The following is a 55,510-nucleotide window of genomic DNA, read 5'->3' as shown; positions in this document are numbered from 1 at the left end:
GAAATTCCCCCCTCTTTGACAGTAAAGATAAACCGCTTCCCATCATAGATATAGATAGCGGTCAGGAACCGCGTGTGCAGACTGGAATCGGAGAGCTGAACCGGGTATTGGGTGGCGGAATTGTTCCGGGTTCTCTCGTGTTGGTAGGCGGAGATCCGGGAATCGGAAAATCAACGCTGATGCTGCAAACCTCGCACGCTCTAACGCATTCGGGATTGCGTGTGTTATATGTTTCGGGTGAGGAATCGGTCAAACAGACCAAATTGCGGGCTGATCGTCTGGATGCACTCTCTCCTGAACTGTATGTGCTGTGTGAAACGAATATGGAACGTGTAGAGGAAGCGGTGGAGCAGATCCAGCCGCATTTTCTTGTCATCGACTCCATTCAGACAGTATATCTTCCAGAAGTCACCAGTGCACCCGGTAGCGTAGCACAGGTAAGGGAATGTACTTCCCGGTTTATGCGGATTGCCAAAGGCCGAGGCATTGCAACCGTGCTTGTGGGGCATGTTACGAAAGAAGGGGCTATCGCTGGTCCGCGTATGCTGGAACATATGGTGGACTGTGTTCTTTACTTTGAAGGTGAACGTCATCATACGTATAGACTGTTACGTGCGGTTAAAAATCGTTTCGGTTCAACGAATGAGATCGGTATTTTCGAAATGGGCGAGAATGGCTTGCGTGAAGTGGGCAATCCTTCCGAACTCTTTTTGTCGGAACGACCACTCGGTGTAGCAGGTTCTACGGTAGTTGCAAGTATGGAAGGTACAAGACCGATGCTGGTTGAGCTGCAGGCGCTCATCTCTGCGACACATTTCCCGTCTCCCCGCCGTATGGCAACAGGAATAGATCATCATAGGCTGAACCTGATTATTGCGGTGCTTGAGAAGCGGATGGGTATGTTTTTGCAAACGCAGGATGCGTACCTGAATGTGGCCGGGGGAGTACGGCTCGATGAACCGGCGGTGGATTTGGCGGTTGCCGTCAGCATTGCATCCAGTTTGAGGGATGTGCCGACCAAGCCAGATGATGTAATATTTGGCGAAATTGGTTTGACAGGTGAAGTTCGGGCCGTATCACGGGCTGAACAACGTGTGAAGGAAGCCGAGAAACTGGGCTTCAAACGAGTCATTTTACCGGAGAAAAGCTTAAAGGGCTGGAAACATCCTCGCGGGATACAACTGATCGGTGTGAATACCGTGGCAGATGCACTAGCGGTTGCTTTAGATTAGGGGGCATAACAAGATGAAAGATTCGAGCCAACTGGATAAAATGAATGAATTGTTGAGGCTGATCGCACCAGGTACACCTTTCCGCGAAGGTCTGGAGAACGTGCTGCGCGCCAAGACGGGGGCACTGCTTGTTGTAGGATACAGCCCTGAAGTAATGGAAGTGGTCGACGGGGGTTTCTCGATCAATTGCGATTTTTCCCCCAACTATCTCTATGAACTCGCCAAGATGGACGGTGCCATCATTCTTAGCGAGGATTTAAAGCGTATTCTGTATGCCAACACCCAGCTTATTCCGGATTCCTCCATCTCTTCCTCTGAGACAGGGATTCGTCACCGGACAGCAGAACGTGTAGCCAAGCAAACAGGCAAATTGGTCGTATCCATCTCGCAGCGCCGGAATATTATTACCTTATATCAGGGAACGCTTAGATATTCGCTCAAGGAAATTGGAGTTATTTTGACGAAGGCCAACCAGGCGATTCAAACGTTGGAGAAGTACAAAGCTGTACTCACCCAATCCCTTACGAATCTAAGTGCCTCGGAGTTCGAAGAACTTGTCACCATCCCTGAAGTGGTAAATGTCATTCAGCGTACGGAAATGGTGATGCGCATCAAAACGGAAATCAAGCGCTACATCCATGAACTTGGAAATGAAGGACGACTGATCTCCATGCAAATGGAGGAATTGGTTGGGACAACGGAAGAAGAAGCGTGGTTGCTGTACAAGGACTATGCACGAGACGATAGTGACGAGAAGATCCGCGAAATTATCGTGGGCCTCAAGCGCCTGTCGGATGATGAGTTGCTGGATGCACATCACATCGTCCGTCTGCTCGGCTATCCTTCATCGGCTGCTACATCGGAAGATTCGGTTGCACCACGCGGATATCGGGTATTGAATAAGATACCACGCCTTCCGAATGTCATTATTCATAACCTTGTTGACCAATTTGAACAATTGCCGCATGTGATTATGGCAACGATTGAAGAGCTGGATGAAGTCGACGGTATTGGTGAGGTACGCGCCCGGACCATTAAGGAAGGGCTGAAGCGTCTGCAGGAGCAAATGTTTATCGACAGACAAATGTAATCCAGAGCTATCAGTATAGGTTTGCCTATAACGGCCCTGAAGATGATGAGGTGAAACAACAATGTTAACCAGATTCATTCCGAACCTCTTTACCTTGGGTAATCTGTTTCTTGGAATGATGGCGATACTGCTTGCAATTGATGGGAATTACAGCCTGGCTGCAATTATGGTGATCGTGGCGATGCTGCTGGATGGGTTGGATGGCCGGGTAGCGCGTGCACTCAATGCCCAAAGTGAATTTGGCAAGGAGCTAGACTCCCTGTCTGACATGGTTTCGTTTGGTGCAGCCCCGGCACTCATTATGTTTATGGTTTCCTTCCAGGATGCATCACCGGTTCTCGCCTGGATCGCTACGGCAAGCTTCCCCATTTGTGGAGCCATTCGGCTTGCGCGCTTTAATGTAAGACCGGGAATTCCCGGATACTTTACCGGCCTGCCCATTCCGGCAGCTGGAGGTGTGCTTGCAACGCTGACGTTGTTTAACAAGGATGTTGGTCCCGTGAGCATGATGATAGCTACATTGTTATTATCCTATCTGATGGTCAGCTCGCTTAAATATCCGAATTTCAAAAAGGTCGGTTTGCCGCGAAAAGCGATCTGGATCGCCCCTTGGGTGGTTGTATTCGCTGTAGCGGTTGCCGTCATTTTTCCGGAACAGTTGTCGAAGCTGATCTTTATACCATTGGTGCTGTACGCTCTATATGGAATGAAGCATAATATGCGGACGGCAGCCTCCCGCAATCGGGCGAAGAAGCGCAAGGAAGAGAAGTCTTCTCGTCCTTCCGATCGGTAATGGTTTACTGATTGGCATACTGCCTTGGATGAATAAGAAAAAGCACGCATTCTCCTTCAGGAGCGTACGTGCTTTTTTTGTTGATTCGAATCTATACGGTACCTACTTTTGTACGGCAACTTCGCCAATCATTTACGACAAATTGAACATCCCTAACGTCGAACACTTCTGTGACTCGTGATTCACGACTTCTTCCATGTTGATATCCAGCAGATTGCAGAGAGCTGACATATAAAACAGGTTCCGCCCCAGTTCGGAGCTGATGACCTCTTTGCAATTCTCACACAATTCACCTTCCACATGCGTTTCCAGCAGGCCCTTGGTTTGAGCAATACCGCTCTCGGGGGCATATTTCTGCTTGGTGGCGTGCAGCTCAATGCAGCCGCATTCGGTAATGGCCTTGGACACGGCACGATTGACAGAAGCTCCGGCTTGTCCTGTTTTGGACAGTACATCAATCAGACTGCGATGACGCAGCAACAGCTCGGAAACCTGATCCTGAAAAGCCTGTAAACTTAGCGTACTCATTTTGCTACTCACCTCGGGATATGAATTGAATTCATTATATGCCAATAATTTACCTTCTTTCAACTGACGATTGCAAACATTTCCAAAAAGTTCTTGCAACCGGGATTAGCAATCCAACAATTGGATCATACTGGATATGAAGATGAAGGACAATTAAAGGAGGTGCAGGGACATATGTGGAAAAAAGGCATTTTAACTTTTACAGGATTGTGCGGTGCATGGTTTGGCTACACGGCATATCATCTGGCAGGAAAATCCGTCCCGTGGATGGCTGAATGGATTCAGTCAGCAGGGCTGCTGGGGGCAGGAGTAGCAACGGCACTGGGCGCTGTATTGTTTATGGCTGTGTGTAATATTGGTGGAACCTTGCTGGCAAGCAGGCTGCAAAATGGGATTGATGCTTTGGCTAAAGTACCGATGAACGAACTGGCTGCTGGTGCAGCAGGTACCGTTGCAGGGTTACTGGTAGCTTTGCTGCTCTATCCATGTCTGACTTGGCTGGGAACAGCAGGAGAGGTGCTTCAGGTGGCGCTGACGGCCGTTAGCGGATATACAGGGTACATGCTAGCCATGGCGAAGAAAGAGGACCTCGCTGCATTCTGGATGTCTGGGCGATGGGGTCACCCCGAGCTGGATGAAGACAGACGGATGGAAGAACACAAGATTTTGGATACCAGTGTCATTATTGATGGCCGTATTGCAGATATATGCAAGACCGGGTTTATCGAAGGTACAATCGTGATTCCGGAATTCGTCCTGGAAGAACTTCAGCATATTGCAGATTCCTCGGATCTGCTGAAGCGAAACAGAGGACGGCGTGGACTCGACATTTTGAATAAAATCCAAAAAGAACTCGACGTGAAGGTGCTCATTTACGAAGGGGATTTTGAAGAAATATCAGAAGTGGACAGCAAGCTGGTCAAACTCGCCAAAGTGCTTCAGGGCAAGGTGGTTACCAATGACTTTAACCTGAACAAGGTTTGTGAGCTCCAGGGTGTATCTGTACTGAACATCAACGATCTGGCGAATGCGGTGAAGCCAGTGGTGCTGCCTGGTGAAGAGATCATGGTGCAAATCATCAAGGATGGCAAGGAGCATGGCCAAGGTGTAGCTTATCTGGATGACGGTACAATGATTGTCGTGGAAGGCGGACGCGAGTATATCGGCATGATGATGGAAGTGCTGGTGACCAGTGTGCTGCAGACTTCCGCGGGACGAATGATTTTTGCCAAGCCGAAACTGTTGGAAAAAGCCCAATAAAGGGGTATGATGGGTAGTGTATCGTTCACCGATATTTATATCGCTTGAAGATATTCAGTATCGTAGAACGATAAACTGACAGACAAGGCAGGGATTACGGCATGGATAAAGGGTGGGGTGTCGTCATTGTGGCAGCAGGTCGGGGAACCCGAATGGGAACAACCGAGAGCAAGCAGTTTCTGCTGCTGCAGGACAAGCCCGTTTTCATACATACGCTTGAAGTGTTTGCCGCTCTGGACGAGATCAGCGAGATCGTGCTGGTAACCGGAGCCGCAGATGTTGAACGCTGCCTGGATTGGGTAAAAGAATACCGACTGGAGTCGCGTGTCCGTGTCATCCCCGGAGGGAAAGAGAGACAGCATTCTGTTCAAGAAGGCCTGAAGGCCTTACAGACGGATTGGGTTCTCGTTCACGACGGGGTACGTCCTTTTGTTGACCGTAATCAGATTACAGGTTGCATGGAGGCCGCGATGTCGGGGGGAGCCGCTGTACTTGCCGTTCCCGTTAAAGATACGATTAAACAAGTGAATGCGGAAGGAATCGTTACGGCGACGCCTGACCGCAGCAGTCTGTGGAGTATTCAAACCCCGCAGGCTTTTCGTCTTTCTTCACTGCTGCTTGCTTACGAGTCGGCCGCAAGGGACGGATTTCTCGGGACGGATGATGCCATGCTGGCTGAGCGCCAGGGGATGTCCGTCCAGGTTGTGGAAGGAAGTTATACCAACATCAAATTAACGACGCCGGAAGATTTGGAATATGCCGCGTTTTTGCTTGGGGGAGAGAAGAAGCGATGATACGTGTAGGACAGGGATTTGATGTACACCAATTGGTGGAGGGACGTCCGTGCATCATTGGCGGGGTAACGATTCCTTATGAAAAAGGACTGCTTGGTCACTCGGATGCAGATGTGCTGCTGCATGCCATCAGTGATGCCATTCTGGGTGCACTTGCACTTGGGGACATCGGCAAACACTTTCCGGACACCGATCCGGAGTTCAAGGACGCGGATAGCCTCAAACTGCTGGAGCATGTATGGCAGCTCGTGAAAGATCGCGGATATCGTTTGGGCAACATCGATTCCACCATTATTGCGCAGAAACCGAAAATGGCACCTTACATTCCACAGATGGCCGAGGTTATTGCCAAGGCACTGGAAGCGGATGTTGATCAGGTCAATGTCAAAGCAACGACTACGGAGCAGCTCGGATTCCCCGGACGGGGAGAGGGGATTGCGGCCCAATCGGTTGTTTGCCTTGTTCGTGTGTGATATTATCAACCAACTAGTATACGGAGGGGATATTTTATGAGCACAGAAGTTCGTGTGCGTTACGCGCCGAGTCCAACGGGACACCTGCATATCGGGAATGCCCGTACGGCGCTCTTTAACTACTTGTATGCCAAGCATAATAACGGGAAATTTATCATTCGTATTGAGGATACTGACGTAAAACGGAACATTGCGGGTGGCGAGGAAAGCCAGCTTAAATATTTGAAATGGCTCGGAATCGAGTGGGATGAGAGCATTGATGTAGGTGGGGAATACGGACCTTACCGTCAGACGGAACGTCTGGATATTTACCGCAAATACACCCAGGAGCTGCTGGACAAAGGTCTGGCTTACCGCTGCTTCTGCACGGAAGAAGAGCTGGAGCAAGAGCGCGAGGAGCAAACGGCACGTGGAGAAACGCCGCGTTATTCGGGCAAACACCGGGACCTGACGCCAGAGCAGATCAGTGCTTTTGAAGCAGAAGGCCGCGTGGCGAGCATTCGTTTCCGTGTACCGGAAGAGCGCACGTATACGTTCGATGACATGGTTAAAGGCACCATTTCATTTAACAGCAAGGAGTCCGGGGACTTCGTCATTGTGAAAAAAGACGGCATTCCCACATACAACTATGCCGTTGCAGTGGATGATCACCTGATGAAAATCTCCCACGTTCTTCGCGGGGAAGATCACATCTCCAACACGCCGCGTCAGCTGATGATCTATGAAGCGCTTGGCTGGGAGCCGCCGCAATTCGGTCATATGACCCTGATTGTGAATGAAAATCACAAGAAGCTGAGTAAACGGGATGAGTCCGTCATTCAGTTTATCGAACAATATGATCAGCTCGGCTACTTGCCAGAGGCGATGTTCAACTTCATTTCCCTGCTTGGCTGGTCGCCGGAAGGGGAAGAAGAGATCTTCTCGCAGGAACAGTTGATCTCTATCTTTGATACCAAACGTTTGTCCAAGAGCCCGGCTGTATTTGATACGCATAAGCTGGCGCACTTGAACAATCACTATATTAAACATGCAGACCCGGATCGTATTGCTGAAATGGCGATTCCGCATCTGCAAAAGGCAGGACGCATCGCAGCTGAGCTGTCACCTGAGCAGAAGGAATGGGCGTATACACTTGTTCATCTGTACCAGGAGCAAATGACTGCAGCCTCCGAAATCGTGGAACTGTCAGAAGTATTCTTCCGCTCCCATCTGGAGCTGGATGCAGAAGCGACTGCCGTGCTTGGGGAAGAGCAGGTGCCAACTGTTCTGAAGGCCTTTGCCGACAAAGTTCAGGCTAGTGAAGAGTTTACCCCTGGTAAAATGGCCGCATTGATCAAGGAAGTACAGAAGGAAACCGGATTTAAAGGCAAGCAGCTCTTTATGCCTATCCGTGTAGCACTGACTGGACAGACCCATGGACGTGACCTAAATCAGACGATTGTACTGCTCGGCCGGGATACGGTTATTGAGCGTCTGCATGCACAGGTAAAAGGCGCGTAATCCAGGGACGCTGTATATCCTGATACTGCCGCCGATGAGGGTCAGTATCGCTCGGGATGAAGTTATTGCAAGGTTGTTGTCAGTCCAGTACCTTTTCGCTATAATAGCAACACAAAGGTTAAATGACATGTTTCAGCATTCATCATAGAACAGCAAAGACCGGGAGGAGTAAACCGAACCGGACAGTTCCAGAGAGGATGGTCCCGCAGCGAAGAATGAATTTCTTTGGCTGCGGTGGCTGTGAGCCATCCACTGTCCATCGGTCGAAATGCGCCCGTGAGCTGCATAGCCGAATCCGGCCCCGCCTCTTGTACGTGTGGGAGAGGAAAACGTCAGGATAGGTTGTGACGGTTGGTTTCCGTTACCGAACCGCTTGAGGGTTCATTCTTATTTGTCGAAACAGGTGGCAGCCATACGCTGACTGTCTAATTCTGATACGTAAGTCTGGGCCGAGCAGAGTGGGACCGCGATTAACGCCTCTGCAGCATAATGCTGCAGGGGCGTTTTTTGTTTGGGGCGAGTCAGCAGTACACTACCAAGAGGGCTGCGCCGTCCGGTATGCCGGAGGACGAAGACCTGAACAAGAGGGGAACGAGCATGTTCAAGAAGATCAGATCAGATATCCAGGCGGTGTTTGAAAACGATCCGGCTGCCCGGGGATGGTTCGAGGTTGTATTTACCTATTCGGGGCTGCATGCAATATGGGCTCATCGGATCGCGCACTTTTTCTATAAACGCAAATGGTTCTCGGTTGCCCGGTTCATCTCGCAGTTCAGCCGTTTTATGACAGGAATCGAGATTCACCCTGGAGCGACCATCGGGAATCGGCTGTTTATTGACCACGGAATGGGTGTAGTTATTGGTGAAACCTGTGAGATTGGCGATGATGTTGTTATTTACCAGGGGGTTACACTTGGCGGAACAGGGAAAGAAAAAGGAAAGAGGCACCCGACGATTGGCAATAATGTGGTTATCTCATCGGGAGCCAAAGTGCTCGGTTCATTCAGCGTTGGTGATCAAAGTAACATTGGAGCTAACTCGGTCGTATTGAAAGAAGTACCATCCAACAGTACAGTTGTAGGCATACCGGGAAGAATCGTCAAGCAGGACGGACGGCGGGTGGATCGTCTGAATCAGCAGCTGCCCGATCCGGTCATTGACTCTCTGCGCAGTATGCAGCAAGAGATCGAACGGTTGCGTGAAGAAGTGCGTACACTACAGGATAGCCGTAAGAATGAGACTTCGCGTGATACAATAAATAAATAGGGAAGTATGAATGAAAGGAAAGTGACCATGACGCTTCAAATTTACAATACGATGAGTCGTACCAAAGAGAATTTCGTTCCCCAAGAACCGGGGAAGGTAAAAATGTATGTGTGCGGACCGACAGTGTATGATTACATTCATATCGGGAATGCACGTCCGGTTATTTTTTTCGACACCGTTCGCGGCTACTTGGAACAGACAGGACATGAAGTGAACTACGTTGTAAACTTCACGGATGTTGATGATAAATTGATTCGCAAAGCCGAACAGCTGGGTACTGACGTTCCTCATGTTGCCGAGAAGTTTATTGCTGCTTACTACGAGGATCTTGAGGGATTGGGGATTCCCAAAGCCAGCAGCAACCCGAGAGTTACGGAGAATATGCCGCTCATTATCGATTTTATCCGTGAGTTGGTTGAAAAGGACGTTGCCTACGAAAATGGTGGCGACGTATATTACCGAACAGGCAAATTCGAGGAGTACGGCAAGCTGTCGAAGCAGAACCTGCAGGAACTTCAGTTCGGTATCCGGATTGGTGTAGATGAACGCAAAGAACATCCCGAAGACTTCGTGCTCTGGAAAGCGGCTAAACCGGGTGAAATCTACTGGTCCAGTCCTTGGGGCAATGGTCGTCCGGGCTGGCATATCGAATGCTCTGCTATGGCGCGTGAATACCTGGGAGATACGCTCGATATCCATGGAGGCGGACAGGATCTGCAGTTCCCTCACCATGAGTGCGAATGTGCACAATCCGAGGTGCTGACAGGCAAACCGCTCGCCAACTACTGGATGCATAACGGATTTATCCGTATTGATAACGAAAAAATGTCGAAATCACTCGGTAACGGAGTGCTTGTAAAAGACCTTCGAACCCAGTACAAACGTGAAGCCATTCGTTATTTTATGTTGTCGACACATTACCGCAATCCGCTTAACTTTACCGAAGATACAATGGAGCAAGCACAAAACAGTGTGGATCGGATTGCGAATGCCGTTGGCAATCTGAAGCATCGTTTGCAGGCGGTAACGGTAGATCAGGATATTACAGCGGAGTTCGCTGCTAAACTGGAGCAGATTCGCCAGCAGTATCACGAGAAAATGCAGGATGATTTCAATACTCCGGATGCCATTACAGCATTGTTCGAATGGGCTGCGGAAGCAAACCAGCTGCTGCAAAAGGAAGTCGTAAACGCTGCAGAAATTCGTGCATTGCTTGAGCTGTTTGGTGAGTTGAATGCGGTGCTTCGCATTTATACGGAAGCAGAGCCGGAGCTCCTGGATGAAGAGATTGAACGCCTGATTGAAGAGCGTACGGAAGCGCGCAAGTCCAAGAACTGGGCACGGGCTGATGAAATCAGAGACGAATTGTCAGCGCAGGGCATCCTGCTTGAAGATACGGCTCAAGGGATGAGATGGCGGCGCAAATGAACGAGGACGAATTGAAAAATCTGTCTGATTCTGTCGATCATTCGGAGCAGGGGGAACGGCCTACTGAAGAGCAGACAGAGGCTGTGGCACAGGGAGGGTGGTTTCCGTACCCGCCTTCCCGGCCTGCAAGATTGATTCCTCCGATTGCACTCGCCTATATCGGTGATGCAGTGTATGAGGTAGCGGTCAGGCAGTATCTGTTGTCGAAAGCCAATATGCGTCCGAATCACTTACACCGCAGTGCAACGGGGCTCGTATCAGCCAAGGCACAGAGTCGAATCCTTACAGGGATCGAGGAACAATTGACCGAAGAAGAGCGCGACGTTGTAAGACAGGGGCGGAATGCCAAGTCGGGCAGTATCCCCAAGAATGCCGATGTGCTGGAATACAGACATGCCACTGCTCTAGAATGCCTTGTGGGTTACCTGTACAGTAGTGGTCGGCATGAGCGCATGATCCAACTGATTACGCAGGGAATTGAGCATGCAGAGCAGCAGTCATCGTCACCAAACCAAAAATAAAAATAACAACTTAGTCGTTCCTGTGGTACAAGCCAATCAGGAGGTATATGCAGGACGTAATAGAGAGGACCGAAGCAATATGGAAGAAGAATGGATTGCTGGTAAGCACTCCGTGACGGAGGCGCTGCGTTCAGGACGTACCATCAACAAAATATGGATCGCTGATACAGCACAGAAACACTTGACCCAACCAATTATCGCGGAAGCCAAAAAACTCGGTATCGTAATTCAGCATGTGGACAAGCGCAAATTGGATCAAACCGTGCCGGGCATTCAGCATCAGGGTGTTGTCGCGCAAGCGGCCCCTTATGCTTATGCTGAGGTAGAGGATATTTTGGAAGCGGCAAAATCGAAGAATGAGCATCCGTTTTTGATTTTGCTGGACGAAATTGAAGATCCGCATAACCTGGGTTCCATTCTGCGGACAGCTGACTGCACGGGAGCTCACGGTGTCATTGTCCCTAAGCGGCGTTCAGCATCAGTGACTGCAACGGTATCAAAAACTTCAGCAGGCGCGGCTGAATATGTACCGGTTGCCAGAGTTAGCAACCTGGCTCAGACGATTGATCGTCTCAAGGAAGAGGGCGTGTGGGTTGTGGGTACAGATGTGACCGCACAAGAGGCGGTATTTGGCAATGGCGTATTCACAGGACCGGTAGCCCTGGTTATCGGGAACGAAAACAAAGGTATGGGCCGACTAATTCGTGAGAAGTGTGATGTACTGGTCAAATTGCCGATGCAGGGGCAGATTAACTCCCTGAATGCTTCCGTGGCGGCGGGTGTTGTCATGTACGAAGTGCTTCGTTCGCGCCAAGCACAGGGATAGATGGTATGGCAGATTCCCGGGATGTGCTTCTGGTGGACGGGTATAACATGATTGGTGACTGGCCAGAACTGTCCAGATTGGCAGAGAGTGGGCTTGAGGAGGCGCGGAATCGTCTTCTCTTCCGTCTTGCCGACTATCAGGCGTTCTCCGGTCGCAAGGTCATCGTTGTTTTTGATGCCTATCTCGTACCCGGACTTGGTAAAACATACACACAGAGCAAGGTACAGATCTATTTTACCAAGGAAAAAGAGACGGCTGACGAATGCATTGAGAGACTCGTACGGGAACTAACCTCGCGGAGACGCCAAATCTATGTAGCCACAAGCGATATGGTAGAACAGCATGTCATTTTTGGACAGGGAGCATTACGTGTGTCTGCCAGGGAACTGCTGATCGAAGTGGAGCAGAATGAGAAAGAGTTGCAGAAACGTCTGGAGGAGGATCAGGCCAAGTCCACACGCAATACACTCGGGGCCAAGCTTAGCCCGGATGTGTTGAAGCAATTCGAGCGCTGGCGACGTGGATAGGGAACTGTTTTACAAATATTTCAATCTTGAAAGTCTTGACAATTATGTTATTGATGTTCTTTTTTAGGGATAGCGTGGTTGACGGTGTGAGGTGCCATCATATATACTGTTCGTATATTTCATAGAGTAGAGTAACGGTGTACCTTGCGTTGCAGCCGGAGGGATTGTCTGTGAGTGTCGACCTCAAAGATATCATGTTATCAAAGTATGATTACCAAAGTGACGAAGACATTGTCGAAGCGGTCCGTGAAGGTGAGAGCGAAGCGCTGGAGTTTTTGATTAACAAATATCGCAACTTTGTACGCGCCAAGGCAAGATCTTATTTTCTGATTGGGGCAGACCGGGAAGATATCATTCAGGAAGGAATGATTGGTCTCTACAAATCCATTCGGGATTTCAAAGGAGACAAGCTGGCTTCGTTCAAAGCTTTTGCCGAGCTGTGTATCACCAGACAGATTATTACGGCAATTAAGACGGCAACACGTCAGAAACATATTCCGCTTAATTCCTATGTATCGTTGGACAAGCCAATCTATGATGAAGAATCCGATCGTACGTTACTCGATGTGATTTGTGGAACCCAGGTCAGTGATCCAGAAGAGCTTATCATTAACCAGGAAGAGTTTGTGGGTCTGGAAGATAAGATGTCGGAGATTCTAAGTGACTTGGAACGAAAAGTATTGATGTTGTATCTGGACGGGAGATCTTATCAAGAGATTGCAGTAGATTTGGACCGGCATGTGAAGTCCATTGATAATGCACTGCAGCGTGTTAAGCGCAAACTTGAAAAGTACCTGGAAGTACGAGATAATTGAACAATGTTGCTGTTGACGGAAAAGGCTCGGAGTTTGAGTCTTTTTTTGCTGCTTTAAGTTTATAAGTCAAAAGATTGATAATACTAGTAATCGCTTGGTCCCAGCAGGAGAAGAGAAAAAATCAGAGATGCCCGAACTGCCCTCCCATTTTGTACGGAACTTTTACCAGTGGTGAAAGGCTATTCTTTCATTGACATGGTTATACCCTTATGATAAAGTGTTTTAGGTAGGCCTAAATTCGCGGCTTTTTTTTAGGATCAATTTAGAGACTCTCCTTTAAAGTGGAAGTCTTCGGGAGGTGTACATCATGCGGGTAATTATTACTTTGGCTTGTACAAACTGCAAACAAAGAAATTACACTACGACAAAAAACAAGCGTAATCACCCCGACCGCATGGAGATGAAGAAATTTTGCAAGTTTTGTAACGAGCAGACTTCTCATCGCGAAACCAGATAGTTTTTGGGAGGTGTAGTCGGCGTGAAACGTAGTTTCAAATCTCTGATTTCCTTTTTCTCAGAAAGCTGGGCTGAACTTAAAAAAGTTCGCTGGCCTAATCGTAAAGAGCTGACCAACTACACATTGATCGTTCTTGGTACTGTTGTGGTTATGACGCTGTTTTTTTGGGTCGTTGATATCGGCATCTCCGCTGTGATCGAAGCGATTATTTAAGAAGGGTCCCAGGTGGCTTGATATGGAAAAAAGATGGTACGTCGTTCATACCTACTCAGGGTATGAGAATAAGGTCAAAGCCAATTTGGAAAAACGCGTAGAGTCCATGGGCATGGAAGACAAGATATTCCGCGTTCTTGTTCCTATGGAAGAAGAAGTGGTAAACAAGGACGGTAAGAAAAAGACCGTTATGCGTAAAGTTTACCCCGGCTATGTCTTGGTGGAAATGATCCAAACGGATGACTCTTGGTATGTTGTTCGCAATACACCGGGTGTTACGGGATTTGTCGGTTCGACAGGTTCCGGGTCCAAACCAACTGCTCTGTTGCCTGAAGAAGTGGAACAAATTCTGAAGCATATGGGCATGGTTGAGCCGAAGCCGAAAATTGAATTCGACATTAAGGAATCCGTACGAATTAAAGTTGGTCCTTTTGCGAATTTTGTGGGCTCCGTGGAAGAAATTTTGGTAGACAAAAGCAAGTTGAAAGTGCATGTGAACATGTTTGGACGGGAAACACCGCTTGAGTTGGAATATACACAAGTGGAGAAGATATAGTCTCTTCAAGTTTCTTGTGGGAGGACCGAAAGGTTCGTTAACCACTATTTTGCAAGGAGGTGTCAATCATGGCAAAAAAGGTAATCAAAATGGTAAAACTGCAAATTCCAGCAGGTAAAGCGAATCCAGCGCCTCCGGTAGGTCCAGCTTTGGGTCAAGCAGGTGTCAACATCATGGCATTCTGTAAAGAGTTCAACGCTCGTACAGCCGATCAAGCGGGATTGATTATTCCTGTTGAAATTACAGTATTCGAGGACCGTTCCTTTACTTTCATCACTAAAACTCCACCAGCAGCAGTTCTGTTGAAAGTGGCAGCTAAAGTGGAAAAAGGATCCGGCGAACCGAACAAGAAAAAAGTTGCTACTGTTAAACGTGATGCGGTACGTCAAATCGCAGAACAAAAAATGCCTGACCTGAATGCAGCGAACGTTGAGTCCGCAATGCGTATGGTCGAAGGTACTGCCCGTAGCATGGGTATCACCATCGAAGACTAATTTTTCATCTGAAACATGGCTTCGTAAAGCCGGCCGATTCGCGGCCGGTTGATGTGGGAGGTATATCCGCTAAAACCACAAAGGAGGAATATAACATGGCTAAACACGGTAAAAAATACCTGGAAGCTGCTAAGCTGATCGACAGCGAAGCAACTTACGAGCCTTCAGAAGCTGTAGAGCTTGTGAAAAAGGCAGCCACTGCAAAATTCGATGAAACTATCGAAGCAGCAGTACGCTTGGGCGTTGACCCACGTAAGCAAGACCAGGCTGTACGTGGTGTAGTTGTCTTGCCACACGGCACAGGTAAAACACAACGCGTATTGGTATTTGCAAAAGGTGACAAAGCGAAAGAAGCGGAAGCGGCTGGCGCGGACTATGTTGGTGATGCAGACATGATCAACAAAATCCAACAAGGCTGGTTCGAATTCGACGTCTGCGTAGCGACACCAGATATGATGAGTGAAGTAGGTAAATTGGGCCGACTGCTCGGCGGTAAAGGTCTGATGCCTAACCCTAAAGCCGGAACGGTAACTTTCGATGTATCCAAGGCTGTTCAAGAAATCAAAGCCGGTAAAATCGAATATCGTCTGGATCGTGCAGGTCAAATTCATGCACCGATCGGTAAAGCATCTTTCTCTGCAGAGCAACTGAACGAGAACTTGAAAGCTCTCATGGACGCTCTGAACCGTGCTAAACCGGCGGCAGCAAAAGGTGTTTATCTGAAGAATGTTTCTCTTTCTTCCACGATGGGCCCTGGCGCACGCGTGAACGCAGCATCTTTTAGATAATATCTGTTGACAGACTCGTTCTGTTTTGATATGATATAAAAGTTGTGAGTCCGAGTGACTGACCGTTGACATTTGAATATGCTTGCCGTAGACAGTAGGTGCCATCAGGCTTAATTTCCTACCGAGGTATGATTATAGAACTTAGAACGATGTAAATCGATTATGAGTATATATCAAGCCTTCGTGATTCTACGGAGGCTTTTCTTAATGGGATAAATTTGATCAGGAGGTGTACAGTTTGGCAAACGCAAAAGTGATTCAAGCAAAACAAGAGTCCGTTGATGCAGTAACAGCGAAATTGCGCGAGAGCGCTACGACAGTTGTTGTTGACTATCGCGGTCTGAACGTTGCCCAAGTAACTGAGCTGCGTAAGCAGCTTCGTGAAGCCGGAATCGAATTCCAAGTGCTGAAAAACACATTGCTTCGCCGTGCGACTGCTGCAGCAGAACTGACAGAACTCGATAGCGTTCTTACAGGTCCTACTGCAATTGCATTCAGCGCCGAAGATGCTGTGGCTCCAGCCAAAATTCTGAACGACTTCGCTAAAAAGAACGACGCACTGGAATTGAAAGGTGCAGTTGTTGAAGGTCGTGTAATCGGAGTAGAAGAAGTTAAGGCGTTGGCAGAACTGCCATCCCGCGAAGGTCTCCTCTCCATGCTCCTCAGCGTGCTTCAAGCGCCAGTGCGCAACTTCGCGCTTGCGGTTAAAGCTGTTGCGGAAAAAGAAGAACAAGGCGCGTAAGCTACTTGATCTGATAGCTACTTAGGCGGCATTGAATGACAAAAAAATAAAATTATATATGGAGGTTCAATCATGAGTAAAGAGCAAATCTTGGAAGCAATCAAAGGCATGACTGTACTGGAACTGAACGATCTTGTTAAAGCAATCGAAGAAGAATTCGGTGTAACTGCTGCAGCTCCAGTAGCTGTTGCAGGTGGCGCAGCTGCTTCTGCAGAAGCTGAGCAATCCGAGTTCGACGTAATCTTGGCAAGCGCTGGTGCTTCCAAAATCAACGTTATCAAAGCAGTTCGTGAAATCACAGGTCTTGGCCTGAAAGAAGCTAAAGAAGTAGTTGACAATGCTCCAAAAGCATTGAAAGAAAAAGTTAGCAAAGAAGAAGCTGAATCCATCAAAGCTAAATTGGAAGAAGCAGGCGCTACAATCGAAGTTAAATAATTTGGCTTTTACAAGCTAAATGAACAAAACAACAAACCCCTTGACTTATATCAAGGGGTTTGTTGCTGTAATTGTATATGGAAAGTGAGTGAGGACATGTCCAATCATTATTATTCGGACAAACCGCAGGTCGCACATGACAGACGGGCAACGGAAGCGGAGCTTCGTGGATGGAAATTGCGATTCGTTACCGATGCAGGTGTATTTTCCAAGAGCGGAATCGATTACGGCAGCAGAGTACTGATTGATGCTATAGAGTTAACTGCTGGGGCTCATGTTCTGGATGTGGGTTGCGGGTATGGACCGATTGGTCTTACGGCAGCCAAGCTTGTACCCGAAGGACATGTCACCATGATTGATATCAACGAGAGAGCGGTTGAGCTTTCCAGAGAAAATGCAAAAGCAAATGGAATCACGAATGTAACGGTAATGCAAAGTAATCTACTTTCTGAAGTGAACCAGAGGGACTTTGATGCAGTTCTAACCAACCCGCCCATTCGAGCAGGGAAGGAAACCGTTCATACCATTTTTGAGCAGGCGCATCAGCATCTGAAGGTAGGTGGTTCGTTGTGGATTGTCATTCAGAAAAAGCAAGGGGCTCCTTCGGCAAAAGCGAAGCTGGAATCCTTGTTTGGCAGAGTGGAAGAAGTAACGAAAGATAAAGGCTACCGGATTTTCAAAGCGGTGAAAACGGAGGACTCGTCCGAAGGCTAGTTTCCGATTTGTAAAGTAAGCAGGGGAGCATTTTTTTTGCAATAGGACTATTGACTTGAAATTCAGGTCGTGGTATTATTGTAAAATGTCAGTATTAAGATGCCCTACTTGGCTTTAGCTAACTAAAAATGTCAATCTTTTTTTACGCCGAACGGGCTTATTATGCCTACGTTTGGCGTATAATATGTACATTTTGGGCAAACTGGGGATAAGTATGATTTTGGAAGACATCCGCCGATCAAAGTTGCTCTTTTTTCGAACGACATTCGAGTAAGGGCTTTTCTTTATTTGTGGATGCATTGCTTTGCTCTGTATGTGTACCATTATAAGGTTACAAACAGAGGTTCGCAACGAAATTTTTAAAGTGAGTAGACATTGAGGGGTGAGTTTAAGTTGGCAGGACATCTTGTTCAATATGGTCGACGCACTCGGCGCAGTTATGCACGAATTAACGAGATACTCGAAGTTCCGAACCTGATTGAGATCCAACAAAAATCTTACGATTGGTTTTTGGAGGAAGGGTTGCGCGAAATGTTCCAGGATATCTCGCCGATCCAGGATTTTACAGGCAACTTGATTTTGGAATTTATCGATTACAGTCTCGGTGAACCGAAGTATACAGTAGACGACGCGAAAGAGCGTGACGTTACTTATGCAGCACCGCTTCGGGTCAAAGTCCGGCTCATTAATAAGGAAACCGGCGAAGTCAAAGAGCAGGAAGTATTCATGGGAGATTTCCCGCTGATGACCGAAACCGGCACATTTATTATTAATGGTGCGGAACGGGTTATTGTCAGCCAGTTGGTTCGCTCTCCTAGCGTTTACTTCAGTACAAAAGTAGATAAGAACGCCAAAAAAACGTATACCGCTACAGTTATTCCTAACCGCGGCGCTTGGCTCGAACTGGAGATGGACGCGAAGGATGTTGTATACGTCCGGATCGACCGTACACGTAAAATTCCAGTTACGGTTCTCCTGCGTGCTCTTGGTTTTGGCACAGACGCTGAGATTCTGGATCTGCTGGGTAATGACGAATATATTCGCAACACGCTGGACAAAGACAATACGGATTCCACGGAGAAAGCGCTGATTGAAATTTATGAGCGTCTTCGTCCGGGCGAGCCACCAACGCTGGATAACGCGAAAAGCTTGCTCGTAGCTCGTTTCTTTGATCCAAAACGCTATGACCTGGCTAACGTAGGTCGTTACAAAATCAACAAAAAGCTCCACATTAAAAACCGTTTGTTCAATCAACGTTTGGCTGAGTCTCTCGTTGATACTGAAACTGGCGAAATTATCGCCGAAGCAGGTCAAATGGTTGACCGTCGTTTGCTCGATGAAATCATGCCTTATCTGGAGAAAAGTGTTGGCTTCCGTACGTATCACGTAGCTAACGGAGTTCTGGATGCGAATGATATTCCAATGCAAACAATTGACGTATTCTCACCGATTGAAGATGGTAAAGTCGTTAAGCTGATTGCCAATGCTAACATTGATAAATCAGTGAAAAACGTAACACCGGCAGATATCATTTCTTCAATCAGTTATTTCATTAACCTTCTGCACGGCATCGGAAGTACAGATGATATCGATCACCTGGGTAACCGTCGTCTGCGTTCGGTTGGTGAACTCTTGCAGAACCAGTTCCGTATCGGTTTGTCCCGTATGGAACGTGTTGTTCGTGAGAGAATGTCCATTCAGGACGCTAACGTGATCACGCCACAGGCATTGATTAACATACGTCCTGTAATTGCATCCATTAAAGAGTTCTTCGGTAGCTCCCAATTGTCACAGTTTATGGATCAAACGAACCCTCTGGGTGAGTTGACGCATAAACGTCGTCTGTCCGCACTCGGACCAGGCGGTTTGACACGTGAGCGTGCAGGCATGGAAGTCCGTGACGTCCATCCATCCCACTATGGCCGGATGTGTCCAATCGAGACTCCAGAGGGACCAAACATTGGTTTGATCAACTCGTTGTCTACATTTGCCCGTGTGAACGAATATGGTTTCATCGAAGCTCCATATCGCTGGGTAGATCCGAAGACTGGTGTCGTAACCGAGCAAATCGATTATCTGACAGCAGACGAAGAGGACAACTACGTTGTCGCTCAAGCGAACGCGAAACTGAATGAAGATGGAACTTTTGCAGAAGAAGCGATCATTGTACGTTACAACAAACAATCGGATAACATCCTTACAATGCCGAGCGAGCGCGTTGACTACATGGACGTATCTCCTAAACAAGTTGTATCTGTCGCTACGGCGCTCATTCCGTTCCTTGAGAACGATGACTCCAACCGCGCACTGATGGGATCCAACATGCAGCGGCAGGCGGTTCCTCTCTTGATTCCTAAAGCTCCGCTCGTAGGAACAGGTATGGAACACAAAGCTGCAAAAGATTCCGGTGTATGTATTGTCTCCAAATATGACGGGATTATTGAACGTTCTTCTGCGAATGAAATCTGGCTCCGTCGTGTGGAAGAGGTAGATGGCCAAGAAGTTAAAGGCGATATCGTTAAATATAAATTACACAAATTTATGCGTTCGAACCAAGGAACATGCATTAACCAACGTCCGATTGTTAAACGTGGTGCTGTTGTCAAAGCTGGCGACATCCTCGCTGACGGTCCTTCGACGGAAATGGGCGAATTGGCTTTGGGACGCAACGTCGTTGTTGCCTTCATGACTTGGGAAGGTTACAACTACGAGGATGCGATTCTGCTTAGTGAAAAACTCGTGAAGGAAGATGTCTACACATCCATCCACATCGAGGAGTATGAGTCAGAAGCGCGCGATACCAAGCTCGGACCTGAAGAGATCACACGTGACATCCCTAACGTAGGGGAAGAAGCGCTGCGTAACCTCGATGAGCGTGGTATTATCCGGATCGGTGCTGAAATTGCTGCTGGCGATATCCTGGTGGGTAAAGTAACGCCTAAAGGTGTAACTGAACTGACTGCGGAAGAACGTCTCCTGCATGCAATCTTCGGTGAGAAAGCACGCGAAGTTCGTGATACGTCCTTGCGTGTGCCTCACGGTACTGACGGGATCGTCGTAGACGTGAAAGTATTTACCCGTGAAAACGGTGATGAACTGCCTCCGGGTGTTAACCAGCTCGTTCGTGTCTATATCGCTCAAAAACGGAAAATCTCCGAGGGTGATAAAATGGCCGGACGTCACGGTAACAAAGGGGTCGTGGCTCGTATCCTGCCGGAAGAAGATATGCCTTTCCTGCCGGACGGAACACCGGTTCAAATCGTTCTTAACCCGCTGGGCGTACCTTCCCGGATGAACATTGGTCAAGTGCTCGAAGTTCACTTAGGTATGGCTGCTATGCAGCTCGGTATCCACGTAGCTACCCCTGTATTCGACGGAGCGAAAGAGTATGACGTCTTCGATACGATGGAAGAAGCAGGCATGCAGCGTAATGGTAAAACCGTTCTGTACGATGGCCGTACGGGTGAAGAGTTTGAACGTGAAGTAACTGTCGGCGTCATGCATATGATCAAGCTGGCGCACATGGTTGATGATAAAATCCATGCCCGTTCCACAGGTCCTTACTCACTCGTTACGCAACAGCCGCTGGGTGGTAAAGCCCAATTCGGTGGACAGCGTTTCGGGGAGATGGAGGTTTGGGCGCTTGAAGCATACGGCGCTGCCTATACTCTACAAGAAATCTTGACTGTTAAGTCCGATGATGTTGTTGGTCGGGTGAAAACATATGAGTCCATTGTCAAAGGTGAGAATGTTCCGGAGCCGGGTGTTCCTGAATCGTTCAAAGTATTGATCAAAGAGCTGCAAAGCTTGGGTATGGACGTTAAGATTTTGAGTGAAGATGAACAAGAGATTGAAATGAAAGAAATGGACGATGAAGATGACGCTGCGAGCGATAAGCTCAGCCTCAACCTTGAGGGTTCAGAGGTCGGAGTGGAGTAACCGCTTCGGGCGCATGATGACCGGCGTTTTTCATCAGGCTCGCGTCTTGCTCCGGCTTCGGCCGGAGAAGGCGTAACCTAGAATACAGGAATTGGTTAAGGAGGGTTGCTCCTTGTTGGACGTCAACAATTTCGAATACATGAAGATCGGGCTTGCTTCCCCAGAAAAAATTCGTTCTTGGTCCCGCGGAGAAGTGAAAAAACCGGAAACGATCAACTATCGTACGTTGAAACCGGAAAAAGAAGGGCTGTTCTGCGAAAAGATTTTTGGCCCTACGAAAGACTGGGAATGTCACTGTGGTAAATACAAACGCGTTCGTTATAAAGGCGTTGTCTGTGACCGCTGTGGTGTTGAAGTAACACGTGCCAAAGTACGCCGTGAACGGATGGGCCATATTGAGCTCGCTGCTCCGGTATCGCACATCTGGTACTTCAAAGGTATTCCGAGCCGCATGGGTCTCGCTTTGGATATGTCTCCAAGATCACTTGAGGAGATTATCTATTTTGCATCTTATGTAGTAACTGATCCAGGAGAAACTCCACTGGAGAAAAAACAGCTGTTGTCCGAGAAAGAATACCGCAGCTACCGTGAAAAATACGGATATGGATTCCAAGCAGGCATGGGTGCAGAAGCGGTTAAGAAACTGCTTCAAGACCTTGATGTGGACAAAGAGCTTGAATTCCTGAAGGAAGAGCTCCGCACTGCACAAGGACAACGTCGTAACCGTGCCATCAAACGTCTGGAAGTTATTGAAGCTTTCCGCAACTCGGGTAACAAACCTGAGTGGATGATCATGGATGTACTTCCTGTTATCCCGCCGGAACTTCGTCCAATGGTACAATTGGATGGTGGACGTTTTGCAACGTCTGACCTGAATGATCTGTACCGCCGTGTAATTAACCGGAACAACCGTCTGAAACGCTTGCTTGATCTGGGCGCACCAGACATCATCGTGCAAAACGAAAAACGGATGCTGCAGGAAGCTGTTGACGCATTGATCGACAACGGCCGTCGCGGACGCCCGGTAACGGGTCCTGGTAACCGTCCATTGAAATCTCTCAGCCACATGCTGAAAGGTAAACAAGGACGTTTCCGTCAAAACTTGCTCGGTAAACGTGTTGACTATTCTGGTCGTTCCGTTATCGTTGTCGGACCTTACCTGAAGATGTATCAGTGTGGTCTGCCAAAAGATATGGCACTTGAACTGTTCAAGCCTTTCGTAATGAAAGAACTTGTGAATAAAGGGCTTGCCCACAATATCAAGAGCGCTAAACGTAAAGTTGAGCGTGTAAGTCCTGAAGTATGGGATGTTCTTGAGGAAGTAATCAAGGAGCATCCGGTTCTACTCAACCGTGCCCCTACGCTTCACCGTCTCGGTATTCAAGCATTTGAACCAATTCTGGTTGAAGGAAAAGCCATTCGTCTTCACCCACTCGTGTGTACGGCATACAATGCCGACTTTGACGGTGACCAAATGGCCGTGCACGTTCCGTTGTCTGCTGAGGCACAAGCGGAAGCACGTATCCTGATGCTTGCATCTGGTAACATTTTGAACCCGAAAGACGGTAAACCAGTTGTTACCCCTTCCCAGGATATGGTCCTAGGTTCATACTACCTGACTATGGACAACAAGGAAGAAAAGGGTACTGGCATGATCCTGCGTACAGTGAACGAGGCTGTATCTGCGTATCAACGCGGTACTGCCGGCTTGCATGCACGCGTAGCGATTCCGGTTAAAGCTCTGGGTAAAACTAGCTTTACTGAAAAACAACAGGATGCAATGTTGCTGACCACTGTCGGTAAAATCATCTTTAATGAAATCTTCCCAGCAAGTTTCCCTTACATCAACGATGCAACTCGTGCAAACCTTTATCAAGGTACTGCAGAGCATTTCTTTGTGTATGAAAAGGGGACTGACCTGAGAGAAGCAATCATGAACGCACCTCTAGCAGGTGGTGTTGGTAAGGAATATCTGGGTACAATCATCGCTCGTTGTTTTGAAATTTACCATACAACGGAAACAGCGGTTATCTTGGATAAAATCAAACAACTCGGATTCACGTACTCGACGCGTGCAGGTATTACTGTAGCCGTGTCTGATGTCGTCGTACCACCTGAGAAATTCGAAATTCTCAGACAATCCGAAGAAAAAGCACAAATCGTTACAAACCAGTACCGTCGTGGTCTGATTACGAACGAAGAGCGCTATGACCGCATCATTGATATCTGGTCTAAATCGAAAGATGATATCACCGAGATTCTGATGAAGTCGATGGATCGTTACAACTCTATCATGATGATGGTTGACTCCAAAGCACGGGGTAATAAATCGCAAATCACCCAATTGGGCGGTATGCGTGGTCTGATGGCCAACCCGTCCGGTCGTATCATCGAACTCCCAATCAAATCGAACTTCCGTGAAGGTCTGACGGTACTCGAGTACTTCATCTCGACACACGGTGCGCGTAAAGGTTTGGCCGATACAGCCTTGCGTACAGCCGACTCAGGTTACCTGACTCGTCGTCTCGTAGACGTGGCACAAGATGTAATCGTGCGTGAAGATGATTGTGGTACAGATAAAGGGTTCACGGTTAGCCGTATCCAGGATGGTAAAGAGGTTATTGAAGATCTCTACGACCGTATCGAAGGAAGATACTGCTTCGAAACTGTTCGTCATCCGGAAACAAAAGAAATTATTGCACACCGCAATGAATTGATTGACTCCGACAAAGCAGAGGCAATTATCAAAGCAGGTGTAACCAAATTGCAAATCCGCTCTGTACTCAGCTGCCGTGCTCGTCATGGTGTCTGCAAAAAATGTTACGGTCGCAACCTGGCGACTGGTAAACACGTGGAGATCGGTGAAGCGGTTGGTATTATCGCTGCGCAATCCATTGGTGAGCCAGGAACACAGCTGACAATGCGTACATTCCACACCGGTGGTGTAGCCGGAGACGATATCACGCAAGGTTTGCCGCGTATCCAGGAGTTGTTTGAGGCGCGTAATCCTAAGGGTCAAGCAACGATCAGTGAGATTGACGGTATTGTCAAAGAGATTCGTGAAGCGAAAGATCGTCGCGAAATCGAAATTCAAGGTGAAGCGGAATCCAAAGTTTACTCCGTTACTTACGGCTCCCGTGTTCGCGTAAGCGAAGGCATGGAGATCGAAGCAGGCGACGAGCTGACAGATGGTTCCATCGATCCAAAAGAAATGCTGCGCATCAAAGGCGTACGTGGTGTACAGAACTACATTCTGCAGGAAGTACAACGCGTATACCGTAACCAGGGCGTAGAAATTAATGATAAACACGTTGAAGTTATGATCCGTCAAATGCTGCGTAAAATCCGCATCGTCGATGCAGGAGATACAACGCTGCTTCCAGGATCGTTCGTAGATACGCATGAGTACGAAAGAGCTAACAAAACAGCGATTCTTAGTGATAAAGAGCCAGCGGTTGCGAAACCAATCCTGCTTGGTATCACAAAAGCATCTCTCGAAACAGACTCCTTCCTCTCTGCGGCATCGTTCCAAGAGACTACACGTGTACTGACAGATGCAGCGATCAAAGGTAAAGTCGATCAGTTGCTTGGTCTGAAGGAAAATGTAATCATCGGTAAACTGATCCCTGCAGGTACAGGTATGAACCGTTACCGCAGCATCAAGTTTGCTGAGCCGGAAGATGGCCAATCTTCAGTCGAAGAACTTGAGCCAGTCTCCGTTGATTAGATAGATTCCCCCTATTTAGGGTGAAGATAAAGTTTTGTATGTCAGGGGATGGACGTGTGTTTAATACAGACGGACATTTCCTGATGTGCGAAAACTTTGAATAAATCTTTCACGATTAGCATTGACATTGCTTGCGCTAGATGCTAATATATCAAAGGTGCGTGAGCAGCTGATTGTATATGTCCTATTCGGAGGAATGAACAATGTCTAATGAAAAAGGCCTGCAAGATGCTCATGTCAAAATAGGTACAAAACAGACCATGCGGATGGTCCAGTCAGGAATGGCTGCTGAGGTCTATGTGGCCGAAGATAGCGATCCGCAGCTCACTTCCAAAATCATTGCCTTGTGTGAACAACACAATGTGAAGTACACGAAAGTGGACACAATGAAAAATCTCGGCAAGGCTTGCGGGATTGGAGTGGGAGCAGCAATGGCTGCTGTCGCAAAATGATACGGTAAGGAACGTTTTTGTCCGAGAACTTTTTAGGGATTCTCTAAGGCAAAAACTTTTCATTTGTCTTTTTATGAACCGCCTGGGTCTGTGGACTTAGCGATAAGAGGTTTATAAAGAAACATGAACAATTGAGGAAGGGGGTGGCAATCACATGCCAACTATTAACCAACTGGTACGCAAAGGACGTCAAGCTAAAGTTGAAAAGTCCAAATCACCAGCATTGCAAAAAGGGTTCAACGCTTTGAAACGTGAATCTACTAACATCAGTGCCCCACAAAAACGTGGTGTCTGCACTCGTGTAGGTACAATGACTCCACGTAAACCGAACTCTGCACTTCGTAAATATGCCCGTGTTCGTTTGACGAACCGTCTCGAGGTAACTGCTTATATCCCGGGTATCGGACATAACTTGCAAGAGCACAGTGTTGTATTGATTCGCGGAGGTAAAGTTAAGGACCTTGCAGGGGTTCGTTACCACATCGTTCGTGGAGCACTCGATACTGCAGGCGTGAACAACCGTATGCAAGCTCGTTCTAAATACGGTGCTAAACGTCCTAAAGCTAAAAAAGCCTAACACATTATAAGAAGCGATCCTGAATATCTTCTGGCTTAATGTCCAGAGGACAAGGGTTAGCTTAACAAGAAAGAAAGGGGGATATCCATGCCACGCAAAGGTCCAGTTACGAAAAGAGACGTGTTGCCAGATCCGGTATACAACAGCAAGTTGGTTACTCGTTTGATCAACCGCATCATGCTCGACGGAAAACGCGGTGTTGCTCAAAGCATTCTGTATAATGCGTTCAAGTTGATCCAAGAACGCACGGGTAATGACCCGATGGAAGTATTTGAGACAGCAATCAAGAATATCATGCCAGTCCTGGAAGTTAAAGCTCGCCGTGTCGGCGGTGCCAACTACCAAGTACCAATCGAGGTAAAACCAGAGAGACGTACTGCTTTGGGTTTACGTTGGCTCGTGAACTACTCCCGCAACCGCGGTGAGAAAACAATGGAAGAGCGTTTGGCGGCTGAGATTATCGACGCTTCCAACAACACAGGCGCTTCCGTTAAGAAACGTGAAGATACGCACAAAATGGCTGAAGCGAACAAAGCGTTTGCTCACTACCGTTGGTAGGATTCAGTTCACAATAAAAACTTCAATTTTGAAGGGAGACCCATTTCATGGCAAGAGAGTTCTCCTTGAAAAATACACGTAATATCGGGATCATGGCTCATATTGATGCGGGTAAAACCACGACAACTGAGCGGATCTTGTTCTACACAGGCCGTACGCACAAAATCGGTGAAGTTCACGAAGGCGCTGCGACAATGGACTGGATGGAACAGGAACAGGAGCGCGGAATTACGATTACTTCCGCTGCGACTACCGCTGCTTGGAAAGGCCACCGCGTTAATATCATTGATACCCCGGGACACGTTGACTTCACTGTTGAAGTTGAACGTTCCCTTCGTGTATTGGACGGAGCAGTTGGTGTATTCAGTGCGAAAGAAGGCGTTGAGCCTCAGTCTGAAACTGTATGGAGACAGGCTGACAAGTACGGCGTACCTCGTATCGCTTACGTAAATAAAATGGATATCATCGGTGCTGACTTCTTGAATGTTGTTTCCGACATGCGTGATCGCCTTCAAGCGAACGCAGTTGCGATTCAACTGCCAATCGGCGCTGAAAATGATTTTAAAGGTATCATTGATATCGTTGCACAAAGAGCTCATATGTACAAAGATGACCTTGGTCAAGATATCGAAGAAACCGAAATTCCTGCGGAATTTGCAGATCAAGTTGAAGAACTCCGCAACGAATTGATTGAGCGGGTTGCAGAACTCGACGAAGAATTGACTATGAAATACCTGGAAGGCGAAGAGATCACTGTTGAAGAGATCAAATCCGCTCTCCGTAAAGGTGTAGTAGAAGTTAAGATCTTCCCAGTAATCTGTGGATCCTCTTATCGTAACAAAGGTGTTCAACTTATGTTGGACGCTGTTATCGACTACTTGCCAGCTCCAATTGACGTTCCAGCGATCAAGGGTCTCCTTGAAGATGGAACCGAAGCGGTTCGCAAGTCTTCTGATGAAGAGCCATTCTCCGCATTGGCCTTCAAAATCATGACTGACCCTTACGTTGGTAAATTGACATTCTTCCGCGTATACTCCGGTGTTCTTCAATCCGGTTCTTATGTATTGAATGCCACTAAAAACAAACGTGAGCGTATCGGTCGTATCCTTCAAATGCACGCGAACAGCCGTCAAGAGATCACTGAAGTTTACTCCGGTGACATTGCAGCTGCCGTAGGTTTGAAAGATACGGGTACAGGTGATACACTATGTGATGAGAAAAACCCGGTTATCTTGGAATCCATGAACTTCCCTGATCCGGTTATCGAAATCGCCGTTGAACCTAAAACCAAAGCTGACCAAGATAAAATGGGTGTTGCTCTCGGTAAGTTGACAGAAGAGGATCCAACTCTTCGTGCTCATACTGACGAAGAAACAGGCCAAACAATCTTGGCAGGTATGGGTGAGCTTCACCTTGATATCATCATCGACCGTATGCGTCGTGAGTTCAAGGTTGAAACTACTGTGGGTAAACCACAAGTAGCTTACCGTGAAACTTTCCGTGCTCCAGCGCGCGTTGAAGGTAAATTCGTACGTCAATCCGGTGGTCGTGGTCAATACGGTCACGTATGGGTTGAATTCGAACCTCTCGAGCCGGGTACAGGCAGCCAGTTTGAAAGTAAGGTTGTCGGTGGTTCCGTTCCTAGAGAATACATTCAACCAGCACTGTCAGGGATTGAAGAGCAAATGAAAAACGGCGTTATTGCAGGCTTCCCGCTTGTTGACGTTAAGGCTACAATTGTAGACGGATCTTACCATGATGTCGATTCCAACGAGATGGCATTTAAAATTGCCGGATCTATGGCGCTGAAAGCAGCGAAAGACAAATGTAGTCCAGTTCTGCTTGAGCCAATCATGAAAGTAGAAGTAACCGTTCCGGAAGAGTACATGGGTGACGTTATGGGTATGCTTAACTCCCGTCGTGGCCGCATCGAAGGTATGGATTCCCGTAGTGGAGCTCAAATCATTCGTGCTAAAGTACCTTTGTCCGAAATGTTCGGATACTCTACAACTCTTCGTTCCGGTACTCAAGGACGCGGCGTATTCTCCATGGAGCTTTCTCACTATGAAGAAGTTCCTAAGAGCATCGCTGAAGAGATCGTTGCCAAAACAAAAGGCACCGAGTAGTTTTCTCACACTGGACGCTAGTGCATAGGGAGTTAATCTTCTAGATGCTAGGGTCCAGTGAAAACATAAAATTTAACATTTTAAGGAGGCCACGTTCAAATGGCAAAGGCTAAATACGAACGTAATAAACCACACGTTAACATTGGTACTATCGGTCACGTCGACCATGGTAAAACAACTCTGACTGCTGCAATCACTACTGTATTGTCCAAAACTTACGGTGGCGCAGCAATCGCTTTCGATCAAATCGATAAAGCTCCAGAAGAGCGCGAACGCGGTATCACAATCTCCACAGCTCACGTTGAGTACGAAACTGACGCTCGTCACTACGCTCACGTTGACTGCCCAGGTCACGCCGACTATGTTAAAAACATGATCACTGGCGCGGCACAAATGGACGGAGCTATCTTGGTAGTATCCGCAGCTGACGGCCCAATGCCACAAACTCGTGAGCACATCTTGCTCTCCCGTCAAGTAGGCGTACCTTACATCGTTGTATTCTTGAACAAATGCGACATGGTTGAAGACGAAGAGTTGTTGGAACTGGTTGAAATGGAAGTTCGCGACTTGCTCAACGAATATGAGTTCCCAGGTGACGATACTCCAATCACTCGTGGTTCCGCTCGTGAAGCTCTGCAAAACCCTGATGGTGAGTGGGCTCAAAAAATCGTTGAGATGTTCAAAGAAATCGATACTTACATCCCAACTCCAGAGCGCGACACTGACAAACCTTTCTTGATGCCAGTTGAGGACGTATTCTCCATCACTGGTCGTGGTACAGTAGCTACAGGTCGTGTAGAGCGTGGTACTGTTAAAGTCGGTGAAGAGATCGAAATCGTGGGTATCCACGAAGAAACTAAAAAATCCGTAGTTACGGGCGTTGAAATGTTCCGTAAATTGCTGGATTCCGCTCAAGCGGGTGACAACATCGGCGCATTGCTGCGTGGTGTTGACCGTGAAAGCATCGAGCGTGGACAAGTACTGGCTAAACCAGGTTCTGTTAAGCCACACACAGAATTTACAGCTCAAGTATACGTTCTGACTAAAGAAGAGGGTGGACGTCACAAACCTTTCTTCACAGGATACCGTCCACAATTCTATTTCCGTACAACTGACGTAACAGGTATCATCAACCTGCCAGAAGGTACTGAAATGGTAATGCCAGGCGACAACATCACAGTAACTGTACAACTGATCAATCCAATTGCGATTGAAGAAGGTACACGCTTCGCGATCCGCGAAGGTGGACGTACAGTTGGTGCCGGTGCGGTAGCTTCCATCCAAAAATAATTCAGCTTTCCGCTGAGTAAGCATATGCAACAGTGTACTGGAACGAGTAACATTGTACTGTAACGAAGCTTCGGAAGAGTTCTTTATCCGACATCGGATAAAGAACTCTTTTATTATGTATAAGAGATTCGGAACCTGCGTCATAATGGTGAGGAACATTCAGATGTATAAAAAAGATCGGTTAAGGCAGCTTGCATAACGGTGAAATAACATATTAAACAACGTCATTTCGATATGAAAAGATTAGTTTAAATGTTTTTCTTAAATATGCTTGCAATACGCCCATTTTTTCTATATAATAATGAATGTTGTTCTGAGACGTTGCGATGATGTGAGAGGTTACTGGCACACCCGGCCCCTTTGCCATGGGAGGGTTGTTGGAAAATTTTCACGGAGTATGTCCGATAATAAATTGGGCGATAGAAGGAGGGACTAAAATGGCAAAGCAAAAAATTCGTATTCGTTTGAAAGCTTACGACCACAGAATTCTTGATCAATCCGCGGAGAAAATTGTTGAAACAGCAAAACGTTCGGGTGCTGGTGTATCCGGTCCGATTCCGCTTCCAACTGAAAAACAAATCATTACTATTCTTCGTGCGGTACACAAGTACAAGGATTCTCGGGAGCAATTCGAGCAACGCACACATAAGCGTTTGATCGATATCGTTAACCCGACTCCACAAACTGTGGATGCCTTGATGCGCTTGGATCTGCCGTCCGGTGTAGATATCGAAATCAAATTGTAATATAAATCAACAAGACCATGTATAAAGGAAAAGAGGTGTCAACATGAAAGGTATCTTAGGAAAAAAACTTGGAATGACTCAAGTGTTTACCGCTGAAGGTAACGTAGTACCAGTAACAGTTATCGAAGCAGGACCTTGTGTTGTTTTGCAAAAGAAAGATCTTGAGAACGATGGCTACGAAGCAGTTCAAATCGGTTATTCCGATAAGAAAGAGAAAAATGCCAACAAGCCAGAAGCAGGACACGCTAAAAAAGCGAATACTGCCCCTAAGCGCTACGTTCGTGAACTTCGCGGCATCAACATCGCGGAATATGAAGTTGGCCAAGAGTTGAAAGCTGACATTTTCGCAGAAGGCGAATTCGTTGACGTAACGGGTATTTCTAAAGGTAAAGGTTTTGCCGGCGTAATCAAACGTTGGGGACAAAGCACTGGACCTATGTCTCACGGTTCTCGTTATCACCGTGGCCCGGGTTCGATGGGTTCGATCCAAGCTAACCGCGTTCCTAAAGGCAAGCACTTGCCAGGACACATGGGTCATGAGACTGTTACAATCCAACGTCTTGAAGTTGTTAAAGTAGACGCTGAGCGTAACGTGTTGCTCGTGAAGGGTTCCATTCCTGGACCGAAAAACAGTCTTGTAAAAGTTAAAGAAACGGTGAAAAAATAACCACTGAAGAAAGGAGGAACACAAAATGCCAAAAGTATCAGTTTACAATGTAGATGGTAGCCAAGTGGGCGAAGTTGAACTGAACGATGCAGTATTCGGAGTAGAGCCGAACACTTCCGTTCTGTACGATGCAGTGCTTATGCAACGCGCTTCCCTTCGTCAAGGTACCCACAAAGTAAAAGGACGTTCTGAAGTACGTGGCGGTGGACGTAAGCCTTGGAAACAAAAAGGTACAGGTCGCGCTCGTCAAGGTTCGATTCGTTCTCCACAATGGAAAGGCGGCGGTATCGTATTTGGTCCGACACCACGGAGCTATGCGTACAAACTGCCTAAGAAAGTTCGCCGTTTGGCGATCAAATCAGCTCTTTCATCCAAAGTGCTCGACAACGACATTATCGTTTTGGACGCTCTTTCGCTGAGCACACCTAAAACAAAAGAATTTGCAGCCATCTTGAACAACTTGAAAGTTGGACGCAAAGCTTTGATCGTAGCTCCTAGCTATGATGATAATGTGGCTCTTTCCGCACGGAATATTCCTGGCGTGAAATTCGTAGCAGCTGACGGCATTAATGTTCTTGACGTGCTTGCGCACGACAAACTGATCATTACGAAAGAAGCAGTTCAGAAGGTAGAGGAGGTGCTCGCGTAATGAAGGATCCTCGTGATATTGTTAAACGTCCGATTATTACGGAACGTACTGCTGACATGATGAATGACTTGAAATATGTATTTGAAGTCGATATCCGTGCAAACAAAACCGAGATCAAAAAAGCCGTGGAAGCTATTTTCAACGTAAAAGTGAAAAACGTGAACACTCTTCGTGTTCCAGCTAAGCCTAAACGGTACGGACGTTATTCCGGATATACTAGCGAATGGAAAAAAGCGTTTGTAACACTGACACAAGACAGCAAAACGCTTGAGTTCTTTGAAACTGTATAATTGAAATTGTTGAAGTAAGGAGGGAAACCCAGTGCCAATCAAAAAGTATAAACCGACATCCCCGGCAAGACGGAACATGTCCGTATCTACATTTGAGGAAATCACCACAGATCAGCCGGAGAAATCGTTGTTGGCCCCACTGAGCAAAAAAGCAGGCCGCAACAACCAAGGTAAAATTACAGTTCGTCACCACGGTGGTGGACACAAACGTAAATACCGTATCATCGACTTCAAACGTACTAAAGATGGAATACCGGGCCGCGTTGCTACGATCGAGTATGACCCGAACCGTACATCGAACATCGCCCTGATCCACTATGCTGATGGTGAGAAACGTTACATCATCGCTCCTAAAGGATTGAAAGTTGGAGATCAAATTTTCTCCGGTCCTGAATCCGACATCAAAATCGGTAACGCACTGCCACTCGAAAACATTCCAGTAGGTACCGTTATCCACAACATCGAGTTGAAACCAGGTAAAGGCGGACAATTGGTTCGTGCTGCTGGTACAGAAGCTCAATTGCTTGGTAAAGAAGAAAAATACGTTTCCGTTCGTCTCTCTTCCGGAGAAGTTCGTCGTATTCTGAAAGTTTGCCGTGCAACAATCGGTTCTGTTGGTAACCAAGACCACGAGCTCATCAAAATCGGTAAAGCCGGTCGTAGCCGTTGGTTGGGACAACGTCCTGAAGTTCGTGGTGTAGTAATGAACCCTAACGATCACCCTCACGGTGGTGGTGAAGGTCGTGCTCCAATCGGACGTAAATCGCCAATGTCACCATGGGGTAAACCTACTCTTGGTTACAAAACGCGTAAGAAAAATAAAGCTTCTGATAAATACATCATTCGCCGCCGCACGAAGTAATACACACTGTGCATAACTTCGTGAGGCATCTGCGGATGCATAAACGCTACGTTTGAAGGGAGGATCTCCACATGGGTCGCAGTTTGAAAAAAGGGCCATTCATTGATGGCTACATGCTGAAAAAGGTAGAAGAGATGGACGCTTCCGGTAAAAAGAACGTTATCAAAACCTGGTCCCGTCGCTCTACAATTTTCCCACAATTCATCGGACACACATTCGGCGTATATGACGGACGTAAACACGTGCCAGTATACGTGACTGAGGACATGGTCGGACACAAATTGGGTGAGTTCGCTCCAACCCGTACGTACAAAGGCCATACTGATGATGACAAGAAAACAAGAAGATAAATGAACATCTTTAATGTTTGAGAGGAGGTTACACAATGGAAGCAAAAGCACATGCTAAGTTTATCCGGATTGCTCCTCGTAAAGTTCAACTCGTTGTTGACTTGATTCGCGGCAAGCAAGTTGGTGAGGCGGTTGCCATTCTCCGTCACACTCCGAAATCTGCTTCTCCAATCGTTGAGAAGTTGCTTAACTCCGCTATTGCGAATGCGGAACATAACTATTCTATGGATGTTAATAACTTGGTCATTTCGCAAGCTTACGTGAACCAAGGACCGACAATGAAACGTTTCCGCCCTCGTGCAATGGGACGTGCAAGTCGTATTAACAAACGTACTAGCCACATCACTTTGGTGGTATCTGAAAAGTAGAAGGAGGGAAAACGTGTGGGCCAAAAGGTAAATCCAGTCGGACTCCGTGTCGGAGTTATCCGTGACTGGGAATCTAAATGGTATGCAGGCAAAGACTTCGGTGATCTTTTGATGGAAGACGTGAAAATTCGTGAATTCCTGAAAAATAAATTGAAAGACTCCGCTATGTCTCGTGTTGAAATCGAGAGAGCGGCTAACCGCGTGAACGTAACGATTCACACAGCGAAACCAGGTATGGTAATCGGTAAAGGTGGATCTGAAGTTGAGAATCTTCGTAACCAAATTACGAAAATTGCTGGCGGTAAGAAAGTACACATCAACATCTCTGAAATTAAGAACCAAGACCTGGACGCAATCCTGGTAGCAGAAAGCATTGCACAACAACTGGAACGTCGCGTTTCTTTCCGTCGTGCTCTGAAACAAGCTATTCAAAGAACTATGCGCTCTGGTGCAAAAGGTATTAAAACTCAAGTGGGCGGACGTCTTGGCGGAGCTGAGATCGCACGTTCGGAAGGCTACAGCGAAGGAACTGTTCCACTGCACACGCTTCGTGCCGACATCGACTACGGTACAGCAGAGGCTCATACAACTTACGGCCGTATCGGTGTAAAAGTATGGATCTATCGTGGAGAGGTTCTTCCTACGGCTAAGAAACAAGCTGCTAAGGAAGGAGGCAACTAATCATGTTGGTACCAAAACGTGTAAAACACCGTAAGCAACAACGCGGACATATGAAAGGCCAAGCAAAAGGCGGAACTACGCTGAACTTTGGCGAATACGGTCTGCAAGCTACGGAACCGGCTTGGATTACGAACCGTCAAATTGAAGCGGCTCGTATTGCGATGACTCGTTACATCAAACGTGGTGGTAAAGTCTGGATCAAAATTTTCCCTGACAAACCAATCACTCAAAAGCCTCTCGAGGTTCGGATGGGTAGCGGTAAAGGTAACGTAGAAAAATGGGTTGCAGTTGTGAAACCAGGTAAGATCATGTTTGAACTTGCTGGTGTACCGGAGGAGATTGCACGCGAAGCAATGCGTCTTGCCGCTCACAAACTGCCAATCAAAACGAAGTTCGTGAAACGTGAAGAATTGGGTGGTGAAGCAAATGAAAGCTAGTGAATTTCGCAACCTAACCTCTGCTGAAATCGAGCAAAAGATTGCCGGATTTAAAGAAGAACTCTTTAACCTCCGCTTTCAACTCGCTACCGGTCAGCTGGATAACCCGACTCGAATCCGTGATGTGCGGAAAGAAATAGCTCGTGCTAAAACCATCATCCGTGAAAGAGAACTGGGTATCGGTTAATTAGAGGTCGGATATACATTCCGTCCGTAATCAGGAAGGAGGCCAACAATGAGCGAAGAACGTAACGCACGTAAAGTGCAAACTGGTAAAGTTGTTAGCGATAAAATGGATAAAACGATTGTTGTTGCTGTAGAAACTTACAAAAACCATAAGTTGTACCATAAACGCATCAAGGTTACTAAAAAGTTCAAAGCGCATGACGAAGAAAACACTGCGAAAATCGGTGACACGGTGAAAATCATGGAGACTCGTCCGCTTTCGAAAGATAAACGCTGGAGACTTACTGAAGTCGTAGAAAAAGCGGTTATCATCTAATGCATTATCAGCATAGCTGGAAGGAGGAATACTAAATGATTCAACCATTTACACGTTTGGCTGTAGCCGACAACTCCGGTGCGAAGGAACTGATGTGTATCCGCGTACTCGGCGGTACGGGACGTCGTACAGCACAAATCGGTGATCTGATCGTTTGTTCTGTAAAACAAGCAACACCAGGCGGCGTTGTCAAAAAAGGTGATGTAGTTAGAGCGGTTGTCGTTCGTACGAAACGTTCTGTGCGTCGTAAAGACGGTTCCTACATCGGTTTTGATGAAAATGCAGCTGTTGTTGTAAAAGACGACAGAAGCCCACGTGGAACACGTATTTTCGGACCTGTTGCTCGTGAACTTCGCGAGAAAGACTTCATGAAAATCGTTTCCTTGGCCCCAGAGGTTATCTAATAGATTAAGCTCGTGATGTTTAGAAACAGGAGGTGTACGAAATGCCAAGAGTGAAAAAAGTTCTGGAATCCCATAACAACAAACTTCACGTTAAAAAGGAAGATACGGTTATGGTGATCAGCGGTAAAGACAAAGGTAAAAAAGGCCGTGTCATCGCTGCTTATCCTCGTGAGAACCGCGTCCTTGTGGAAGGTGTTAACATGATTAAAAAACACCAGAAGCCTAACCAGCAAAATCCGCAAGGCGGCATTATCGAGAAGGAAGCTCCGATTCACGTTTCCAACGTGATGCACATCGATCCAAAGAGCGGAAAAGTAACCCGTGTTGGTTACAAAGTGTTGGATAACGGAAAGAAAGTGCGCGTTGCTAAACGTTCCGGAGAAATTATCGACTAATTGAACCGAATGAGAAAGGAGGGCTATGATTCATGGCATCAAGAATGAAAGAACGTTACCTGCAAGAAATCGCTCCTGGTTTGATGCAGAAGTTTAACTATACAACGGTAATGCAAGTGCCTAAAATCGAGAAAATCGTTATCAACATGGGTGTGGGCGACGCTGTCCAAAACTCCAAAGTGTTGGATTCCGCAGTAAACGATTTGCAACTGATCGCGGGTCAAAAACCTGTAATCACTCGTGCTAAGAAATCTATCGCAGGTTTCAAACTGCGTGAGAACATGCCTATCGGTGTGAAAGTTACATTGCGCGGCGAGCGTATGTACTACTTCCTCGATAAATTGTTCAACGTTACATTGCCTCGTGTCCGCGACTTCCGCGGTGTATCGAGCAAAGCGTTCGACGGACGTGGTAACTACACACTGGGTCTGAAAGAACAATTGATCTTCCCAGAGATCGAGTACGATAAAGTAGACAAAGTCCGCGGTATGGACATTGTTATTGTAACAACGGCGAAAACAGACGAAGAGTCCCGTGAGTTGCTCACGCAACTGGGAATGCCTTTCGTAAAATAAAGTTGGCATAACGTTTCCGGGTGTCTGGAAGGACTCCCTTTTCTCCGAAATTATTTAGGAGGTGTCAGGCTAAAGTGGCAAAAACTTCGATGAAAGTTAAACAACAACGTACACCAAAGTTTAAAGTGCGTTCTTATACACGCTGTGAGCGTTGCGGACGTCCACATTCGGTGCTGCAAAAGTTCAAAATTTGCAGAATTTGCTTCCGTGAATTAGCTTATAAAGGCCAGATTCCTGGCGTGAAAAAAGCAAGCTGGTAAAAAGTCCTGAACGGGAAGGAGGTTAACTCACAATGACTATGTCTGATCCAATTGCAGATATGCTTACTCGTATTCGTAACGCGAACACTGTTCGTCACGAAACAGTAGAAATGCCTGCTTCGACAATGAAAAAACAAATCGCCGATATCCTGAAGCGTGAAGGTTTCATCCGTGACGCTGAAGTTATCGATGATAACAAACAAGGGATTATCCGTGTTTTCCTGAAATACGGTCAAAATAACGAGCGCGTTATCACTGGTCTGAAAAGAATCAGTAAACCTGGTCTTCGTGTTTACACGAAAAGCAACGAAGTACCTCGTGTACTTGGTGGCCTGGGTATCGCGATCATCTCGACATCCAAAGGTGTTATGACGGACAAAGAAGCTCGTCAATCGAAATCCGGCGGAGAAGTCGTTTGCTACGTTTGGTAATATAACGTCACAAGATAGGAGGTGCAACATATGTCTCGTATTGGTCGCAAACCAATTACAGTACCAAGTGGTGTGGACATCACACTGGACAACACCGTTATTACGGTAAAAGGACCAAAAGGAACTCTGACTCGTGAACTTCATAAAGACATGAAGGTTACAGTTGAGAACAACGAAATTACAGTTGTGCGTCCTTCCGATAACAAAACTCACCGTTCTTTGCACGGCACAACGCGTAGCGTTGTAAACAACATGGTGAGTGGCGTTACTGAAGGATTCGCAAAATCTCTGGAGTTGGTTGGGGTCGGATATCGTGCAAGCAAATCCGGAGATAAAATCGTTCTGAACGTTGGATACTCTCACCCGGTTGAAATTACACCGGAAGCGGGAATTGAATTCGAAGTACCTTCGAATACAAAAATCATCGTTCGCGGGATCGACAAAGAGCGCGTAGGTGCTTACGCTGCTAAAATCCGTTCCGTTCGTGAACCTGAGCCGTACAAAGGTAAAGGTATTAAATATGAAGGCGAGCGTATCATCCGTAAGGAAGGTAAAGCCGGTAAGAAGAAATAAGATTTCTCTTACCGCCTTTGCGCGGCTTTCGGCTTGCTTGCTTCGTGTGTTTCTAATATACCCCGTGGCTTCCGGTTTGAAGCCAGCGAGGTAACCTGAAAGGAGTGAATCCCTGAGATGATTACGAAACAAGATAAAAACAAGGCTCGTCTGAAAAGACACCTGCGTGTTCGTAAGAAAATCCAAGGAACGGCAGCACGTCCTCGTTTGAACGTATTCCGTTCTGGTAAACATATGTACGCTCAAATTATCGATGACGTAGCTGGTGTAACGATCGCTTCCGCGTCTACTGTAGACAAAGAACTGAGCAGCGACATCAAAAACGGTGCTTCTGTTGAGTCAGCTCGTAAAGTTGGCGAACTCGTTGCAAAACGTGCGAAAGACAAAGGCGTTTCTAACATCGTATTTGACCGTAGCGGATATCTGTACCATGGTCGTATCGCAGCATTGGCTGAAGCGGCTCGTGAAGCAGGACTTGAGTTTTAAGATATTTTTCAAAAGGAGGTTAACGACTTGCGTGTAGATCCGAATACTTTGGAACTGACTGAAAGAGTTGTAAATATTAATCGCGTAGCTAAAGTAGTAAAAGGCGGACGCCGTTTCAGCTTTAGCGCACTGGTTGTAGTCGGCGACGGCAACGGCTGGGTTGGAGCTGGTATCGGTAAAGCGGGCGAAGTACCTGATGCAATTCGCAAAGGTATTGAAGATGCTAAGAAAAACCTTGTACACGTTCCACTCGTAGGAACATCGATTCCTCACTTGGTAACAGGTAAGTTCGGCGCAGGACGCGTTCTGTTGAAACCAGCATCTGAAGGTACTGGTGTTATCGCTGGTGGTCCTGTACGTGCGGTTCTTGAACTTGCTGGTGTAGGTGACATTTTGACAAAATCTCTGGGTTCTTCGAATTCCATGAACATGGTCAATGCGACTTTGGAAGGTTTGTCCCGTTTGAAGCGTGCTGAAGACGTGGCTAAACTGCGCGGAAAATCCGTCGAAGAGCTTCTGGGTTAAGGAGGGAATCTCATGGCTAAATTGGAAATTACCCTCGTCCGCAGCTTGATCGGACGTCCGGAGACGCAAAGAACAACTGTGAAAACATTGGGCTTGCGCAAAATCAACAGCAAAGTGGTTCAAAACGATAATCCAGCCATTCGTGGTATGATTAACAAAGTAAGTCACTTGGTTGCTGTTAAAGAAGTAGAAGCTTAATACGGGATATTCCCATAAATCTTTAAGGAGGTGCAACGAACGATGAAGTTACATGAGCTTTCCCCAGCTCCTGGATCCCGCAAAGAGCGTAAACGTCTTGGTCGCGGTCCAAGTAGTGGTACGGGTAAAACATCAGGTCGCGGTCACAAAGGACAAAACGCTCGTTCCGGCGGTGGTGTACGTCCGGGCTTCGAAGGTGGACAAAATCCATTGTATCGTCGCTTGCCAAAACGTGGTTTCGTAAACCCAACTCGCAAGGAATATGCGGTTGTGAATATTGAAGACCTGAACAGTTTTGCTGCGGGTACTGAAGTAACTCCAGAATTCTTGATGACGAACGGCGTAGTTAAAAACGCTAAATCCGGAATCAAGATCCTGGGTAACGGTGAAGTCACTGTGAAGCTGACTGTTAAAGCTAACAAGTTTTCTCAATCTGCGGTGGAGAAAATTGAAGCTGCCGGCGGTACAACCGAGGTGATTTAATGTTCAAGACCCTAAAGAATATCTGGCGGGTTGAAGATCTGCGCAAAAGGGTATTATTTACCCTTTTTGTACTGATCATTTACCGCATCGGATCCTTCGTTCCAGTACCTGGAGTAAACAAAGAGGTTTTCGAAGCGACAAATTCTGCGGGTAAAGAAGTTTTTGGACTTCTCAATACGTTCTCGGGTGGAGCACTGTTCCAGTTCTCGATCTTTGCACTCGGGATCGTACCTTACATCACTGCGTCTATCATAGTACAGTTGCTTTCCATGGACGTTATCCCTAAGTTAGCGGAATGGGCTAAGCAAGGTGAACAAGGTAAGAAAAAATCAGCTCAGCTGACTCGTTATTTAACGATCGGTCTGGCATTGATTCAAGCGTTTGGTACGTCGATCGGATTCAACCGCTTGTACAATACAGAGATGGTGCCTAACGCCACTTTTGCTGACTATATCTTGATCGCGATTGTACTTACGGCCGGTACTTCATTCCTGATGTGGCTTGGTGAGCAGATCACCGAGAAGGGCATAGGAAACGGAATTTCGATTTTGATCTTTGCGGGTATCCTCTCAACGGTGCCTAACATTATCAAACAGACAATCGAGTCCGACTTCATTCAACCTGATCAGTTGTTCATGAACATCCTTAAAGGTGTAATCGTCGCAATTGTTATTGTGTTGATTATCATCGGTGTCATTTACATTCAGCAGGCGATTCGGAAAATTCCTGTACAGTACGCGAAACGCGTCGTAGGTAACAAAATGTACGGTGGACAGAATACACATATCCCGCTGAAGATTAACGCAGCAGGTGTTATCCCTGTCATCTTTGCTTCATCTCTGTTGATGTTCCCAACGATTATCGCCAACTTCTGGGCTGATCGTTTATGGGCACAGTGGATCGGACAAAATCTGACTACTCACAAACCTCTGGGTATGTTATTGTATGTCGTGATGATCTTCGGTTTCACTTTCTTCTATACTTTCGTACAGATGAATCCACAGCAGATGGCTGATAATATGAAAAAGAACGGCGGTTACATCCCAGGCATTCGCCCGGGTAAAGCAACCGAGAAATATCTGACCCGTGTCATGACTCGTTTGACAATGGCCGGCGCCATCTTCTTGGCAGTCATTTCCGTTCTGCCTGTATTCTTAGGGGCACTTTCTGGTTTGCCTCAATCGGCGCAAATTGGAGGAACGTCTCTCCTGATCGTTATCGGTGTTGCGCTCGATACCATGAAGCAAATCGAAAGCCAATTGATCAAACGCCACTACAAAGGTTTTATCAATAAATAGGCAATAGGTACCGGTCAAGCTAAGATTTACTTGCCGGCACCTATTGTGCTGTTTGTTGATGTAGGGTAGTCTTGGAGGGAGTGACATAACGTGAACATCCTATTCATGGGCCCTCCGGGGGCAGGAAAAGGAACGCAAGCAGACGTCATCGTGAAAGAGTTCGGTATTCCCCACATTTCAACAGGCGATGCATTTCGTCTGGCGATTAAGCAGGGAACTCCCATTGGCCTGAAAGCCAAGGAATATATGGATCAAGGATTGCTTGTACCAGATGATGTAACCATCGGCATCGTTGAAGAACGGTTGCAGCAGCCTGACTGCAGAGAAGGATTCCTCTTGGATGGTTTTCCAAGAACCCTGTCTCAAGCAGAAGCGCTTGATGGCATCCTGGACCGACTGAACTCAGGTCTCGATCATGTAATCAACCTGAAAGTGGACCGCGACAAATTGCTGGCTCGTTTGACGGGTCGTCGCATTTGCAAAAACTGTGGCGCCACTTATCATGTCGTATTCAATCCGCCTAAGCAGGAAGGTATTTGTGATAAATGCGGCGGCGAGTTGTACCAACGTTCTGATGATAACGAAGAGAGCGTAGGAACCCGTCTTGACGAATATATCAACAAAACAGCACCACTCCTCACGTTTTATGAGAACAAAGGTCTTCTTCGTCAAATGAACGGAGAACAGGATATTGATCAAGTCTCTCAAGAGATCGTGTCCTTACTGCGAGGTTAATTGAATGATCATTGGTAAGTCCGAAACGGAACTGGGCTTGATGAGGGAAGCAGGGAGAATAGTTGCGGAAACGCATCGTCTCTTGGCAGAGCATATCGCTCCCGGTATTACGACTGGAGAACTTGACCATATGGCCGATCAATATATCCGCAGTCAAGGAGCTGTGCCGTCTTTCAAAGGTTATAACGGTTTTCCTGCCAGTGTGTGCGCTTCAGTAAATGAAGAGTTGGTGCATGGATTTCCCGGCAAACGCAAGTTGAACGAGGGCGATATCGTTACGTTTGACATTGGCGCGCAGTACCAGGGGTATCATGGGGATTCTGCCTGGACTTATCCGGTCGGCCGTATTTCCGAAGAAGCCCGTCGTCTTCTGGACGTTACCGAGGCTTCGTTATACGCAGGTCTGGCGCTGGTTAAACCGGACATTCGCTTGTTTACTATATCTCATGCGATTCAGAAATATATTGAGGATGCAGGTTTTTCGGTAGTTCGGGAATATGTCGGTCACGGCATAGGAGCGGATCTGCACGAAGAACCCCAAATTCCGAACTATGGTCTTCCTGATCGGGGACCACGGCTTAAAGCGGGCATGGTGCTGGCCATAGAGCCGATGGTTAACGTAGGTAGCCGGTATGTGAAAACGTTGGAAGATAACTGGACTGTCGTTACTGTTGACGGATCGTTATGTGCCCACTTTGAACACACCGTAGCAGTTACACCAGATGGCATGGAAATTTTCACAAAACTGAATGCGTAGGTGATGAGGCATGAATAATCAGTCTAATCCGCAGCTCGGTCAACTTGTGAAGATCCGTAAAGGCCGCAATGCGGACCAAGCCGCGGTAATTGTTGCTATAGCGGACAGTAGGTTCGTGTATATAGCGGATGGAGACAAACGTAAGTTTGATCAACCCAAGAAGAAGAATATTCTTCATCTGGAGCTCCAGCCGATGATCAGCAGCGAGGTTGTAAACAGTTTAAACGAGAGTGGTCGGGTGACAAACGGAAAGCTCCGCTATGCGGTTCATTCGTTTCTGGAATCCACCAACATTCAAACTGAAGAGAAAGGAGACTGACTAATGGCCAAGGAAGATGTCATTGAAGTGGAAGGCACGGTTCTTGAACCGCTGCCGAATGCAACATTCAAGGTTGAGCTTGAGAACGGTCATCAAATTCTCGCTCACGTTTCCGGAAAGCTGCGGATGCACTTTATCCGTATCCTGACTGGTGACAAAGTAGTTGTTCAGTTATCGCCTTATGATCTGACAAAAGGACGTATAACTTACCGTAAATAGTAGTAGACAGTTGCAATGAACTGTGAAGCTTGAAGCGGGTTTTGCCCGGCAAAACTTGCGAAAGCTTCGAAGCCGGTTTTACAATGGTAAAACGAGGTCAATGCTTACGAAGAGAGTTTTGCTAAGCAGAACTTTGAGGAGGTAATTCACATGAAGGTAAGACCTTCGGTCAAACCGATTTGCGAAAAATGCAAAGTCATTCGCCGCAAAGGGAATGTTATGGTTATCTGTGAAAATCCGAAACACAAACAAAAACAAGGTTAATGAAGGGGGTGTAGCGTAAAATGGCACGTATAGCTGGTGTGGATTTGCCACGTGATAAGCGCGTTGAGATCGCCTTGACTTATATTTTCGGAATCGGTAAAACGACTTCCCAGAAAATTCTGAGCTCTACAGGCATCAATCCGGACACTCGTGTTCGTGATTTGACGGAAGATGAAGTCAGCAAATTGCGTGAAAGTATCGACAAAGAGGTCAAAGTAGAAGGTGACCTGCGTCGTGAAATCTCTTTGAATATTAAACGTTTGACGGAGATCGGTTGTTACCGTGGAGTTCGTCATCGTCGTGGTCTGCCTGTTCGTGGACAACGTACGAAAACGAATGCTCGTACTCGTAAAGGTCCTCGTCGTACAGTAGCGAACAAGAAGAAATAATAAGGGGGGATAAGAGAAAATGGCTAAACCGAAAAAAGTCGTACGTACTAAACGTCGTGACCGTAAAAATATTGAATCTGGCGTGGCACATATCCGTTCCACTTTCAATAACACTATCGTTACCATTACGGATCCTCACGGAAACGCAATTTCGTGGGCAAGCTCCGGCGGCCTCGGATTCAGAGGTTCCCGTAAATCGACTCCGTTTGCTGCACAAATGGCTGCTGAGACTGCTGCCAAAGCTGCAATGGAACATGGGATGAAAGCCGTTGAGGTTATGGTTAAAGGACCAGGCGCAGGCCGTGAAGCAGCGATCCGCTCTTTGCAAGCTGCAGGTCTGGAAGTTAACCTGATCAAAGACGTAACTCCAGTCCCACACAACGGATGCCGTCCTCCAAAACGTCGTCGTGTCTAATGAGATTTGCCCCTGCGTGTGGTATAAATCCAGCACAATCTGCTAATAATGGTTGTTTAGGCATACTACTACATGTTTTCGCAAGAGAAGGTAAATGTTTCATAGAGGACCGACGTTTTGAAGGAGGGGTATTGCAGTGATTGAAATCGAAAAGCCGAAAATTGAGACGGTAGACGTCAACGATGATGGCACCTATGGGAAATTCGTAGTAGAACCGCTGGAGCGCGGATACGGAACGACGCTTGGAAACTCGCTTCGCCGAATCTTGCTCTCGTCACTGCCGGGTGCGGCAGTGTCTTCGGTTCAAATCGATGGCGTTCTGCATGAATTTGCTACAGTTCCTGGCGTAATGGAAGATGTAACGGAGGTTATTCTTAACCTGAAAGCTTTGTCGCTTAAAATTCATTCTGATGAGGAGAAAGTGCTCGAGATTGATGCTGAAGGCGAAGGAGCAATCACGGCTGGAGATATCCGTGCTGATTCCGATGTGGAAATCCTTAACCCGGATCTGCACATCGCTACGCTCGGACCAGGTTCGAGACTTCACATGCGTATTTTTGCCAATCGCGGTCGCGGCTACGTCCAGGCAGATCGGAATAAACGCGATGACCAGCCGATCGGCGTCATCCCAGTCGATTCCATCTTCACCCCGATCAGCCGCGTTAACTACGCTGTGGAAAATACGCGTGTTGGCCAAGTAACCAACTATGACAAGCTCACGTTGGAAGTTTGGACAGACGGAAGTATTCGTCCTGAAGAGGCTGTAAGCCTCGGCGCTAAAATTTTGACCGAGCATTTGATGCTCTTCGTGGGTCTTACAGACGAAGCGAAAGATGCTGAGATCATGGTCGAAAAAGAAGAAGACAAAAAAGAAAAAGTACTCGAAATGACGATTGAAGAGCTGGATCTCTCTGTTCGTTCCTACAACTGCCTGAAACGTGCCGGTATTAATACCGTGCAAGAGCTGACTACGAAAACGGAAGAAGACATGATGAAAGTCCGTAACCTTGGACGCAAGTCTTTGGAAGAAGTTCAAGAGAAGCTCGAAGAATTGGGTCTGGGACTCCGTACAGAAGAATAGACAGCTGAGTGCTTGAAGTGAAGGAGGGAAAACAATGGCATACCAAAAGTTGGGCCGTAATTCCAGCGCGCGTAAAGCTTTGTTCCGTGACCTGGTAACCGACCTGTTCTTGTACGAGCGCATTCAGACAACTGAAGCGAAAGCAAAAGAGGTTCGCTCTATTGCTGAAAAACTGATCACTAAAGCGAAAAAGGGAGATCTTCATGCCCGTCGCCAAGTGGCAGCTTATGTTCGCCGCGAAACTATCGATGGTGAGCAAGATGCAATCCAAAAACTGTTTAGCGAATTGTCCGGTCGTTACGCTGAGCGTCCAGGTGGATACACTCGTATCCTTAAACTGGGACCTCGTCGTGGTGACGCAGCGCCTATGGTTTACTTGGAACTGGTTGACCGCGCGTAAAACAGATGAGATGAGGAAAGGGGACAGAGTCGTTGATTCTGGATTAACCCTTTTTTTCACTTCATTTCGGAATTCGTGCTGTAATAGAAGCTCCGGAAGGGGCTTCTTTTGCTGTTCGGGGTAGGGTATGTATAGTATGGAACAAAGGTGTGGTAATGATGCGCAACTTGTGCATGACGCTTGCTTATGATGGCACTGCTTATTATGGCTTCCAGGTACAGCCGGGGGGGAATACCATTCAGGATCATCTTGAAGATGCCATTCGTGCATTGACAGGTGAGACGGTAAAGATAACGGGGTCAGGTAGAACTGACGCGGGTGTTCATGCTCGCAGGCAGATCTTCAACTTTGCTACCGAATCTCAAATCCCGATTGAACGATGGTGTATTGCACTTAATTCTAGATTACCCTCTGATATTGTTGTTATTGATGCGATAGAGGTATCGCTTGAGTTTCATTCTCGCTATGCAGCGAAAACGAAGACGTACCGCTATACGATCAATGCAAATCAATTTCCGGATGTATTCAACAGAAGACTGCAATATCATCATCATGCCAGGTTGGACATAACTGCAATGCAGGAGGGGCTTCGTCATTTTATTGGTACGTATGATTTCACCTCCTTTGCTTCTCGCAAGTCTCAGAAAGACAATCATATACGTTCGGTATACGACGCATGGATAGAGGTTGACCGTTCAATGTGCAGAGATCATCCGCGCGATCAGGGAGTCATTCATATTTATGTGAGCGGCAACGGCTTTTTGCAGCATATGGTTCGCATTATTGTAGGTACACTGCTGGAGATCGGAGAGGGCAAACGGAAAGCCTCTGATGTACCGAATATGATTGCCGCATGTAATCGCTCTGCTGCAGGACCAACTGCGGTAAGTTGTGGTTTAATGCTCTGGGATCTTGAATACAAAAAAGATTAAATTTGGTGAGTGAAAAGTTTAATTAACACTTGCGATTTAACCTCCTATCATGTAATATAAAAGTTGTGTTTTCTTAATGGCTTTCCCACAGCCCCAATTAAGAGGGTCACATCGCAACAACTATCCATCAACACCTAAAGTTATCACTTAATGAACGAAGATAAATGAAAATGAGATTTTGAACATTTTAAGGAGGAACTTTTCATGCGTACAACGTACATGGCGAAGCCTAACGAAGTTGAGCGCCAATGGCACATCATTGATGCCGAAGGCAAAACGCTCGGACGTTTGGCGAGCGAAGCAGCTGCTTTGATCCGCGGCAAACACAAGCCACAATTTACTCCACATGTGGACACTGGCGATTTCGTAGTTATCATCAATGCGGAGAAAATCGTATTGACTGGTAAAAAAATGCAAGATAAGAAATACTACCGTCACTCGATGCACCCAGGTGGTTTGAAAGTAACTACTGCAGAAGATATGGTTAAAAACAAACCGGAACGTATGTTGGAATTGGCTGTTCGCGGTATGCTTCCTAAAACTCGCATGGGCGAAAAAATGAAGCTGAGACTTAAAGCGTACAGAGGCACTGAGCATCCACATGCAGCACAAAAACCAGAAGTTTACGAACTTCGCGGTTAATTAAAAGGAGGACAGTTTCATGGCACAAGTACAATACTATGGGACAGGTCGTCGTAAACATTCGGTAGCTCGTGTTCGCCTTGTACCGGGTGAAGGACGCATTGTCATCAACAAACGTGATATTAATGAATACTTCGGTTTGGAAACACTCAAACTGATCGTAAAACAACCACTGACTTTGACAGAAACGCTTAGCAACTATGACGTTTTGGTTATCGCTCATGGTGGCGGAATCTCCGGTCAAGCTGGAGCAATCCGTCATGGTATCTCCCGCGCACTGCTCAAAGCAGATCCGGAATACCGTGCTTCCCTGAAAAAAGCAGGATTCCTGACTCGTGACCCACGGATGAAAGAACGTAAAAAATACGGTCTCAAAGCCGCTCGTCGCGCTCCTCAGTTCTCCAAACGTTAATATGTATTACAAGCCTCTGGCCTCGGCGCCAGAGGCTTTTTGTTTTCTATAAAACATGGATTAGTTATTCCAATAGGATGGCGCGGATAGATTGTCATATGTATGTGATCTAACATGGCTTATTTTTCATTTTAAAATTGGCTGAAGATAGATCATTCCGGACAGGTTAAACGAGATCACAATCATCAGTTTTCCTTATGAATTCAATAAAAGTCACTTACATATAAGCACGAAGAATTTAAAGATTTTTCATGCTCTGCTGATACTCTATGCATCTCATATTTGGTTTTTAGCTTGAGCATTATCATTACGAAGTGTAGTACAGTTTAATCCAAATAACCCAGTAGGGACAAAGGATTCCACGATTAGCATAGCGAATTGGACTCTAATACCTTCTAGCCTGCTTAAGTTAATTGCAATGGATTCATTTGAAGAGAATCTAAAGAGAATCTAAGTGTTCACAAAATGATAGGTAACCCACTCACAAAAATGGGCTGCAAATGAATCATTTTACCATGTGGCAGGCCATTGACATCCCCCCTGAAAGATTTATACTATACATAATTCATATTAGATTGGTCGGCATTAAAGTTTTCGGGAAAAGCAGAATGGGGGAAATTCAGAATGAACTTGTTGGAAAAAGAAGAACTTGCTCGGGTGAAAGCAGAAGAATTGGAAAACGCAAGCCCTGAGGATATTATCCGTTACGCTGTTGAGACATTTCCAAATATCACTTTTGCATGCAGTTTTGGTGCGGAAGATGTTGTACTTGTAGATATGCTGCAGAAGATCAGTCCATCTACGGATGTTTTTTATCTCGACACTGATTTTCATTTCAAGGAAACGTATGAGACTCGTGATCTTATGAAAGAGAAATACAATTTGGATTTTGTGCGTGTCTCTCCTAAAATTACACCAGAAGAGCAGGCGGCCCAACATGGAGAGGAATTGTGGAAATCGGATCCTAATGCTTGCTGTAATATTCGCAAGGTTGAGCCGCTGACACGTATTCTTTCCAAGTATGATGCATGGATCACAGGAATTCGCAGAGATCAAGCACCGACTCGTGCTAATGCGAAGAAGGTGGAATACGATACGAAGTTTGGACTTATGAAATTTAATCCGATCGCTCATTGGACTTCTGAGGACGTGTGGGACTATATTCGGGCGAATAACGTTGTATATAACCCTCTACATGATCAGAACTATCCGAGCATTGGTTGTGAACATTGCACCCGTCAAGTTATGCCAGGTGAAGATCCGCGTGCAGGACGATGGTCCGGTAATGATAAAACAGAATGCGGACTTCATAAATAAATTATTCAAAATAGCGGGAACATCCTTTAGACCTTACATCATAGCTTTGAGCATATCTCTATCGAACCACCACTATGAAGAGAAATTAGGGAGATGACAAAGTGATATCGCTTCTGCCTCTATGACGTTATTCGGTGCAAAAGTGTGTGGTCTGCTCCGTGATGGAGAGTGCCCGCGACCAGAATTTACTCGTCCTGAGGCAGCTGAAGTGCTTATTGAGGGAATGGCGGAGCAAGTCCGCTCCTAACGGTATATTTGTCCATCTTGTCCCATATAGATGATTAGAGTCATTTATAGGGACGAGGTGGTTTTTTTATGCGTAAAAATATGGGGAAGCATTTTGTGGTATGGATCCGGTTGCGTACAGTAAAGCGTGTGCTGCTAAGCCTCTGTCTACTTGCGATGTTGGTGGCTGTGGTGACGTATGAACTGCCTTCATCCAAGACGTCCGGATATTGGGGGCTGCCGCTAGCAGGCAAAGTCATTGCGATCGATGCAGGGCATGGTGGACCAGACGGGGGGGCTGTGAGCAAGCAGGGGGTCATCGAGAAGGATATCAATTTGTCGATTGCTTTGTATGTACGGGACTATCTGCAGCAAGCTGGAGCACTGGTGGTCATGACACGAGAGATTGACACAGATCTTGCTGAGGCAGATACCAGAGGATATTCCAAACGGAAGACAGAAGATCTCAAGCAGAGAGTAAGACGAATTGAAGACAAGCAGGCAGATCTGTTTATCAGCATTCACATGAACAGTGTCCCTTCGAACCGCTGGAGTGGTGCACAGGTCTTTTATACACCCAACCACCCGGACAATGAAGGATTAGCCAATCTGTTGCAGCAAGAAATGATCCGTAATCTTGAAAATACAGATCGAATTGCAAAAACGGTAAATACCGTATATCTGCTTCAAGCATTGAAAATCCCGTCTGCGCTTGTAGAAGTTGGTTTCTTATCTCATCCGGATGAGGCACGTCTTCTTGCGGATGAAGCATATCAGCGTAAAGTAGCCGCTTCCATCTATAATGGAATCTTGAGGTATTCCTCGGGGGAACGTCCCAAAAGTTAGTTACAAAGAGAAGGAGAATGTTATAATTAACCCAGCATACCTAATTACATGCCAATAGATAAAGCTGAGGTGCTGTCTGATGATATCAAAAGAACAGATACTTGAACTATTGCAACCTTTACAGGAACCACAATTGGGAGTGAGTCTGACCGAGCTTCAATGGATTCGTGATGTCATGGTAAAAGAAAATCATGTGGCACTGACCATTGTTACATTGGACAATCAGACTGAGGATACAACTGCTCTTAGTGACGCTGCACGTAACCTATTGTCTCAACATGGGATTCAGGATGTACATATACGCCTGCGTGCAGCATCAGAACATGAACGAGAGAGTGTGAATGCAGGGCAACCTGGGAATGAGCAGAATGACGAAGAAGTGCTTGTAAAAGGCCACGCAGCAGGTCTGGATGGTCATGAGTTATTAAGCCCTGAATCGGGTGTTCGCTATATTGCAGTAGCAAGTGGCAAAGGTGGGGTAGGTAAATCTACAGTCACAGTGAATCTGGCTGCTGCCCTCGCTCGGCAAGGTAAAAAGGTTGGATTAATTGATGCGGACATCTATGGTTTCAGTGTACCTGATATGATGGGGATTGAAGAATACCCTGTTGTGGAGGATGGAATCATTCAGCCGGTCGAGCGTTTTGGTGTAAAAGTGATGTCGATGGGATTTTTCATTCGTGAAAATAACCCTGTGATCTGGCGTGGTCCCATGTTGGGTCGCATGCTGCGTCAGTTCTTTACAGATGTAAATTGGGGAGAACTGGACTACATGCTGCTTGATTTGCCTCCAGGCACAGGTGACGTAGCCCTGGACGTGCATCAAATGCTGCCACAGAGCAAGGAGATCATCGTGACAACGCCGCATGCAACAGCAGCATTTGTAGCCGCGAGAGCGGGTGCAATGGCGATTCAGACCGAGCATGAGCTGCTGGGTGTGGTAGAGAACATGGCTTATTACGAATGTGGCAAATGTGGAGAGAAAGACTATGTCTTTGGTCGTGGGGGCGGTGGACGTCTTGCGGAAAGTCTGCACACAGAGCTGCTCGCACAGATTCCTCTCGGTTCACCGGACAATCATCCATCAGAGCCTGATTTCTCGCCATCTGTATATAAGGCTGATACACGCATCGGTGCCATATACGATGAAGTAGCGCAGGCAATTGAGACTAAGTTTTAGCATATTGAACAAAATCACCACAACATCAAAAAGCCTGCATCCATCGGATGCGGGCTTTTATAACGTATAACATGGTTCTGTTCCTGAAATCAGGATTAACTGTATATCAACTATATCCCTCGACAGGGATTATGATCCTCCGCCACTTCCGGAGTCACCACCACTACCCCCATCGCCGCTGTCGCCGCCGCCACTTCCACCTTCTTGGCCGCCGCCTTCTTGCTGTCCACCTTGTTCCTGCCCGCCACCGGATTCAACTTTGGGCTGTAGTTCTTCCTGTACTACTTTTTTGAGCAAAGTCAGTACTTCCATCCGAAACAGCGGATTCTGCATGACTTCCTGCATGACGGTCATGGTCTGTTTACGATACTCTGGGGTTTTGGTCATGTCCATAAACATTTTGGACACTTCCGGTGATTTCATGATATCCCCAACCGATTTCTGATAAGTGGGATCTTTGATTAACTGCATATGCAGCTGCTTGCTTTGCGAGTTAATGGCTTTGGCAAATTCACTTGCAAATTGTGGATCTGTCATGATTTTCTCGAATTCCTTTTGGTACTCGGGAGCCGTGATGGTATCTTTAACAGCAATACGTATTTGTTCTGAAGATTGCATGGGCATTAACATTTTCATACCGATGGTTCCAGACCCGCCACCCGATCCACCGCCACTTTGTTCGGAATCTCCACCTTCGCCGCCACCCCCGGAGGAACTTTGGCCAGTTAGAGCTTCTTCGACAGCCTTCTTGCCTTCATCACTTTTCAGAATATCCACGACCATCGTTTTCATCTCTTTATAACTGCCCTGAGGAGGCGAAGAATTCTGATCTGAACCGCAGCCGGCAAGCATGACGGATAGCCCCAATACAGCGCAGCTTAGCTGCCACAAAGGCCGTTTCATGTGCATAACCCCTCCTTGATTAGATACTGCATGTAGTATGTGATGGGCAAGCACTAAATATGTTGAATGGTGATGGTTTTTTGCTGAGAAGGTTGGTAAAATAAACTCTCGGGGGTGGAAAACATTTGAATTTACGTAAATGGTTTTTCCTATTTTGGACAGCCTTACTTATCGGAGCAGCCGGATCGCTAGTAACAGGTCTCATTATGATGCTGTTGAACGGGGAGAGAACGAACGGAATTATCGATTTTCTGCTGTATCTCCTGATTTTATTTGGATCAGGGGTGATGATTAGTGTGTATTCTCAGATGGGTTTTTTCGCTTACTTGATACTGAATTATATGGGTAAAGGTGTATTTCCGAAACGCGGATGGCAGATCGTTCAGCTTGTTTTGACCGTGCTCGCTTTACTTGACGTCATGTTTTTGCGTTTGTTTGTCGGAGGCGGACGAGAACGTTTATCCGACATCGTACTTGGAATCATCATTTTGGCAGCTGCAATTGTTACCGCTTACGTGAAAGTGAAAAAGACACATATTTCGGCAATGATCCCAACGCTCTTTTTCATGATTGCAGTAACCGTGGTGGAGACGATCGGTGTGCTCCGAATCGATGTAAATGCTGCTACCACCTTTATTGTGGTCCCGTTGCTGGCATGTAATGCATACCAAATGCTAATATTACATAAGCTGGTGGATGGATCTGCAGAGCAGGCAGTGAGTGGGAGAACGGAGCAAGCATAAGGAAGACCGCTATTGAGAATCTTTTGATAAAACGCGAAAAAAGAGCTAACCTGGTTAGCTCTTTTCATTTATGCTGTCAATGTGATGCCAAACCTTCAGAATGGAATATAAGGTATAGTTTAACGTAAATCTTGTGAGTGTTATTGAGCACTGGCTTGATCCCGGACTTCTGTACCTTTGGCACTGGAATGATTCAGCAGTTCGGAGACTGTTACGAATTCATACCCCTGATTTCTTAATTTATCGATAATGACTGGCAGTGCTTCATGAGTTTGTTTGGAAGAATCACTCGCATGTAGAAGTACGATATCTCCAGGGTGCGCTTTGCTGACTACCCGATCTACGATGGTTTGTACACCTGGATTCTTCCAATCCTGTGAGTCGGTATCCCATTGAACGACCTGGTAGTTAAGACTGCTGGCTACTTGAAGTACGCGTTTGTCAAAATCCCCATTGGGCAGACGAAGCAGATTCGGTTCTTTTCCCGTTAAATCGGTTAAAATGCTATGAGCTGTCGAAATTTCCTTGCGAATTTCTTCTTCGGTCATGCTGCTGTAATTATCGTGCTTATGTCCGTGGCTTCCAATTTCGTATCCCCCTTCCTTGATGGAGGTTACAATCTCGGGGTGTGTCTTGCTCCAAGGGGAGGATAAGAAGAAGGTAGCCTTCTCTACTTTGTTATCCTGCAGCACTTTAAGGATTGGTTCCGTACGCTTATCGCCCCAGCTAATATCAAATGTGAGTGCAATTACTTTTTTCTCTGTTGGTACGTTGTAGACAGCCGACGGTGCATCCTCCGAGAATACTGAAACATTGCCGCTTTCCAGATAAATAATCCCGATAGCAAAGACGGCAGCAGCCAGCACAATCAGGAAACGTTTAATCTTTTTACCGCTAAATACATAGAACGAGTTCATTTCAATAAGCGCCCCTCTCCCATAAGAAATGCTTGTTTACTCTCCAATGTATGCTCGTACAGCGCAGTTATTCGCATGAGAAATTTGTTTGTCCATCAACTTCAGTCATTAGGAGGTTACCATGTTAAAATTCAGTACATTTCTAAGGGATCTGGGATCCATTCGTAATGCATTAATCTGGTCAGTCATATTGTTTGTTGCAGGTATAGGAGCTGGCTGGGTAAGTACAGGACCACTGCAGGACATATTATTGAACCAGATAGGCGGACTACAAGAGGTAAGTAGACAGCTCGAACAGAGCGGAAATGTGCAATGGAATTTCTTTATCTTTATCTTTTTTAATAATGCCATCAAAAGTGTGCTCGTGATCTATGCAGGAATTTTCTTTGGAATATTGCCTGTTATATTTTTAGTAATTAACGGAATGGTTATCGGTTTTCTAGTACATATCACCACAGATAATGGAGCCGGCCTTTTTGATATCGTGGTAAAGGGACTTTTACCGCACGGAATTATAGAAATTCCCGTCATTATCATTGCCTGTGCTTTTGGTCTCAAGTTTGGGGGACTGGCGTCCAGAAGCCTCATTGAACTTGGAAGTGCCAAACGTCAGGGGTTAGGAAAACAGTGGGAAGCTTTTTTGAGGAGGACATTAACTGCATCGTGCTGGGTTATTATCCTGCTGTTTATTGCAGCCATTATCGAAAGTACGATTACTTTCAGTATTGTGCGTGGATAAATTTGTATGGAATGACATTCATAAATTTTCAGAAAGTTGACCATAACAATAAAACGGGTTTCAGCAATCTCTTAGGTAAGAGAATTTTATAACCCATAGGGGCTGAAATCGGCGCGTCTAATATAGCCCTGACTCTAGAGAGCGTGGGATTTAATATAGCAATATAAAGGCGCGCCTTATCCATATGCAGAAAAAGGAGAACTCTTAATGCTGGGTATGCTGTTTAACGAGAAGGAATGTAAGGAACTCGATTATGTGTTACGTAAAGAGCTCGATGAGATGTTGTTTGACCTCAGTGATAATCGCCTCGACCAGGAGATCAAATACGCTATAGCGAGTAGATACAAAACAGTATTCCGTATGTATGCTCGATTCGCTCCGCCGAAGGAGCTGTCCAAATACGCAAGAAGTGGCAAACTCAAAAAGTCTAAACCGTAAGAAGCATGGTACAGAGCTTCAAACATGCAGTATTAATTGATGAGCGAGGTGCGGCCCGCTGCAGCCAGCGCTGTACCTCTATAACTACCTAGGACGAATCTATGGATGGAATAAATGATGATATCAAATTGTCGAAAAAGGGTTGACCTATTGGGTTAGATATGATAAATTAATTTTCGTTCCTTTTTAGGACAAACCACTAAAACAAGTACCTGCAGTAAGATGAATGAAAAACATTCCTGAAAAAAAGTGCTTGCAAAGTGGAAGTGAACATGATATATTATAAAAGTCGCCGCTGAAAACGACGACGACATGAAAAACAGTAACAAATTGAAT

Annotated in this window: 71 protein-coding genes, 1 pseudogene and 1 other annotated feature (1 of these 73 cut by a window edge); of the genes and pseudogenes, 69 read left to right on the top strand and 3 right to left on the bottom strand. The window is 46.5% G+C overall.

Features of this window, described 5'->3' with window-relative positions:
• The 3 genes from radA to pssA form a co-directional block, all read left to right on the top strand.
• Positions 1–1,232, top strand: the 3' portion of a protein-coding gene (gene radA / locus CHH60_RS28940; protein ID WP_095362292.1) for a DNA repair protein RadA. The gene continues 136 nt to the left of window position 1, outside the view; only the last 1,232 of its 1,368 coding nucleotides appear in the window; its start codon lies beyond the left edge, outside the window; its stop codon occupies positions 1,230–1,232.
• Between the two features lie 13 nt (positions 1,233–1,245).
• Positions 1,246–2,322, top strand: a complete 1,077-nt coding sequence (gene disA, locus CHH60_RS28935) for a DNA integrity scanning diadenylate cyclase DisA (protein ID WP_095293437.1) — start codon at positions 1,246–1,248, stop codon at positions 2,320–2,322.
• Positions 2,323–2,383: 61 nt separating this feature from the next.
• Positions 2,384–3,115, top strand: a complete 732-nt coding sequence (gene pssA / locus CHH60_RS28930; RefSeq protein WP_095362291.1) for a CDP-diacylglycerol--serine O-phosphatidyltransferase — start codon at positions 2,384–2,386, stop codon at positions 3,113–3,115.
• A 132-nt stretch (positions 3,116–3,247) separates the two neighbouring features.
• Here the strand turns inward: pssA and CHH60_RS28925 are convergent, their stop codons facing one another.
• Complete coding sequence (locus CHH60_RS28925) at positions 3,248–3,643, bottom strand: DUF1573 domain-containing protein (RefSeq protein WP_095293446.1); 396 nt, start codon at positions 3,641–3,643, stop codon at positions 3,248–3,250.
• A gap of 174 nt (positions 3,644–3,817) precedes the next feature.
• Between CHH60_RS28925 and CHH60_RS28920 the strand changes: the two genes are divergently transcribed.
• From CHH60_RS28920 to CHH60_RS28610, 63 genes and pseudogenes are all read left to right on the top strand, one after another.
• Positions 3,818–4,903 (top strand): PIN/TRAM domain-containing protein, encoded by a 1,086-nt coding sequence (locus CHH60_RS28920; protein ID WP_095362290.1) that lies wholly within the window; start codon positions 3,818–3,820, stop codon positions 4,901–4,903.
• A gap of 101 nt (positions 4,904–5,004) precedes the next feature.
• Positions 5,005–5,697, top strand: a complete 693-nt coding sequence (gene ispD, locus CHH60_RS28915; RefSeq protein ID WP_095362289.1) for a 2-C-methyl-D-erythritol 4-phosphate cytidylyltransferase — start codon at positions 5,005–5,007, stop codon at positions 5,695–5,697.
• The gene (ispF, locus tag CHH60_RS28910) at positions 5,694–6,170 is read left to right on the top strand and encodes a 2-C-methyl-D-erythritol 2,4-cyclodiphosphate synthase (RefSeq protein WP_095293433.1); all 477 of its coding nucleotides are present in this window, start codon (positions 5,694–5,696) and stop codon (positions 6,168–6,170) included. The genes ispD and ispF overlap by 4 nt, the downstream gene beginning before the upstream one ends.
• Before the next feature lie 36 nt (positions 6,171–6,206).
• Complete coding sequence (gene gltX / locus CHH60_RS28905) at positions 6,207–7,670, top strand: glutamate--tRNA ligase (protein WP_095362288.1); 1,464 nt, start codon at positions 6,207–6,209, stop codon at positions 7,668–7,670.
• A 597-nt stretch (positions 7,671–8,267) separates the two neighbouring features.
• A complete protein-coding gene (gene cysE, locus CHH60_RS28900; protein WP_095362298.1) occupies positions 8,268–8,936 on the top strand; it encodes a serine O-acetyltransferase in 669 nt (222 codons plus the stop codon).
• 27 nt (positions 8,937–8,963) lie between these two features.
• A complete protein-coding gene (gene cysS / locus CHH60_RS28895) occupies positions 8,964–10,364 on the top strand; it encodes a cysteine--tRNA ligase (RefSeq protein ID WP_095362287.1) in 1,401 nt (466 codons plus the stop codon).
• The gene (locus tag CHH60_RS28890; RefSeq protein ID WP_095362286.1) at positions 10,361–10,885 is read left to right on the top strand and encodes a Mini-ribonuclease 3; all 525 of its coding nucleotides are present in this window, start codon (positions 10,361–10,363) and stop codon (positions 10,883–10,885) included. The genes cysS and CHH60_RS28890 overlap by 4 nt, the downstream gene beginning before the upstream one ends.
• Positions 10,886–10,964: 79 nt before the next feature.
• Complete coding sequence (rlmB, locus tag CHH60_RS28885) at positions 10,965–11,711, top strand: 23S rRNA (guanosine(2251)-2'-O)-methyltransferase RlmB (protein ID WP_095362297.1); 747 nt, start codon at positions 10,965–10,967, stop codon at positions 11,709–11,711.
• A gap of 5 nt (positions 11,712–11,716) precedes the next feature.
• Entirely contained in the window at positions 11,717–12,238 is a 522-nt protein-coding gene (locus CHH60_RS28880) for an NYN domain-containing protein (RefSeq protein WP_095362285.1), read from the top strand.
• Positions 12,239–12,408: 170 nt separating this feature from the next.
• Positions 12,409–13,053: an RNA polymerase sporulation sigma factor SigH gene (sigH, locus tag CHH60_RS28875; protein WP_024633601.1), complete on the top strand. Its 645-nt coding sequence runs from the start codon at positions 12,409–12,411 to the stop codon at positions 13,051–13,053.
• A gap of 307 nt (positions 13,054–13,360) precedes the next feature.
• The gene (gene rpmG / locus CHH60_RS28870) at positions 13,361–13,510 is read left to right on the top strand and encodes a 50S ribosomal protein L33 (RefSeq protein WP_072735843.1); all 150 of its coding nucleotides are present in this window, start codon (positions 13,361–13,363) and stop codon (positions 13,508–13,510) included.
• Between the two features lie 21 nt (positions 13,511–13,531).
• A complete protein-coding gene (secE, locus tag CHH60_RS28865) occupies positions 13,532–13,723 on the top strand; it encodes a preprotein translocase subunit SecE (RefSeq protein ID WP_024633600.1) in 192 nt (63 codons plus the stop codon).
• A 22-nt stretch (positions 13,724–13,745) separates the two neighbouring features.
• Positions 13,746–14,279, top strand: a complete 534-nt coding sequence (gene nusG / locus CHH60_RS28860) for a transcription termination/antitermination protein NusG (protein WP_056697652.1) — start codon at positions 13,746–13,748, stop codon at positions 14,277–14,279.
• A 68-nt stretch (positions 14,280–14,347) separates the two neighbouring features.
• On the top strand, positions 14,348–14,773 hold the full coding sequence (rplK, locus tag CHH60_RS28855; RefSeq protein ID WP_053779217.1) for a 50S ribosomal protein L11: 426 nt from the start codon (positions 14,348–14,350) through the stop codon (positions 14,771–14,773).
• Positions 14,774–14,868: 95 nt separating this feature from the next.
• Positions 14,869–15,561: a 50S ribosomal protein L1 gene (gene rplA / locus CHH60_RS28850; RefSeq protein WP_095293428.1), complete on the top strand. Its 693-nt coding sequence runs from the start codon at positions 14,869–14,871 to the stop codon at positions 15,559–15,561.
• Between the two features lie 67 nt (positions 15,562–15,628).
• Positions 15,629–15,775, top strand: a sequence feature (ribosomal protein L10 leader region).
• 24 nt (positions 15,776–15,799) lie between these two features.
• A complete protein-coding gene (gene rplJ, locus CHH60_RS28845; protein ID WP_095293427.1) occupies positions 15,800–16,303 on the top strand; it encodes a 50S ribosomal protein L10 in 504 nt (167 codons plus the stop codon).
• 72 nt (positions 16,304–16,375) lie between these two features.
• The gene (rplL, locus tag CHH60_RS28840) at positions 16,376–16,738 is read left to right on the top strand and encodes a 50S ribosomal protein L7/L12 (protein WP_095362284.1); all 363 of its coding nucleotides are present in this window, start codon (positions 16,376–16,378) and stop codon (positions 16,736–16,738) included.
• A 96-nt stretch (positions 16,739–16,834) separates the two neighbouring features.
• A complete protein-coding gene (locus CHH60_RS28835; RefSeq protein WP_095293425.1) occupies positions 16,835–17,452 on the top strand; it encodes a class I SAM-dependent methyltransferase in 618 nt (205 codons plus the stop codon).
• A 393-nt stretch (positions 17,453–17,845) separates the two neighbouring features.
• The gene (gene rpoB, locus CHH60_RS28830; RefSeq protein WP_095293424.1) at positions 17,846–21,391 is read left to right on the top strand and encodes a DNA-directed RNA polymerase subunit beta; all 3,546 of its coding nucleotides are present in this window, start codon (positions 17,846–17,848) and stop codon (positions 21,389–21,391) included.
• A 112-nt stretch (positions 21,392–21,503) separates the two neighbouring features.
• Entirely contained in the window at positions 21,504–25,118 is a 3,615-nt protein-coding gene (gene rpoC, locus CHH60_RS28825) for a DNA-directed RNA polymerase subunit beta' (protein WP_095362283.1), read from the top strand.
• A 203-nt stretch (positions 25,119–25,321) separates the two neighbouring features.
• Entirely contained in the window at positions 25,322–25,570 is a 249-nt protein-coding gene (locus CHH60_RS28820; protein WP_076292165.1) for a ribosomal L7Ae/L30e/S12e/Gadd45 family protein, read from the top strand.
• A 154-nt stretch (positions 25,571–25,724) separates the two neighbouring features.
• A complete protein-coding gene (gene rpsL / locus CHH60_RS28815; RefSeq protein ID WP_017692070.1) occupies positions 25,725–26,147 on the top strand; it encodes a 30S ribosomal protein S12 in 423 nt (140 codons plus the stop codon).
• Positions 26,148–26,234: 87 nt separating this feature from the next.
• Positions 26,235–26,705 carry a 30S ribosomal protein S7 gene (gene rpsG, locus CHH60_RS28810; RefSeq protein WP_056697679.1) on the top strand — a complete coding sequence of 157 codons (471 nt, stop codon included), beginning with the start codon at positions 26,235–26,237 and terminating at the stop codon, positions 26,703–26,705.
• 47 nt (positions 26,706–26,752) lie between these two features.
• Positions 26,753–28,831, top strand: coding sequence for an elongation factor G (fusA, locus tag CHH60_RS28805; RefSeq protein ID WP_095362282.1), 2,079 nt, complete (start codon positions 26,753–26,755; stop codon positions 28,829–28,831).
• 99 nt (positions 28,832–28,930) lie between these two features.
• Positions 28,931–30,121, top strand: coding sequence for an elongation factor Tu (gene tuf, locus CHH60_RS28800; RefSeq protein ID WP_095362281.1), 1,191 nt, complete (start codon positions 28,931–28,933; stop codon positions 30,119–30,121).
• A gap of 437 nt (positions 30,122–30,558) precedes the next feature.
• Positions 30,559–30,867: a 30S ribosomal protein S10 gene (gene rpsJ, locus CHH60_RS28795; RefSeq protein ID WP_017692074.1), complete on the top strand. Its 309-nt coding sequence runs from the start codon at positions 30,559–30,561 to the stop codon at positions 30,865–30,867.
• Positions 30,868–30,910: 43 nt separating this feature from the next.
• Complete coding sequence (gene rplC / locus CHH60_RS28790; RefSeq protein WP_095362280.1) at positions 30,911–31,534, top strand: 50S ribosomal protein L3; 624 nt, start codon at positions 30,911–30,913, stop codon at positions 31,532–31,534.
• A gap of 25 nt (positions 31,535–31,559) precedes the next feature.
• A complete protein-coding gene (rplD, locus tag CHH60_RS28785; RefSeq protein WP_095293419.1) occupies positions 31,560–32,183 on the top strand; it encodes a 50S ribosomal protein L4 in 624 nt (207 codons plus the stop codon).
• Positions 32,183–32,473, top strand: coding sequence for a 50S ribosomal protein L23 (gene rplW / locus CHH60_RS28780; RefSeq protein ID WP_024633586.1), 291 nt, complete (start codon positions 32,183–32,185; stop codon positions 32,471–32,473). Before rplD ends, rplW begins: the two co-directional genes overlap by 1 nt.
• Before the next feature lie 31 nt (positions 32,474–32,504).
• Positions 32,505–33,335, top strand: a complete 831-nt coding sequence (gene rplB / locus CHH60_RS28775; RefSeq protein ID WP_095293418.1) for a 50S ribosomal protein L2 — start codon at positions 32,505–32,507, stop codon at positions 33,333–33,335.
• Between the two features lie 71 nt (positions 33,336–33,406).
• Positions 33,407–33,685, top strand: coding sequence for a 30S ribosomal protein S19 (rpsS, locus tag CHH60_RS28770; RefSeq protein ID WP_095293417.1), 279 nt, complete (start codon positions 33,407–33,409; stop codon positions 33,683–33,685).
• A 35-nt stretch (positions 33,686–33,720) separates the two neighbouring features.
• A complete protein-coding gene (gene rplV / locus CHH60_RS28765) occupies positions 33,721–34,053 on the top strand; it encodes a 50S ribosomal protein L22 (protein ID WP_095293416.1) in 333 nt (110 codons plus the stop codon).
• 15 nt (positions 34,054–34,068) lie between these two features.
• Complete coding sequence (gene rpsC / locus CHH60_RS28760) at positions 34,069–34,734, top strand: 30S ribosomal protein S3 (RefSeq protein WP_090924673.1); 666 nt, start codon at positions 34,069–34,071, stop codon at positions 34,732–34,734.
• Between the two features lie 2 nt (positions 34,735–34,736).
• Complete coding sequence (gene rplP / locus CHH60_RS28755) at positions 34,737–35,171, top strand: 50S ribosomal protein L16 (protein ID WP_017692082.1); 435 nt, start codon at positions 34,737–34,739, stop codon at positions 35,169–35,171.
• The gene (rpmC, locus tag CHH60_RS28750) at positions 35,161–35,358 is read left to right on the top strand and encodes a 50S ribosomal protein L29 (protein ID WP_017692083.1); all 198 of its coding nucleotides are present in this window, start codon (positions 35,161–35,163) and stop codon (positions 35,356–35,358) included. The genes rplP and rpmC overlap by 11 nt, the downstream gene beginning before the upstream one ends.
• A gap of 48 nt (positions 35,359–35,406) precedes the next feature.
• Positions 35,407–35,673, top strand: a complete 267-nt coding sequence (gene rpsQ, locus CHH60_RS28745; protein ID WP_056697701.1) for a 30S ribosomal protein S17 — start codon at positions 35,407–35,409, stop codon at positions 35,671–35,673.
• A gap of 35 nt (positions 35,674–35,708) precedes the next feature.
• Positions 35,709–36,077 carry a 50S ribosomal protein L14 gene (gene rplN, locus CHH60_RS28740; RefSeq protein WP_090905289.1) on the top strand — a complete coding sequence of 123 codons (369 nt, stop codon included), beginning with the start codon at positions 35,709–35,711 and terminating at the stop codon, positions 36,075–36,077.
• 41 nt (positions 36,078–36,118) lie between these two features.
• A complete protein-coding gene (gene rplX, locus CHH60_RS28735) occupies positions 36,119–36,472 on the top strand; it encodes a 50S ribosomal protein L24 (protein WP_024633578.1) in 354 nt (117 codons plus the stop codon).
• A gap of 32 nt (positions 36,473–36,504) precedes the next feature.
• Positions 36,505–37,047 carry a 50S ribosomal protein L5 gene (gene rplE / locus CHH60_RS28730; RefSeq protein WP_095293414.1) on the top strand — a complete coding sequence of 181 codons (543 nt, stop codon included), beginning with the start codon at positions 36,505–36,507 and terminating at the stop codon, positions 37,045–37,047.
• Positions 37,048–37,121: 74 nt separating this feature from the next.
• Positions 37,122–37,307 (top strand): type Z 30S ribosomal protein S14, encoded by a 186-nt coding sequence (locus tag CHH60_RS28725; RefSeq protein ID WP_095362279.1) that lies wholly within the window; start codon positions 37,122–37,124, stop codon positions 37,305–37,307.
• A gap of 32 nt (positions 37,308–37,339) precedes the next feature.
• On the top strand, positions 37,340–37,738 hold the full coding sequence (rpsH, locus tag CHH60_RS28720) for a 30S ribosomal protein S8 (RefSeq protein ID WP_095293413.1): 399 nt from the start codon (positions 37,340–37,342) through the stop codon (positions 37,736–37,738).
• 30 nt (positions 37,739–37,768) lie between these two features.
• A complete protein-coding gene (gene rplF / locus CHH60_RS28715) occupies positions 37,769–38,311 on the top strand; it encodes a 50S ribosomal protein L6 (RefSeq protein WP_017692089.1) in 543 nt (180 codons plus the stop codon).
• 117 nt (positions 38,312–38,428) lie between these two features.
• The gene (rplR, locus tag CHH60_RS28710; protein ID WP_095293412.1) at positions 38,429–38,797 is read left to right on the top strand and encodes a 50S ribosomal protein L18; all 369 of its coding nucleotides are present in this window, start codon (positions 38,429–38,431) and stop codon (positions 38,795–38,797) included.
• A gap of 27 nt (positions 38,798–38,824) precedes the next feature.
• Entirely contained in the window at positions 38,825–39,322 is a 498-nt protein-coding gene (rpsE, locus tag CHH60_RS28705) for a 30S ribosomal protein S5 (RefSeq protein ID WP_017692091.1), read from the top strand.
• A gap of 12 nt (positions 39,323–39,334) precedes the next feature.
• Positions 39,335–39,520, top strand: a complete 186-nt coding sequence (gene rpmD, locus CHH60_RS28700) for a 50S ribosomal protein L30 (protein ID WP_017692092.1) — start codon at positions 39,335–39,337, stop codon at positions 39,518–39,520.
• 42 nt (positions 39,521–39,562) lie between these two features.
• Positions 39,563–40,003: a 50S ribosomal protein L15 gene (gene rplO / locus CHH60_RS28695; RefSeq protein WP_095293411.1), complete on the top strand. Its 441-nt coding sequence runs from the start codon at positions 39,563–39,565 to the stop codon at positions 40,001–40,003.
• The gene (gene secY, locus CHH60_RS28690) at positions 40,003–41,301 is read left to right on the top strand and encodes a preprotein translocase subunit SecY (protein ID WP_095293410.1); all 1,299 of its coding nucleotides are present in this window, start codon (positions 40,003–40,005) and stop codon (positions 41,299–41,301) included. The genes rplO and secY overlap by 1 nt, the downstream gene beginning before the upstream one ends.
• A 90-nt stretch (positions 41,302–41,391) precedes the next feature.
• Positions 41,392–42,036 carry an adenylate kinase gene (locus tag CHH60_RS28685; protein WP_095293409.1) on the top strand — a complete coding sequence of 215 codons (645 nt, stop codon included), beginning with the start codon at positions 41,392–41,394 and terminating at the stop codon, positions 42,034–42,036.
• A gap of 4 nt (positions 42,037–42,040) precedes the next feature.
• Entirely contained in the window at positions 42,041–42,793 is a 753-nt protein-coding gene (gene map / locus CHH60_RS28680; RefSeq protein ID WP_095293408.1) for a type I methionyl aminopeptidase, read from the top strand.
• 10 nt (positions 42,794–42,803) lie between these two features.
• The gene (locus CHH60_RS28675; protein ID WP_095362278.1) at positions 42,804–43,112 is read left to right on the top strand and encodes a KOW domain-containing RNA-binding protein; all 309 of its coding nucleotides are present in this window, start codon (positions 42,804–42,806) and stop codon (positions 43,110–43,112) included.
• A 3-nt stretch (positions 43,113–43,115) separates the two neighbouring features.
• A complete protein-coding gene (gene infA / locus CHH60_RS28670) occupies positions 43,116–43,331 on the top strand; it encodes a translation initiation factor IF-1 (RefSeq protein ID WP_017692098.1) in 216 nt (71 codons plus the stop codon).
• Between the two features lie 150 nt (positions 43,332–43,481).
• Positions 43,482–43,595 carry a 50S ribosomal protein L36 gene (gene rpmJ, locus CHH60_RS28665; RefSeq protein ID WP_003333770.1) on the top strand — a complete coding sequence of 38 codons (114 nt, stop codon included), beginning with the start codon at positions 43,482–43,484 and terminating at the stop codon, positions 43,593–43,595.
• A 20-nt stretch (positions 43,596–43,615) separates the two neighbouring features.
• Positions 43,616–43,984 (top strand): 30S ribosomal protein S13, encoded by a 369-nt coding sequence (gene rpsM, locus CHH60_RS28660; RefSeq protein WP_095293406.1) that lies wholly within the window; start codon positions 43,616–43,618, stop codon positions 43,982–43,984.
• Between the two features lie 19 nt (positions 43,985–44,003).
• Positions 44,004–44,399: a 30S ribosomal protein S11 gene (gene rpsK, locus CHH60_RS28655; protein ID WP_017692100.1), complete on the top strand. Its 396-nt coding sequence runs from the start codon at positions 44,004–44,006 to the stop codon at positions 44,397–44,399.
• Positions 44,400–44,535: 136 nt separating this feature from the next.
• Entirely contained in the window at positions 44,536–45,480 is a 945-nt protein-coding gene (locus CHH60_RS28650; RefSeq protein ID WP_017692101.1) for a DNA-directed RNA polymerase subunit alpha, read from the top strand.
• Positions 45,481–45,514: 34 nt separating this feature from the next.
• On the top strand, positions 45,515–45,880 hold the full coding sequence (gene rplQ / locus CHH60_RS28645; protein WP_017692102.1) for a 50S ribosomal protein L17: 366 nt from the start codon (positions 45,515–45,517) through the stop codon (positions 45,878–45,880).
• A 158-nt stretch (positions 45,881–46,038) separates the two neighbouring features.
• Positions 46,039–46,812 (top strand): tRNA pseudouridine(38-40) synthase TruA, encoded by a 774-nt coding sequence (truA, locus tag CHH60_RS28640; protein WP_095362277.1) that lies wholly within the window; start codon positions 46,039–46,041, stop codon positions 46,810–46,812.
• A 204-nt stretch (positions 46,813–47,016) separates the two neighbouring features.
• Complete coding sequence (gene rplM / locus CHH60_RS28635) at positions 47,017–47,454, top strand: 50S ribosomal protein L13 (protein WP_095293404.1); 438 nt, start codon at positions 47,017–47,019, stop codon at positions 47,452–47,454.
• Positions 47,455–47,473: 19 nt separating this feature from the next.
• Positions 47,474–47,866 (top strand): 30S ribosomal protein S9, encoded by a 393-nt coding sequence (gene rpsI, locus CHH60_RS28630; protein ID WP_056697740.1) that lies wholly within the window; start codon positions 47,474–47,476, stop codon positions 47,864–47,866.
• 624 nt (positions 47,867–48,490) lie between these two features.
• Positions 48,491–49,183, top strand: a complete 693-nt coding sequence (locus tag CHH60_RS28625; protein ID WP_095362276.1) for a phosphoadenylyl-sulfate reductase — start codon at positions 48,491–48,493, stop codon at positions 49,181–49,183.
• Between the two features lie 121 nt (positions 49,184–49,304).
• A pseudogene (gene sat, locus CHH60_RS28620) lies at positions 49,305–49,430 on the top strand (sulfate adenylyltransferase); the annotation flags it as partial.
• A gap of 68 nt (positions 49,431–49,498) precedes the next feature.
• Entirely contained in the window at positions 49,499–50,254 is a 756-nt protein-coding gene (gene cwlD / locus CHH60_RS28615) for an N-acetylmuramoyl-L-alanine amidase CwlD (RefSeq protein ID WP_095293402.1), read from the top strand.
• Between the two features lie 79 nt (positions 50,255–50,333).
• Positions 50,334–51,434: an Mrp/NBP35 family ATP-binding protein gene (locus tag CHH60_RS28610; protein ID WP_095362275.1), complete on the top strand. Its 1,101-nt coding sequence runs from the start codon at positions 50,334–50,336 to the stop codon at positions 51,432–51,434.
• A gap of 129 nt (positions 51,435–51,563) precedes the next feature.
• Here the strand turns inward: CHH60_RS28610 and gerD are convergent, their stop codons facing one another.
• On the bottom strand, positions 51,564–52,337 hold the full coding sequence (gene gerD, locus CHH60_RS28605; protein ID WP_095362274.1) for a spore germination lipoprotein GerD: 774 nt from the start codon (positions 52,335–52,337) through the stop codon (positions 51,564–51,566).
• Between the two features lie 125 nt (positions 52,338–52,462).
• On the opposite strand from gerD, the gene CHH60_RS28600 reads away from it, so the two are divergent.
• Positions 52,463–53,080: a KinB-signaling pathway activation protein gene (locus CHH60_RS28600; protein WP_095362273.1), complete on the top strand. Its 618-nt coding sequence runs from the start codon at positions 52,463–52,465 to the stop codon at positions 53,078–53,080.
• Between the two features lie 140 nt (positions 53,081–53,220).
• On the opposite strand, the gene pdaB is transcribed toward CHH60_RS28600, so the two are convergent.
• Complete coding sequence (gene pdaB / locus CHH60_RS28595) at positions 53,221–53,997, bottom strand: polysaccharide deacetylase family sporulation protein PdaB (RefSeq protein ID WP_095362272.1); 777 nt, start codon at positions 53,995–53,997, stop codon at positions 53,221–53,223.
• Between the two features lie 121 nt (positions 53,998–54,118).
• Here pdaB and CHH60_RS28590 point away from each other — a divergent pair, with 121 nt between their 5' ends.
• Both CHH60_RS28590 and CHH60_RS28585 read left to right on the top strand, forming a co-directional pair.
• Entirely contained in the window at positions 54,119–54,736 is a 618-nt protein-coding gene (locus CHH60_RS28590; protein ID WP_095362271.1) for a stage II sporulation protein M, read from the top strand.
• A 207-nt stretch (positions 54,737–54,943) separates the two neighbouring features.
• Positions 54,944–55,174 (top strand): hypothetical protein, encoded by a 231-nt coding sequence (locus CHH60_RS28585; RefSeq protein ID WP_095293396.1) that lies wholly within the window; start codon positions 54,944–54,946, stop codon positions 55,172–55,174.
• Positions 55,175–55,510 lie beyond the last annotated feature (336 nt).

This window comes from Paenibacillus sp. 7523-1, assembly GCF_002276415.1.
Taxonomy (GTDB): Bacteria; Bacillota; Bacilli; order Paenibacillales; family Paenibacillaceae; genus Paenibacillus; species Paenibacillus illinoisensis_A.
Note: the sequence above shows the minus strand (reverse complement) of the source record. Positions and strands in the feature narration are given on the sequence as shown.

Excerpts from the sequence above, each read along its gene's own strand:
- CHH60_RS28880 (WP_095362285.1), top strand. The coding sequence starts at position 11,717 with ATGGCAGATTCCCGGGATGTGCTTCTGGTGGACGGGTATAACATGATT.
- rplM (WP_095293404.1), top strand. The coding sequence starts at position 47,017 with ATGCGTACAACGTACATGGCGAAGCCTAACGAAGTTGAGCGCCAATGG.
- pssA (WP_095362291.1), top strand. The coding sequence starts at position 2,384 with ATGTTAACCAGATTCATTCCGAACCTCTTTACCTTGGGTAATCTGTTT.
- CHH60_RS28835 (WP_095293425.1), top strand. The coding sequence starts at position 16,835 with ATGTCCAATCATTATTATTCGGACAAACCGCAGGTCGCACATGACAGA.
- rplQ (WP_017692102.1), top strand. The coding sequence starts at position 45,515 with ATGGCATACCAAAAGTTGGGCCGTAATTCCAGCGCGCGTAAAGCTTTG.
- CHH60_RS28675 (WP_095362278.1), top strand. The coding sequence starts at position 42,804 with ATGAATAATCAGTCTAATCCGCAGCTCGGTCAACTTGTGAAGATCCGT.
- rplN (WP_090905289.1), top strand. The coding sequence starts at position 35,709 with ATGATTCAACCATTTACACGTTTGGCTGTAGCCGACAACTCCGGTGCG.
- gltX (WP_095362288.1), top strand. The coding sequence starts at position 6,207 with ATGAGCACAGAAGTTCGTGTGCGTTACGCGCCGAGTCCAACGGGACAC.
- rplA (WP_095293428.1), top strand. The coding sequence starts at position 14,869 with ATGGCTAAACACGGTAAAAAATACCTGGAAGCTGCTAAGCTGATCGAC.
- CHH60_RS28625 (WP_095362276.1), top strand. The coding sequence starts at position 48,491 with ATGAACTTGTTGGAAAAAGAAGAACTTGCTCGGGTGAAAGCAGAAGAA.
- map (WP_095293408.1), top strand. The coding sequence starts at position 42,041 with ATGATCATTGGTAAGTCCGAAACGGAACTGGGCTTGATGAGGGAAGCA.
- CHH60_RS28890 (WP_095362286.1), top strand. The coding sequence starts at position 10,361 with ATGAACGAGGACGAATTGAAAAATCTGTCTGATTCTGTCGATCATTCG.
- rplE (WP_095293414.1), top strand. The coding sequence starts at position 36,505 with ATGGCATCAAGAATGAAAGAACGTTACCTGCAAGAAATCGCTCCTGGT.
- rplC (WP_095362280.1), top strand. The coding sequence starts at position 30,911 with ATGAAAGGTATCTTAGGAAAAAAACTTGGAATGACTCAAGTGTTTACC.
- rpmD (WP_017692092.1), top strand. The coding sequence starts at position 39,335 with ATGGCTAAATTGGAAATTACCCTCGTCCGCAGCTTGATCGGACGTCCG.
- rpsS (WP_095293417.1), top strand. The coding sequence starts at position 33,407 with ATGGGTCGCAGTTTGAAAAAAGGGCCATTCATTGATGGCTACATGCTG.
- rpsQ (WP_056697701.1), top strand. The coding sequence starts at position 35,407 with ATGAGCGAAGAACGTAACGCACGTAAAGTGCAAACTGGTAAAGTTGTT.
- CHH60_RS28925 (WP_095293446.1), bottom strand. The coding sequence starts at position 3,643 with ATGAGTACGCTAAGTTTACAGGCTTTTCAGGATCAGGTTTCCGAGCTG.
- fusA (WP_095362282.1), top strand. The coding sequence starts at position 26,753 with ATGGCAAGAGAGTTCTCCTTGAAAAATACACGTAATATCGGGATCATG.
- rplD (WP_095293419.1), top strand. The coding sequence starts at position 31,560 with ATGCCAAAAGTATCAGTTTACAATGTAGATGGTAGCCAAGTGGGCGAA.
- CHH60_RS28590 (WP_095362271.1), top strand. The coding sequence starts at position 54,119 with ATGTTAAAATTCAGTACATTTCTAAGGGATCTGGGATCCATTCGTAAT.
- cysS (WP_095362287.1), top strand. The coding sequence starts at position 8,964 with ATGACGCTTCAAATTTACAATACGATGAGTCGTACCAAAGAGAATTTC.
- tuf (WP_095362281.1), top strand. The coding sequence starts at position 28,931 with ATGGCAAAGGCTAAATACGAACGTAATAAACCACACGTTAACATTGGT.
- rplX (WP_024633578.1), top strand. The coding sequence starts at position 36,119 with ATGCCAAGAGTGAAAAAAGTTCTGGAATCCCATAACAACAAACTTCAC.
- disA (WP_095293437.1), top strand. The coding sequence starts at position 1,246 with ATGAAAGATTCGAGCCAACTGGATAAAATGAATGAATTGTTGAGGCTG.
- pdaB (WP_095362272.1), bottom strand. The coding sequence starts at position 53,997 with ATGAACTCGTTCTATGTATTTAGCGGTAAAAAGATTAAACGTTTCCTG.
- CHH60_RS28585 (WP_095293396.1), top strand. The coding sequence starts at position 54,944 with ATGCTGGGTATGCTGTTTAACGAGAAGGAATGTAAGGAACTCGATTAT.
- rplO (WP_095293411.1), top strand. The coding sequence starts at position 39,563 with ATGAAGTTACATGAGCTTTCCCCAGCTCCTGGATCCCGCAAAGAGCGT.
- gerD (WP_095362274.1), bottom strand. The coding sequence starts at position 52,337 with ATGAAACGGCCTTTGTGGCAGCTAAGCTGCGCTGTATTGGGGCTATCC.
- nusG (WP_056697652.1), top strand. The coding sequence starts at position 13,746 with ATGGAAAAAAGATGGTACGTCGTTCATACCTACTCAGGGTATGAGAAT.
- rpsM (WP_095293406.1), top strand. The coding sequence starts at position 43,616 with ATGGCACGTATAGCTGGTGTGGATTTGCCACGTGATAAGCGCGTTGAG.
- rpmG (WP_072735843.1), top strand. The coding sequence starts at position 13,361 with ATGCGGGTAATTATTACTTTGGCTTGTACAAACTGCAAACAAAGAAAT.
- rplP (WP_017692082.1), top strand. The coding sequence starts at position 34,737 with ATGTTGGTACCAAAACGTGTAAAACACCGTAAGCAACAACGCGGACAT.
- cwlD (WP_095293402.1), top strand. The coding sequence starts at position 49,499 with ATGCGTAAAAATATGGGGAAGCATTTTGTGGTATGGATCCGGTTGCGT.
- secY (WP_095293410.1), top strand. The coding sequence starts at position 40,003 with ATGTTCAAGACCCTAAAGAATATCTGGCGGGTTGAAGATCTGCGCAAA.
- rpsH (WP_095293413.1), top strand. The coding sequence starts at position 37,340 with ATGACTATGTCTGATCCAATTGCAGATATGCTTACTCGTATTCGTAAC.
- rpsK (WP_017692100.1), top strand. The coding sequence starts at position 44,004 with ATGGCTAAACCGAAAAAAGTCGTACGTACTAAACGTCGTGACCGTAAA.
- ispD (WP_095362289.1), top strand. The coding sequence starts at position 5,005 with ATGGATAAAGGGTGGGGTGTCGTCATTGTGGCAGCAGGTCGGGGAACC.
- rplK (WP_053779217.1), top strand. The coding sequence starts at position 14,348 with ATGGCAAAAAAGGTAATCAAAATGGTAAAACTGCAAATTCCAGCAGGT.
- rplL (WP_095362284.1), top strand. The coding sequence starts at position 16,376 with ATGAGTAAAGAGCAAATCTTGGAAGCAATCAAAGGCATGACTGTACTG.
- infA (WP_017692098.1), top strand. The coding sequence starts at position 43,116 with ATGGCCAAGGAAGATGTCATTGAAGTGGAAGGCACGGTTCTTGAACCG.
- rplV (WP_095293416.1), top strand. The coding sequence starts at position 33,721 with ATGGAAGCAAAAGCACATGCTAAGTTTATCCGGATTGCTCCTCGTAAA.
- rpsJ (WP_017692074.1), top strand. The coding sequence starts at position 30,559 with ATGGCAAAGCAAAAAATTCGTATTCGTTTGAAAGCTTACGACCACAGA.
- rpmC (WP_017692083.1), top strand. The coding sequence starts at position 35,161 with ATGAAAGCTAGTGAATTTCGCAACCTAACCTCTGCTGAAATCGAGCAA.
- rplR (WP_095293412.1), top strand. The coding sequence starts at position 38,429 with ATGATTACGAAACAAGATAAAAACAAGGCTCGTCTGAAAAGACACCTG.
- rplW (WP_024633586.1), top strand. The coding sequence starts at position 32,183 with ATGAAGGATCCTCGTGATATTGTTAAACGTCCGATTATTACGGAACGT.
- truA (WP_095362277.1), top strand. The coding sequence starts at position 46,039 with ATGCGCAACTTGTGCATGACGCTTGCTTATGATGGCACTGCTTATTAT.
- rpmJ (WP_003333770.1), top strand. The coding sequence starts at position 43,482 with ATGAAGGTAAGACCTTCGGTCAAACCGATTTGCGAAAAATGCAAAGTC.
- CHH60_RS28920 (WP_095362290.1), top strand. The coding sequence starts at position 3,818 with ATGTGGAAAAAAGGCATTTTAACTTTTACAGGATTGTGCGGTGCATGG.
- cysE (WP_095362298.1), top strand. The coding sequence starts at position 8,268 with ATGTTCAAGAAGATCAGATCAGATATCCAGGCGGTGTTTGAAAACGAT.
- CHH60_RS28610 (WP_095362275.1), top strand. The coding sequence starts at position 50,334 with ATGATATCAAAAGAACAGATACTTGAACTATTGCAACCTTTACAGGAA.
- rplF (WP_017692089.1), top strand. The coding sequence starts at position 37,769 with ATGTCTCGTATTGGTCGCAAACCAATTACAGTACCAAGTGGTGTGGAC.
- CHH60_RS28820 (WP_076292165.1), top strand. The coding sequence starts at position 25,322 with ATGTCTAATGAAAAAGGCCTGCAAGATGCTCATGTCAAAATAGGTACA.
- rpsI (WP_056697740.1), top strand. The coding sequence starts at position 47,474 with ATGGCACAAGTACAATACTATGGGACAGGTCGTCGTAAACATTCGGTA.
- rpsL (WP_017692070.1), top strand. The coding sequence starts at position 25,725 with ATGCCAACTATTAACCAACTGGTACGCAAAGGACGTCAAGCTAAAGTT.
- ispF (WP_095293433.1), top strand. The coding sequence starts at position 5,694 with ATGATACGTGTAGGACAGGGATTTGATGTACACCAATTGGTGGAGGGA.
- rpsG (WP_056697679.1), top strand. The coding sequence starts at position 26,235 with ATGCCACGCAAAGGTCCAGTTACGAAAAGAGACGTGTTGCCAGATCCG.
- rlmB (WP_095362297.1), top strand. The coding sequence starts at position 10,965 with ATGGAAGAAGAATGGATTGCTGGTAAGCACTCCGTGACGGAGGCGCTG.